At 42.8% G+C, this 57,671-nt stretch carries 59 protein-coding genes and 1 pseudogene (2 of these 60 cut by a window edge); 35 read left to right on the plus strand and 25 right to left on the minus strand.

The annotated features are described in order from the left end of the window. The 10 genes from hutH to H5181_RS06430 all read left to right on the plus strand — a co-directional run. Window positions 1-1,313, plus strand: partial view of a histidine ammonia-lyase gene (gene hutH / locus H5181_RS06385; RefSeq protein WP_123883578.1) — the 3' portion only. Its footprint begins 250 nt before the window's first position; only the last 1,313 of its 1,563 coding nucleotides appear in the window; its start codon lies off the left edge, out of view; the stop codon is at window positions 1,311-1,313. Then, window positions 1,314-1,745 carry a thioesterase family protein gene (locus H5181_RS06390; protein ID WP_123778410.1) on the plus strand — a complete coding sequence of 144 codons (432 nt, stop codon included), beginning with the start codon at window positions 1,314-1,316 and terminating at the stop codon, window positions 1,743-1,745. It abuts the gene before it with no gap. Beyond that, window positions 1,745-2,560, plus strand: coding sequence for an outer membrane lipoprotein carrier protein LolA (locus H5181_RS06395; protein WP_220491665.1), 816 nt, complete (start codon window positions 1,745-1,747; stop codon window positions 2,558-2,560). Before H5181_RS06390 ends, H5181_RS06395 begins: the two co-directional genes overlap by 1 nt. Next, the gene (locus H5181_RS06400; RefSeq protein WP_182750545.1) at window positions 2,560-4,968 is read left to right on the plus strand and encodes an MMPL family transporter; all 2,409 of its coding nucleotides are present in this window, start codon (window positions 2,560-2,562) and stop codon (window positions 4,966-4,968) included. Before H5181_RS06395 ends, H5181_RS06400 begins: the two co-directional genes overlap by 1 nt. Then, entirely contained in the window at window positions 4,958-6,226 is a 1,269-nt protein-coding gene (locus H5181_RS06405; RefSeq protein ID WP_182750546.1) for an NAD(P)/FAD-dependent oxidoreductase, read from the plus strand. The genes H5181_RS06400 and H5181_RS06405 overlap by 11 nt, the downstream gene beginning before the upstream one ends. After that, window positions 6,216-6,836: a DUF3261 domain-containing protein gene (locus tag H5181_RS06410; protein ID WP_182750547.1), complete on the plus strand. Its 621-nt coding sequence runs from the start codon at window positions 6,216-6,218 to the stop codon at window positions 6,834-6,836. The genes H5181_RS06405 and H5181_RS06410 overlap by 11 nt, the downstream gene beginning before the upstream one ends. 90 nt (window positions 6,837-6,926) lie before the next feature. Then, a complete protein-coding gene (locus H5181_RS06415) occupies window positions 6,927-8,129 on the plus strand; it encodes a beta-ketoacyl-[acyl-carrier-protein] synthase family protein (RefSeq protein WP_182750548.1) in 1,203 nt (400 codons plus the stop codon). Between the two features lie 4 nt (window positions 8,130-8,133). Beyond that, entirely contained in the window at window positions 8,134-8,625 is a 492-nt protein-coding gene (locus tag H5181_RS06420) for a hotdog family protein (protein WP_182750549.1), read from the plus strand. Window positions 8,626-8,688: 63 nt separating this feature from the next. Continuing rightward, entirely contained in the window at window positions 8,689-9,414 is a 726-nt protein-coding gene (locus H5181_RS06425) for a 3-ketoacyl-ACP reductase FabG2 (protein WP_182750550.1), read from the plus strand. Beyond that, on the plus strand, window positions 9,411-10,637 hold the full coding sequence (locus H5181_RS06430) for a beta-ketoacyl-ACP synthase (protein WP_011635827.1): 1,227 nt from the start codon (window positions 9,411-9,413) through the stop codon (window positions 10,635-10,637). The genes H5181_RS06425 and H5181_RS06430 overlap by 4 nt, the downstream gene beginning before the upstream one ends. Window positions 10,638-10,708: 71 nt before the next feature. Here the strand turns inward: H5181_RS06430 and H5181_RS06435 are convergent, their stop codons facing one another. From H5181_RS06435 to H5181_RS06460, 6 genes are all read right to left on the minus strand, one after another. Continuing rightward, window positions 10,709-12,211 (minus strand): methyl-accepting chemotaxis protein, encoded by a 1,503-nt coding sequence (locus tag H5181_RS06435; protein ID WP_182750551.1) that lies wholly within the window; start codon window positions 12,209-12,211, stop codon window positions 10,709-10,711. Between the two features lie 10 nt (window positions 12,212-12,221). Next, window positions 12,222-12,833: an SCO family protein gene (locus H5181_RS06440; RefSeq protein WP_182750552.1), complete on the minus strand. Its 612-nt coding sequence runs from the start codon at window positions 12,831-12,833 to the stop codon at window positions 12,222-12,224. A 255-nt stretch (window positions 12,834-13,088) separates the two neighbouring features. Beyond that, window positions 13,089-13,682 carry an FMN-dependent NADH-azoreductase gene (locus H5181_RS06445; protein WP_182750553.1) on the minus strand — a complete coding sequence of 198 codons (594 nt, stop codon included), beginning with the start codon at window positions 13,680-13,682 and terminating at the stop codon, window positions 13,089-13,091. Between the two features lie 153 nt (window positions 13,683-13,835). After that, a complete protein-coding gene (locus H5181_RS06450) occupies window positions 13,836-14,330 on the minus strand; it encodes a thioesterase domain-containing protein (protein WP_011635823.1) in 495 nt (164 codons plus the stop codon). A gap of 69 nt (window positions 14,331-14,399) precedes the next feature. Next, window positions 14,400-14,837, minus strand: coding sequence for a D-aminoacyl-tRNA deacylase (gene dtd, locus H5181_RS06455; protein ID WP_123883588.1), 438 nt, complete (start codon window positions 14,835-14,837; stop codon window positions 14,400-14,402). Window positions 14,838-14,985: 148 nt separating this feature from the next. Continuing rightward, the gene (locus H5181_RS06460) at window positions 14,986-15,948 is read right to left on the minus strand and encodes a virulence factor BrkB family protein (RefSeq protein ID WP_011635821.1); all 963 of its coding nucleotides are present in this window, start codon (window positions 15,946-15,948) and stop codon (window positions 14,986-14,988) included. A gap of 105 nt (window positions 15,949-16,053) precedes the next feature. On the opposite strand from H5181_RS06460, the gene H5181_RS06465 reads away from it, so the two are divergent. Further along, on the plus strand, window positions 16,054-16,278 hold the full coding sequence (locus H5181_RS06465) for a hypothetical protein (RefSeq protein WP_011635820.1): 225 nt from the start codon (window positions 16,054-16,056) through the stop codon (window positions 16,276-16,278). A 62-nt stretch (window positions 16,279-16,340) separates the two neighbouring features. Continuing rightward, window positions 16,341-16,988: a DUF2959 domain-containing protein gene (locus H5181_RS06470; protein ID WP_182750554.1), complete on the plus strand. Its 648-nt coding sequence runs from the start codon at window positions 16,341-16,343 to the stop codon at window positions 16,986-16,988. 120 nt (window positions 16,989-17,108) lie between these two features. Here the strand turns inward: H5181_RS06470 and H5181_RS06475 are convergent, their stop codons facing one another. The 4 genes from H5181_RS06475 to glnA all read right to left on the minus strand — a co-directional run bounded on the left by H5181_RS06475 (window position 17,109) and on the right by glnA (window position 20,216). Continuing rightward, window positions 17,109-17,579 (minus strand): Lrp/AsnC family transcriptional regulator, encoded by a 471-nt coding sequence (locus H5181_RS06475; RefSeq protein WP_182750555.1) that lies wholly within the window; start codon window positions 17,577-17,579, stop codon window positions 17,109-17,111. Window positions 17,580-17,771: 192 nt separating this feature from the next. Then, a complete protein-coding gene (locus tag H5181_RS20890; RefSeq protein ID WP_310734268.1) occupies window positions 17,772-18,311 on the minus strand; it encodes a type II secretion system protein in 540 nt (179 codons plus the stop codon). Between the two features lie 53 nt (window positions 18,312-18,364). After that, window positions 18,365-18,535, minus strand: coding sequence for a diguanylate cyclase domain-containing protein (locus H5181_RS20965; RefSeq protein ID WP_182750627.1), 171 nt, complete (start codon window positions 18,533-18,535; stop codon window positions 18,365-18,367). Window positions 18,536-18,806: 271 nt separating this feature from the next. Beyond that, entirely contained in the window at window positions 18,807-20,216 is a 1,410-nt protein-coding gene (glnA, locus tag H5181_RS06490; protein WP_011635815.1) for a glutamate--ammonia ligase, read from the minus strand. 480 nt (window positions 20,217-20,696) lie between these two features. Between glnA and typA the strand changes: the two genes are divergently transcribed. The 11 genes and pseudogenes from typA (at window position 20,697) to H5181_RS06545 (ending at window position 30,874) form a co-directional block, all read left to right on the plus strand. Beyond that, window positions 20,697-22,508 (plus strand): translational GTPase TypA, encoded by a 1,812-nt coding sequence (typA, locus tag H5181_RS06495; RefSeq protein WP_011635814.1) that lies wholly within the window; start codon window positions 20,697-20,699, stop codon window positions 22,506-22,508. 269 nt (window positions 22,509-22,777) lie between these two features. Next, window positions 22,778-23,089 (plus strand): pyrimidine/purine nucleoside phosphorylase, encoded by a 312-nt coding sequence (locus H5181_RS06500; RefSeq protein WP_011635813.1) that lies wholly within the window; start codon window positions 22,778-22,780, stop codon window positions 23,087-23,089. 131 nt (window positions 23,090-23,220) lie between these two features. Next, a complete protein-coding gene (locus H5181_RS06505) occupies window positions 23,221-23,745 on the plus strand; it encodes a DUF4124 domain-containing protein (protein ID WP_182750556.1) in 525 nt (174 codons plus the stop codon). Between the two features lie 139 nt (window positions 23,746-23,884). Continuing rightward, window positions 23,885-24,922 (plus strand): nitrogen regulation protein NR(II), encoded by a 1,038-nt coding sequence (glnL, locus tag H5181_RS06510; RefSeq protein WP_182750557.1) that lies wholly within the window; start codon window positions 23,885-23,887, stop codon window positions 24,920-24,922. A 36-nt stretch (window positions 24,923-24,958) separates the two neighbouring features. After that, window positions 24,959-26,371 (plus strand): nitrogen regulation protein NR(I), encoded by a 1,413-nt coding sequence (gene glnG, locus H5181_RS06515; RefSeq protein ID WP_182750558.1) that lies wholly within the window; start codon window positions 24,959-24,961, stop codon window positions 26,369-26,371. Between the two features lie 713 nt (window positions 26,372-27,084). Beyond that, a pseudogene (locus tag H5181_RS20970) lies at window positions 27,085-27,261 on the plus strand (hypothetical protein); the annotation flags it as partial. Window positions 27,262-27,488: 227 nt separating this feature from the next. Beyond that, window positions 27,489-28,463, plus strand: a complete 975-nt coding sequence (locus H5181_RS06525) for a thiamine pyrophosphate-dependent dehydrogenase E1 component subunit alpha (RefSeq protein ID WP_182750560.1) — start codon at window positions 27,489-27,491, stop codon at window positions 28,461-28,463. A 13-nt stretch (window positions 28,464-28,476) separates the two neighbouring features. Next, window positions 28,477-29,487: an alpha-ketoacid dehydrogenase subunit beta gene (locus H5181_RS06530; protein ID WP_011635808.1), complete on the plus strand. Its 1,011-nt coding sequence runs from the start codon at window positions 28,477-28,479 to the stop codon at window positions 29,485-29,487. Then, window positions 29,487-29,786: a biotin/lipoyl-containing protein gene (locus H5181_RS06535; RefSeq protein ID WP_011635807.1), complete on the plus strand. Its 300-nt coding sequence runs from the start codon at window positions 29,487-29,489 to the stop codon at window positions 29,784-29,786. The genes H5181_RS06530 and H5181_RS06535 overlap by 1 nt, the downstream gene beginning before the upstream one ends. Window positions 29,787-29,798: 12 nt before the next feature. After that, window positions 29,799-30,101 (plus strand): DUF6506 family protein, encoded by a 303-nt coding sequence (locus H5181_RS06540; RefSeq protein WP_011635806.1) that lies wholly within the window; start codon window positions 29,799-29,801, stop codon window positions 30,099-30,101. 14 nt (window positions 30,102-30,115) lie between these two features. Next, a complete protein-coding gene (locus H5181_RS06545) occupies window positions 30,116-30,874 on the plus strand; it encodes a 2-oxo acid dehydrogenase subunit E2 (protein ID WP_182750561.1) in 759 nt (252 codons plus the stop codon). A 111-nt stretch (window positions 30,875-30,985) separates the two neighbouring features. On the opposite strand, the gene H5181_RS06550 is transcribed toward H5181_RS06545, so the two are convergent. Both H5181_RS06550 and H5181_RS06555 read right to left on the minus strand, forming a co-directional pair. Beyond that, the gene (locus H5181_RS06550; RefSeq protein ID WP_011635804.1) at window positions 30,986-31,855 is read right to left on the minus strand and encodes a cation diffusion facilitator family transporter; all 870 of its coding nucleotides are present in this window, start codon (window positions 31,853-31,855) and stop codon (window positions 30,986-30,988) included. Between the two features lie 200 nt (window positions 31,856-32,055). Continuing rightward, entirely contained in the window at window positions 32,056-32,547 is a 492-nt protein-coding gene (locus H5181_RS06555; protein WP_123778434.1) for a Spy/CpxP family protein refolding chaperone, read from the minus strand. 275 nt (window positions 32,548-32,822) lie between these two features. Between H5181_RS06555 and H5181_RS06560 the strand changes: the two genes are divergently transcribed. The 3 genes from H5181_RS06560 (at window position 32,823) to H5181_RS06570 (ending at window position 36,453) form a co-directional block, all read left to right on the plus strand. Continuing rightward, complete coding sequence (locus H5181_RS06560) at window positions 32,823-34,250, plus strand: thioredoxin family protein (protein ID WP_165872450.1); 1,428 nt, start codon at window positions 32,823-32,825, stop codon at window positions 34,248-34,250. 116 nt (window positions 34,251-34,366) lie between these two features. Continuing rightward, window positions 34,367-35,053: a response regulator gene (locus tag H5181_RS06565; protein WP_059745835.1), complete on the plus strand. Its 687-nt coding sequence runs from the start codon at window positions 34,367-34,369 to the stop codon at window positions 35,051-35,053. Further along, complete coding sequence (locus H5181_RS06570) at window positions 35,053-36,453, plus strand: ATP-binding protein (RefSeq protein ID WP_182750562.1); 1,401 nt, start codon at window positions 35,053-35,055, stop codon at window positions 36,451-36,453. Before H5181_RS06565 ends, H5181_RS06570 begins: the two co-directional genes overlap by 1 nt. Window positions 36,454-36,714: 261 nt before the next feature. On the opposite strand, the gene H5181_RS06575 is transcribed toward H5181_RS06570, so the two are convergent. Next, window positions 36,715-36,873 carry a YqaE/Pmp3 family membrane protein gene (locus tag H5181_RS06575; protein ID WP_011635799.1) on the minus strand — a complete coding sequence of 53 codons (159 nt, stop codon included), beginning with the start codon at window positions 36,871-36,873 and terminating at the stop codon, window positions 36,715-36,717. A gap of 317 nt (window positions 36,874-37,190) precedes the next feature. Here H5181_RS06575 and H5181_RS06580 point away from each other — a divergent pair, with 317 nt between their 5' ends. From H5181_RS06580 to H5181_RS06590, 3 genes are all read left to right on the plus strand, one after another. Continuing rightward, window positions 37,191-38,570 (plus strand): mechanosensitive ion channel family protein, encoded by a 1,380-nt coding sequence (locus H5181_RS06580; protein WP_182750563.1) that lies wholly within the window; start codon window positions 37,191-37,193, stop codon window positions 38,568-38,570. Window positions 38,571-38,820: 250 nt separating this feature from the next. Then, window positions 38,821-39,285, plus strand: coding sequence for a tRNA (uridine(34)/cytosine(34)/5-carboxymethylaminomethyluridine(34)-2'-O)-methyltransferase TrmL (trmL, locus tag H5181_RS06585; protein ID WP_059745837.1), 465 nt, complete (start codon window positions 38,821-38,823; stop codon window positions 39,283-39,285). Further along, window positions 39,285-39,623 carry a DUF2956 family protein gene (locus H5181_RS06590; protein WP_059745838.1) on the plus strand — a complete coding sequence of 113 codons (339 nt, stop codon included), beginning with the start codon at window positions 39,285-39,287 and terminating at the stop codon, window positions 39,621-39,623. Before trmL ends, H5181_RS06590 begins: the two co-directional genes overlap by 1 nt. 33 nt (window positions 39,624-39,656) lie before the next feature. Here the strand turns inward: H5181_RS06590 and H5181_RS06595 are convergent, their stop codons facing one another. From H5181_RS06595 to H5181_RS06625, 7 genes are all read right to left on the minus strand, one after another. Continuing rightward, on the minus strand, window positions 39,657-40,220 hold the full coding sequence (locus H5181_RS06595; RefSeq protein WP_182750564.1) for a hypothetical protein: 564 nt from the start codon (window positions 40,218-40,220) through the stop codon (window positions 39,657-39,659). 240 nt (window positions 40,221-40,460) lie between these two features. After that, complete coding sequence (locus H5181_RS06600; protein ID WP_182750565.1) at window positions 40,461-41,912, minus strand: pitrilysin family protein; 1,452 nt, start codon at window positions 41,910-41,912, stop codon at window positions 40,461-40,463. Next, window positions 41,909-43,222: a M16 family metallopeptidase gene (locus tag H5181_RS06605; protein WP_404948496.1), complete on the minus strand. Its 1,314-nt coding sequence runs from the start codon at window positions 43,220-43,222 to the stop codon at window positions 41,909-41,911. The genes H5181_RS06600 and H5181_RS06605 overlap by 4 nt, the downstream gene beginning before the upstream one ends. A 73-nt stretch (window positions 43,223-43,295) precedes the next feature. Beyond that, window positions 43,296-44,609, minus strand: coding sequence for an amidohydrolase (locus H5181_RS06610; RefSeq protein ID WP_404948495.1), 1,314 nt, complete (start codon window positions 44,607-44,609; stop codon window positions 43,296-43,298). 118 nt (window positions 44,610-44,727) lie between these two features. Further along, a complete protein-coding gene (locus tag H5181_RS06615; RefSeq protein WP_059745843.1) occupies window positions 44,728-45,372 on the minus strand; it encodes a class I SAM-dependent methyltransferase in 645 nt (214 codons plus the stop codon). A 43-nt stretch (window positions 45,373-45,415) separates the two neighbouring features. Further along, a complete protein-coding gene (locus tag H5181_RS06620) occupies window positions 45,416-45,799 on the minus strand; it encodes a hypothetical protein (protein WP_182750568.1) in 384 nt (127 codons plus the stop codon). Between the two features lie 5 nt (window positions 45,800-45,804). Continuing rightward, window positions 45,805-46,416 carry a tRNA-uridine aminocarboxypropyltransferase gene (locus H5181_RS06625; RefSeq protein WP_102035994.1) on the minus strand — a complete coding sequence of 204 codons (612 nt, stop codon included), beginning with the start codon at window positions 46,414-46,416 and terminating at the stop codon, window positions 45,805-45,807. Between the two features lie 87 nt (window positions 46,417-46,503). Between H5181_RS06625 and H5181_RS06630 the strand changes: the two genes are divergently transcribed. Continuing rightward, window positions 46,504-47,469 (plus strand): hypothetical protein, encoded by a 966-nt coding sequence (locus H5181_RS06630; RefSeq protein ID WP_182750569.1) that lies wholly within the window; start codon window positions 46,504-46,506, stop codon window positions 47,467-47,469. A gap of 81 nt (window positions 47,470-47,550) precedes the next feature. Here the strand turns inward: H5181_RS06630 and H5181_RS06635 are convergent, their stop codons facing one another. Next, a complete protein-coding gene (locus tag H5181_RS06635) occupies window positions 47,551-48,756 on the minus strand; it encodes a multidrug effflux MFS transporter (RefSeq protein ID WP_102035996.1) in 1,206 nt (401 codons plus the stop codon). Between the two features lie 126 nt (window positions 48,757-48,882). Here H5181_RS06635 and H5181_RS06640 point away from each other — a divergent pair, with 126 nt between their 5' ends. The 3 genes from H5181_RS06640 to H5181_RS06650 all read left to right on the plus strand — a co-directional run bounded on the left by H5181_RS06640 (window position 48,883) and on the right by H5181_RS06650 (window position 51,034). After that, window positions 48,883-49,866: a LysR family transcriptional regulator gene (locus tag H5181_RS06640; RefSeq protein WP_182750570.1), complete on the plus strand. Its 984-nt coding sequence runs from the start codon at window positions 48,883-48,885 to the stop codon at window positions 49,864-49,866. Window positions 49,867-49,976: 110 nt separating this feature from the next. Next, complete coding sequence (locus tag H5181_RS06645) at window positions 49,977-50,294, plus strand: hypothetical protein (protein ID WP_182750571.1); 318 nt, start codon at window positions 49,977-49,979, stop codon at window positions 50,292-50,294. 401 nt (window positions 50,295-50,695) lie between these two features. Further along, window positions 50,696-51,034: a hypothetical protein gene (locus H5181_RS06650; RefSeq protein WP_123778445.1), complete on the plus strand. Its 339-nt coding sequence runs from the start codon at window positions 50,696-50,698 to the stop codon at window positions 51,032-51,034. 238 nt (window positions 51,035-51,272) lie between these two features. Here the strand turns inward: H5181_RS06650 and lspA are convergent, their stop codons facing one another. The 4 genes from lspA to H5181_RS06670 form a co-directional block, all read right to left on the minus strand. Further along, window positions 51,273-51,764, minus strand: a complete 492-nt coding sequence (gene lspA / locus H5181_RS06655) for a signal peptidase II (RefSeq protein WP_182750572.1) — start codon at window positions 51,762-51,764, stop codon at window positions 51,273-51,275. Window positions 51,765-52,227: 463 nt separating this feature from the next. Next, window positions 52,228-54,084, minus strand: a complete 1,857-nt coding sequence (locus tag H5181_RS06660; RefSeq protein WP_182750573.1) for an SLC13 family permease — start codon at window positions 54,082-54,084, stop codon at window positions 52,228-52,230. Between the two features lie 232 nt (window positions 54,085-54,316). Then, window positions 54,317-55,825: a DUF4145 domain-containing protein gene (locus H5181_RS06665; RefSeq protein WP_182750574.1), complete on the minus strand. Its 1,509-nt coding sequence runs from the start codon at window positions 55,823-55,825 to the stop codon at window positions 54,317-54,319. Between the two features lie 32 nt (window positions 55,826-55,857). Next, on the minus strand, window positions 55,858-56,580 hold the full coding sequence (locus H5181_RS06670; protein ID WP_011635778.1) for a hypothetical protein: 723 nt from the start codon (window positions 56,578-56,580) through the stop codon (window positions 55,858-55,860). 170 nt (window positions 56,581-56,750) lie between these two features. Between H5181_RS06670 and H5181_RS06675 the strand changes: the two genes are divergently transcribed. Continuing rightward, window positions 56,751-57,314 (plus strand): DUF2780 domain-containing protein, encoded by a 564-nt coding sequence (locus tag H5181_RS06675; RefSeq protein WP_011635777.1) that lies wholly within the window; start codon window positions 56,751-56,753, stop codon window positions 57,312-57,314. Window positions 57,315-57,439: 125 nt separating this feature from the next. Beyond that, window positions 57,440-57,671, plus strand: partial view of a TerB family tellurite resistance protein gene (locus H5181_RS06680; protein ID WP_102036001.1) — the 5' portion only. It continues 218 nt past the right edge of the window; the window shows 232 of its 450 coding nt (coding positions 1-232); it begins with the start codon at window positions 57,440-57,442; the stop codon falls past the right edge of the window.

Genomic DNA, 57,671 nt, shown 5'->3' on the forward strand with positions numbered 1-57,671 from the left:
TAGTCCATGAATTGCCACTACATTTAACCCGTTTTCATGGTTGTGGTTTAGGTGATGTATTTAGCCCAATGCAAGCCCGCGCGATTATGGCTTGCCGCTTAAACTCATTGGCTGTGGGTAAGTCAGGGGTCAGCTATCTGCTGCTACAGCGCATCGAATGGCTATTAAATAACGATATCACCCCGGTTATTCCTCAAGAAGGTTCGGTTGGCGCCAGCGGCGATTTAACCCCACTATCTTATCTTGCCGCTGTATTAGTTGGCGAACGTGAGGTGATATACCAGGGTAAACGCCAAGCGACCAAAGATGTTTATCTGAAATTCGGCATGATGCCATTAACTCTGCGCCCTAAAGAAGGCCTCGCGTTAATGAATGGCACAGCAGTGATGACCGCACTGGCCTGTTTAGCCTATGACCGATCGCAGTACTTAACTCGCTTATCAAGCCGTATTACTGCCATGGCATCGTTAACGCTTAAAGGCAACGCAAATCATTTTGATGAAATTTTGTTTGCCGCCAAACCCCATCCAGGACAAAACCAAATTGCCAGTTGGATCCGCGAAGACTTAAATCATCATGCGCATCCACGTAATTCAGACCGCTTACAAGACCGCTATTCCATTCGCTGTGCACCGCACATCATTGGCGTACTGCAAGATGCTTTACCTTTTATGCGTCAGTTTATTGAAACCGAACTCAATAGCGCTAACGACAACCCGATTGTCGATGCCGAGGGCGAACATATCCTCCATGGCGGTCACTTTTATGGCGGCCACATTGCCTTTGCCATGGATGCGATGAAAAATGCGGTGGCCAATATCGCCGACTTAATTGATCGTCAAATGGCCTTAGTCATGGACCCTAAATTCAACAATGGTTTACCGGCTAATTTATCTGCCGCAGAAGGCGAACGTCGTGCCATTAACCATGGTTTTAAAGCGGTACAAATCGGTGTTTCGGCTTGGACTGCAGAAGCATTAAAAAACACCATGCCTGCCAGTGTGTTTTCTCGCTCAACGGAATGCCACAATCAAGACAAAGTGAGCATGGGCACCATTGCCGCCCGCGATTGCATGCGGATATTGCAACTGACAGAGCAAGTGGCTGCCGCCGCATTATTGGCCATGAGCCAAGGCATTCAGCTGCGGGTGATACAGAAAGAGTTGGACCCAAATTCGCTAACGCCATCACTTGCCACCACATTGGCTCAAGTCAGTGAAGATTTTGAACTGCTTACCGAAGACCGTCCATTAGAAGCAGTGCTGCGCCAAACCGTAGAAAAAATTCAACTAGGCCTGTGGGAGGTGTGTTAAATGAAAGGTTTATTACTCACAGAAATGGAAATGGTGATCCCGTTTCACGATGTCGACTCGATGGGCATTACTTGGCACGGTAATTACTTGCGCTACTTTGAGGTTGTGCGGTGCCAATTACTGGATAAGCTCGGTTACAACTATCGCACTATGCTTGAATCTGGCTACGCTTGGCCGATTGTTGATGTGCAAATTAAGTACGTTAAAAGCAGCACCTTTGACCAAAAAATCAAGGTTATCGCCGCCATTGTTGAATGGGAAAACCGCTTACGCATTAACTATCAAATTGTTGATGCCGACACCAACGCACGCATTACTAAGGGCTATACCATACAAGCTGCAGTTGAGATTGCTACCCAAGAATTATGCTTTGTTACCCCTGAGATATTTCAACAAAAAATTCGCCCATTACTCGATGCGAGCCAAGTGTAATGAGTGCCCGCAGCAGAGTATTTTTGAGCTTATTTACTAGCATATTGGCGCGAGTAAGCAGCATCATTATGTTATGTTGCCTGTATATTGCAGTCACCTCGGCTAGCGAACATCCACCAGCAAGCAATAATGAACCCCTTACTCAAGCGCAACTGGCTGACATTCAGGCGTTGTATACTCAACCAGCCAGCACTGAAGCCCTCAGTGCGCTAGCGCAGCAGCTGAATCTACAACTAGATACTCGTGGGCTGTTTGTTCAACTACGCCATTTACAGGTGCTTAAAAAGCCCTTACTCAGCCAAGGACAGTTTATATTTAGTCCAACGCAAGGATTGGTATGGCAGCAGCAACGTCCTTTCAAAACCTTGATGGTGCTTAAAGATCAGCAGTTGATCCAACAAAACAGCCAAGGCAAAATTCAACACTTTAGCGCAGGGGCTAATGGCAATCCGATTGCACAGCAATTACCGCGTTTATTACAAGCCATTATGGCGGGCGATATTGATGCCTTAAGTGCCGATTTCAACTTATTTATGCCTACTGCTCAATCCGCAACTCAGTCCATAAATAAGCCCGAAACTCAGCCCGCAGATAAGTCATGGCAACTGGGCTTACAAGCTAAAGACCCACAAGTGCAATCGTCTATGGGTAACATAACCCTCAGCGGCGATACCCTTATACGTTCATTAATCATGACCAGTAACCAAGCGAATGTTCGCGACTATACCCAAATTCAATTTACCCAGACCCAACAAGGGCCACTAAGTGAAGCAGAGCTGGCACTTTTTAGTCTTGGCAATGAGTCAGCTAAATAATGCAGCCAATATCGCTAACCGCGTTGTTATCTCCCATTGGGCGTTTTGTCTTATGGGTATTATTGCTGCTGACAATGTTAGCCACTGGCTTAATACAATGGCAACAGGGCGCGCATATTCAAACTGATATTTTGGCGATGTTGCCACATTTACAGCAAGACAAACTCACTGAAACAGCATTAAACAGAGTTGAACAGCAACTCGCAAACCAAGTGTATATTGCAGTAAAAGCCGATAATGACAACCAAGCTATCAGTGCCGCACAGCAACTGATGGATGCGCTAGATAAACAGCCTCAACCGCCCTTTATTCACATTCGTAGCGGCGCGGATGATCATCTGCAAGACTTGGCTAAAGTGTATTTCGAACATCGCTTTACCCTACTCACCGCCGAGCAAGCTAAAGCGATTGAAACAGATAATTGGCGCCAACTGCTTAACGCGGCCCAAAATCAACTTTATAGCGCATTTGGTTTTGCCAACAGCCAACTGCTCAGCAATGACCCGTTACTGATGTTTCCAGCCAACTTACTGGCGTTATCACCTAATAGTGCGCTGCGAAGCCAACAAGGCATTTTACTCACCGATACTACCGAGGGTGTGGCTGCAATTGTCATGGCCAAAGGCCGCGACAGTGCGTTTAGCCCGACCGCTCAGCAACAGCAAATACAAGCATTAAAGTCTGCGTTTAGCCAAGTGACACAGCACTACCCAGATGTCAGTTTTCTTAAGGCTGGTGCGCTTTTTCATGCGATAGCCGCCACAGAGTCGGCTAAACAAGAAATCAGCCGAATTGGATTAATTTCCATGTTGGGGATCATCTTATTAGTCTGGTTGGCCTTTCGGTCGATTATGCCGTTATTTGCCGCACTACTGACGTTAACGACTGGTGTGGTATTTGCGTTTGTCGCCACCTTAAGTATTTTTGGTGAGTTGCACTTACTGACACTAGTGTTTGGCACTAGTTTAATTGGTGTCGCCATTGATTACAGCTTTCACTTTTATTGCGAAAAACAAGCTCATCCCAATAACAACGCAACAGACACCTTAAAGCAGATTTTTCCGGCGCTCACTCTCGCCCTTGCAACCAGTGCCAGTGCCTTTATCGCCATTGGCTTTACGCCATTTCCGGGAATGCAACAAGTGGCCGTCTTTTGTGCTGCTGGGTTAATTGGTGCCTACCTAACGTTGTTATTGGTGTTTCCATTACTGGGTAACCATGCGCTTAAACCGACGCCTGGATTAACCCTTGCCCAAGGTTATTTGGCGCTATTACAACGTATTTTCACCCCAAATCAATTGTGGCAAAAAATAGCTATAGCCGCTTTGCTCATTGGTTTGGCAACAATATTGTTTTTCGGTTTGTCACAAACGGATTCTAACGATGATATACGTCAGCTACAGCAAAGCCCTGAAGCCATCACCACCGAAGAGAATCAGCTACGGCAACTGCTCAGCGGCGGCACCGATAACCAATTTATTGTAGTCAGTGGTCCCAGTGAACAATCTTTATTACAAACGTTAGAGCAACTGGCACCAGTACTGGATAAAGCCATAACTGATGCTGAGTTAGACCAAGCAATCAGCCTCAGCCGCTTTATGCCCAGCATTGCCAAACAACAACAACACTATCAGTTACAGCAACAGCTTTATGGGCAACATTTAGACGAGATCATCAACGAAATGGGCCTTGATGACAGCATAAGCACCAGTATGATTGCACAACTTAATCACGCCGAATCACAATGGTTAACCCCAACCATGGTGCTAGCCAAAGCTAATGATGATTTACAGACATTATGGCTTGGTGCGATTCCAACAACAGACAAACCCCAGCAATTTGGCGCCATAGTGTTACTCGGTGGCATACATTCGTTAGCCTCTCTTGAGCAACGGCTGACTGAACATAAATGGCCTTCAGGGCAAGTGCGGTTAATCGATAAGGTCGGTGATATATCCCATTTAATGGGCAAGTATCGCCAACTAACATTACAGCTACTAATGTGGGTATTTGCCTTAGCCAGCCTACTGTTTAGCATTAAATACGGTATTAAGTTGGCATTCGCTATCGTCGCAGTCCCTACTTTATCAGTACTGCTCACGTTAGCCTGTTTAGGCCTTGTCGGTTCGAGCATTAGCTTGTTTCACGCCTTAGCGCTTATTTTAGTATTAGGCATTGGTATCGATTACAGCCTATTTTTTGCCGAGGCCAAGCACACTAGTCGCGGAGTGATGATGGCAATCTTTATGTCAGCCTGCTCAACGTTATTGGCTTTTGGGTTGCTGGCGCTGAGTCAAACCCATGCCATTCACTTTTTTGGTTTAACGCTTCTTTTTGGGATCAGTTTTTCATTTTTACTGGCACCGTTTATTTCATTTATTACTAGGAAAACTGTAAATGCCATTTAGTCATTCACATACAGTCAGCAACATGGATGTTGACGTTGCCATCATTGGTGCAGGCCCTTCTGGTGCCATTGCCGCAAGTCTTTTACGCCAACAAGGTCATCAGGTTGTTGTTATTGAAAAACAGCATTTTCCACGTTTTTCCATTGGCGAAAGCCTACTGCCTTGTTGTATGCAGTTTCTCGAACAAGCAGGCATGCTGGACGCCGTTAATCAGGCTGGATTTCAATTTAAAAATGGCGCAGCATTTCAACACCAAGGGCGCTACACCACCTTTGACTTTACCGATAAATTTACCCCAGGCCCTGGGACTACGTTTCAAGTTCAACGGGCGGATTTTGATAAACTCCTAGCCGACACAGCTATCAGTCAAGGGGTTGAAATCCGTTTTGGTCATCAAGTTAATGCGATTGATTTGACTCATAACCCTCGTTTAACGGTAACGAATGACCGAGGTGCACAATATCAAGTGAATGCTAAATTTGTGCTTGATGCTAGTGGTTTTGGCCGAGTATTACCGCGATTACTGAACTTAGAGCAACCATCAAATTTACCGCCACGCAGCGCCATTTTCACCCATATTGAAGACAACATTAGCGATCCACATTTTGATCGGAATAAAATCTTAATCAGTGTTCATCCTCAACATAAGGATATCTGGTACTGGTTAATCCCTTTTAGCAATAACCGTTGCTCAATTGGCGTGGTGGCTGAGCCGCATTTACTCGAGCATTTATCCGGTAGCCTTGAACAACAATTGTTAGCAGTAATTAATGAAGAGCCAGAGCTACAGCAGTTACTGAGTAATGCCAATATTGTTCAGCCTTGTGCCACTCTCAAAGGTTATTCGGCTAACGTCACCACTTTAGCAACCAATAAGTTTGCTTTATTGGGTAATGCTGGCGAGTTCCTTGACCCTGTATTTTCATCAGGGGTGACCATTGCCATGCAGTCAGCATCAATGGCTGTCGCCAGTTTGAATAAGCAACTTAATGGCCAAACGGTTGATTGGGATAGCGAATACTCTGCACCATTAATGCAAGGGGTTAACACCTTTAGAACCTATGTACAAGCTTGGTATGACGGACGCTTTCAAGATGTCATTTTCTATCAACAAGCTGACAACAAGATTAAACAAATGATTTGCTCAATTTTAGCGGGCTACGCTTGGGACATGAGTAACCCGTTTGTAAAAGAGTCCGAACGACGCCTCAATACCATTGTTGAATTATGTCAGGAGCCACAAAACGATGTTGCTTAATCGGCTGTGGCATTCTGCAGAGATAATGTTGCCTCGCCTTGTTGCGCTATTACTGCTAAGCCTATTAAGTGCTTGTAGCCAACAAATCGAGCGGCAAACTTGTGTCCCACTCGCCAGTGAAGCACAATATTGCCTAAGCTCAGCCTCTGCGGTGTTAACAATGTCATCGCAGCAAGACATCAGCTTAAGCCAAATGGTCAGCTTTACCCATGGGCAAGAAAATCATGAGTTATTAACCCAGCTGGAGCTTAATTCACAACAGATGACGTTAGTGGGATTAGCGCCACTTGGGCAAGCATTATTCACGTTAGTGTACGATGGCCAAACCCTGCAAAGTCAGCAAAGTATGTTATTAGGTGAGCAATTTAAAGCAGAGTATTTAATGGCAATAATGCAGTTGATTTACTGGCCAACGGAGCAAGTTAATCAACATTTAACCGGCGGTGAATTAGTCACTATGGCATGTGATATGCCGTTATGTAAGCAACTAATCGATGCCAGTGGTACGTTAATAACGATAACGTATAGCGATATCGACCCGTGGTTAGCGCAAGTGAATGTCGACATCGATGCCGCCGATATTCACATGAAAATAAACCCAATTGACTAACTAATTAACTAACTGATTGAATAACAGATTGATAAACAAGTGCTCCAGCATAACCCAATAAACCGAGATAAATAGGCCACCAAACTAAACATGAACAGTCGCATAGCAATAACTCACATCGGATTGTGTACACCTCTGGGCAACTCGCCAGAAGAGGTGCTGCCGCGCCTCATTCGCGGTGATATCAGTGCTATGCAATGGCGCGATAATTTACTGTTCGATGCGCCTACATTAGTCGGTTGCGTCGATGACAAACGGTTAATAGAAATTGCCGATCGTCTCAGTTTATTTGCTTGCCGTAATAATCGTTTATTAAACACTGCCGCCCAGCAACTTGTGCCCGCAATAGAACAAGCTAAACAGCGTTTAGGAGCGGATCGTATCGGGGTGATATTAGGCACCAGCACCTCTGGCATTTCCAAAGGTGAAGCGGCATTAAAGTATCAGCTTGAACATGGCCATTTCCCCCCGAGTTACCATTATTCGCAGCAGGAACTGGGTAGCCCCAGTGATTATTTAAAACAATTATTTGAACTATCAGGTCCTTGTTATACCGTATCTACAGCGTGCTCATCGAGTGCAAAAGTGTTTGCCAGTGCTCAGCGATTACTCAATGCGAATATGTGCGATATGGTGATTGTTGGTGGTGTAGACAGTTTGTGTCAGTTAACCGTTAATGGCTTTGCCGCATTAGAATCAGTATCCAAAGGCCATTGCAATCCGTTTAGTCGCCATCGTGATGGGATTAATATTGGTGAAGGGGCAGCCTTATTTACCTTAGAACGTGGCCAAAGTGACGTCATGTTGGCTGGGATCGGCGAGTCTGCCGATGCACACCATATTTCAGCACCACACCCGCAAGGATTAGGCGCTATTGCCGCCATGCAACAAGCCCTAACAGAAGCCAACATTACTGCCAAACAAATCGATTATCTCAACCTCCACGGCACAGCCACACCCAAAAATGATGCTATGGAATCACGTGCGGTCACTGCAGTGTTTGGCCATTCACTACCAGCCTGCAGCTCAACCAAACCGCTCACAGGCCATACTTTAGGTGCTGCAGGGGCGATTGAAGCTGCCTTTTGCTATTTATTATTAAGCCCACTTAACCATGATAAGCGTTTGCCACCGCATATCTGGGATGGGCAGCAAGATGCTAATGACCCTAATATCGCTCTCGTTAGCGCCAACAATAATTCTGGCCTTAATCAGCTCAACTTTATTATGAGTAATTCATTTGCCTTTGGCGGCAGTAATGCCAGCCTGATTTTTTGTCGAAAGGATGCCTAGTTTCATGTCAATAGCCACTGCAACGCCGGCGATGTTAGCGCAAGATATAAGTACTTTTATTCCGCACCGTGCCCCAATGATCTTAATTGATAATGTCTTAGCACATCGCCCAGACTGCTTAATCACCGCAACCCATATTAGCCCTAATAGTGCCTATTTCGACGCCCAACTCAATGGCGTGCCTAATTACGTTGGCATCGAGTATATGGCCCAAAGTATTGCAGCGTTAGCGGGTGTTGAAGCCTTACTGCGCGACGATGATATCCGAGTCGGTTTTTTACTCGGCACCCGCAAACTGCAAATGCATATCGACACATTTACTTTAGGTGAGTCTTATCGCACTCAGGTCACTCGGCTGTACCAGGAAGAGTCTGGATTAGCGGTATTTGATTGCCAAATTTATCATCACGAAATATTAGTGGCGGCAGCCAATGTCAATGTATTCCAACCACAAGACATCCAAGCCTATATCAATGAAAGCCAAGCCGACGGCTAAGCATGCTCAACAAACCTTTTGACACCCCATTGGAGTTCCTCGAATCAATCACGGAGAGACATTTTGAATAATAGAGTATTAGTTACCGGTTCCAGCCGAGGAATAGGCAAAGCCATCGCGATTAAATTAGCCGAGAATGGTTTTGATATTGCACTGCATTTTCACAGCAATCATGCTGCCGCAGCACAAGTACAAAAAACCTTATTGGATCTTGGTGTGCAGGTTAGTTTACTGCAATTTGATATTGCCGATCGCCAAGCGGTTAAGCTCGCTATCGAAACTGACATTGCCGAAAATGGTGCCTATTATGGCGTGATTCTTAATGCGGGTATTAATCGCGACACCGCCTTCCCTGCGATGACCGAAGATGAATGGGACAGTGTGATCCACACTAACCTTGATGGTTTTTATAATGTTATTCACCCTACAGTTATGCCAATGGTACAAGCACGTAAAGGTGGACGTATTATCACCCTAGCCTCGGTGTCAGGCATTGCAGGTAATCGTGGCCAGGTGAACTATAGCGCATCAAAAGCGGGAGTTATCGGCGCTACTAAAGCCTTGTCACTTGAGTTAGCTAAGCGAAAAATCACCGTCAATTGTATCGCACCAGGGTTAATTGAAACCGACATGGTCACCGATATTTCAACCGATATTGTCAATCAAATAGTACCGATGAAACGCATGGGCAAACCCAGTGAAATTGCAGGTCTTGCTAATTTCTTATTATCAGACGATGCCGCCTACATAACTCGTCAAGTGATCTCCGTTAACGGAGGCATGATATGAAGCGTGTAGTCGTTACCGGCATGGGCGGAATTTCCGCATTAGGTCAAGACTGGCAACAAATTAAAGCCAGCCTACTAGCGAAACATAACTGCGTTATTCGCATGGATGAATGGGATCGCTACCCAGGTCTAAATACACGACTGGCAGCTCCAGTGACTGATTTTACTCTCCCTGCGCATTATTCACGTAAAAAGATCCGCTCTATGGGGCGAGTATCCATGATGGCAACACGTGCCAGTGAATTAGCGCTTGAAGACGCAGGTTTGTTGAACGATCCCATCCTGAACTCCGGTCAAGCTGGCGTGGCCTACGGCTCATCTACAGGCAGTACAGATCCGATTATGGGCTTTGGCGACATGTTAAAAACAGGCGAAATGTCGGGGTTAACCGCCACCAGTTATATCCGCATGATGGCCCACACTACCGCAGTTAATATTGGGGTGTTCTTTGGCCTACAAGGCCGTATTCACACCACAAGCAGTGCGTGCACTTCTGCTAGTCAAGGCATTGGCTATGCTTATGAAGCGATTAAATATGGCATGCAAACCATTATGCTCGCGGGCGGCGGTGAAGAGCTTTGCCCTACCGAGGCGGTTGTGTTTGATACTTTGTATGCCACCAGCACCAAAAATGATACTCCAGAGCTAACGCCGCGCCCATTTGACAAGAACCGCGATGGTTTGGTTATCGGTGAAGGTGCTTGTACTTTGATATTAGAAGAGCTTGAACATGCTCAAGCCCGTGGTGCTAATATTTATGCTGAGTTGGTTGGTTTTGGCACCAATTCAGATGGCCAACACGTCACTCAACCCAATGCTAACACCATGGAAGTGGCGATTCGTTTAGCCTTAAAAGATGCCCAATTATCGGCACAAGACATCGGTTATATCAGTGCTCATGGCACCGCAACCGATCGCGGTGATATAGCAGAAACTGCCGCGACTCACGCAGTATTTGGTGCAGAAACGCCCATCTCTTCATTAAAGAGTTATACCGGTCATACCCTAGGCGCTTGTGGTTCATTGGAAGCATGGAGCAGTATTAACATGATGAATGAAGGCTGGTTTGCACCGACACTCAATCTTAATGATGTCGACCCTGAATGCGCCCCGCTAGATTATATTAAAGACGATATTCGTCATATCGACACCGACTACATTATGAGTAACAACTTTGCCTTTGGTGGCATTAATACTTCATTAATTTTTAAACGTTGGCGTTAATTGCATAAGAGCATCGTCCCAACTTAGCAGCCAAATAATACAGGCGAAAGCGATGCTTTCGCCTGTATTATTTACACCTTGTAAGCCGCAGCTTTGCTTTGATAGTCTTGAGTAATCTGTTTCATTTCTACCGCGCCACCAGCCAGCTTTTGAACTTGTGCCGATAACAGTACAACTGCTTGGGCGTTGTCCAAAATCTCCGATCCTATTTGAGTCAATCTATCTGCTTGTTGTTGTGTACCATTTGCCACGTTGTGGCTCAAGGTCGCCACTTGACCAATTTGGGCTGAACGCTGCTCAAGCCCTTGGGCTATGCCACTGGTATGAAATACATTTTGCGTCGTACGCTGTTTGCCTTGATCCATCGACTCAACGGTTTTTAGCATGCTGATATTCAAACGACTCAATACTTTTTCAATGCCATCGGTCGATTGACTGGTACGCTTTGCTAAAGTGCGAACTTCATCTGCCACCACCGCAAAACCTCGACCACTCTCACCCGCTCTAGCCGCTTCAATCGCCGCATTTAACGCCAGTAAGTTAGTTTGATCTGAAATGCTACGAATAGCCTGTAGCAATGTGGTGATAGCACTAATATCAGTGGTTAAATCGGTCATTGATTCTGCCACTTCTATCATATTAGTTTCTAGCGCCTGCATGTCTTTCATAATGCTTAATGCGCTTTGGCTATCACCAAGACTTGAGGCTGCCCCTTCTTTTGCCTGATCCGCTGATATTTGAGTGTCATGGGCCATTTGTTGAAAATTGTCGATCACATCTTGAGTCGACTCGGCAATCATTCTAGCTTGATCATTTTGCTGTTGTACTGCTTGCTGGGTTTGATCGCTCAGGCTCATTAAGTTGTCGGAAGTACTCGCCATTTTCACAGCAATATCGCGATAGTCGTTAAACAATTGCGATAACTCTTCCAGCATCAAATTAAAGGACATTTCGGCCTGAGTATCAGCTGAAGGTAACCGAACCGATAAATCTTTATGCTGTGAAATATGTTGAATTGCGCCAGCAATACGTTGATTAGCCAGTGAATCAGTACGCATAAACAAGGCAATACGAATAAGAATAAAGGTTTCAGTCGCAGCAAACAAAGCATGAACTAACATTATGGTCCAGTTACAATTACCGGCAAAAATCATTAACTGTGTACCTAAAACTTCAATATCTTGCAATTGAATATAGGTCATAAGAATATGGTGTATTGCCACCGTCAACAAAGCTGCCAATAACGGCTGCCAGCGTAAATAAATAAGAAATACGCCCATGGTGGCAAAGATATGAAAGTGCATTTCAATCATACCCATTTGGCTTTGGATCAGTAATCCTGACACCGTCATCATAATTACTGCACCAACTATCGCAAATAACTCAGTCCCTTTCAGCAAGCTGTAACTCAACTGTACTATGACTAAAATAGCTATCGCTGCAGTAATACTAAAGGTCAGCATTTGGGCACCAAAAAATCCACTGATGACTAATAATGGGGCCTGCAACATCAACAACCGATAGATATATAAATCATGTTTCTTCAGTAATATTACAGTTTGAGCATCATTCATATATATAAACCTAAAGTTGAGATGAAATAATATGGTTAAGGTCAATCAACATCTTGGATATTGAAAGTTGTTTAGCCGTATAAATACGTGCGATTTTTCCGTTTGGGTTCAACAAAAATAGATTGCCAACATGATTGATGGTGGCGAGTTGCCGATTGATATTGTCCGATAAGCGCAATTCAAGTTGATGTAAATCTGACTCGGACAATGACGCACTGACAAAACGCGTAGAGCGCGCATCGATCACCGCTTGGCGCAAGGCTAATGTGTCGTTATCAGGGTCAATAGTCACAAATAGAAATTGAACCTCAACTTTATTAAACGAAGCATCCTGCTCTATGCGTTGCTCAAGTTGATTTAATTGCTCAATACGTATTGGACAAATTTCTGAGCACGACAAAAATCCCAAAAATAAATAGGTATACCTTCCCGCAGACGCAGGGTACTGGTGAACTTGTTGATTAATGTCTTGCCACCGAAAATGAATCTGTTGGCTATCACTGGTGGTAATTCCATAGCTCTGCGAACCTGAATCCCATTGATTAATCAACATCAATATAGGAACAAGACTCACAGCGAGCAGAATTAAAGCTGACGCGATGACAATTTTGTTTATTTTCATAAAATAGAAACAACAATATGACGGCTTTTCAACGATAAGCTTGAGGGCTTTTGGTAATGAATCTACATTTTGAAAAGTAAAGTTGGCATCAAACTAGATACTGATAATAAGGTCTATACGTGGCAAATTATGTTGTTGATCAACCAAATGACAAAAAATCACAAAATAAAAAACGCTTAATGCTCCTTTAAATGTCAAAGGTGCATTAAACGTTTAGTTTTCAAACCAGCGACTTAACTTAAGCCGCTGTATTTATTAAAGTGTTATTGCATCGATAGCAAGCTTAGCTTGGCTAATACCTGCTTCTGCTGCATCAGGCCCCATATTTAATGCTTCTGCATAAATGGTTTCAACGTCGTTAATCCCAATAAAGCCCAACACAGTTGTTAAGTAAGGTACCACATGGTCTGTAGGGCCGCCTTTATGCGCTCCACCACGAGTAGTCACAATAATGGCACGCTTACCTTCGATTAAACCAACAGCTCCGGTATCGGTGTAAGTAAACGTCACACCGGCACGGGCGATCAAATCGATCCAATTTTTTAACGTTGTCGGTATACCAAAATTGTACATCGGCGCAGCGATAATAATGGTGTCATGAGCTTTAATTTCAGCGACTAATTCATCCGATAGCGCGAGTGCAGATAATTGACGTTCAGAAAGATTATCACCGCCGCGTAAACCTGAAGCTAGCTCACCATCTAACATTGGTAACGTATTTTCACCTAAATCACGCACTGTAATTTGCGCACCTTTACTGCTCCATTGTTGATGTAAATAATCAACTAATGCTGAAGACTGTGAATAACTGCCTAGAATGCTTGATTTTAAAATTAGTACTTTTGCCATTGTTAAGTCTCACCCATATGTTTGTTGGGTCATATGCTATGTGCCTGACCAATGCAGTTAGTATATTTGCCTATAAAAAAGAATAATAGCGTAATAATTTTGCAATTATATTCGATAAAATCGAAATGTATTTACATGTTCAACGCGCATATTTTAATCAATGCTAATATTTTTTGGCGGTAAAGACACAAATTGCCCGGTAAACGTAGCACACATAATGTCATCACAATATAACGCCACTTCTAAAGTGATTTTTACTCGTCGGCCTCGGTTTAATGGATTCAAATCAGTATAGGGCCAAATAACTTTGGCATAAGGCTGTTTAGTCACCGGTTTTAAATATCTGACTTTTGCATCAGCTAACACGATATCACCGTGAGCCTGTGATAATTGCTGCTGTAACCACACCATTCCCCAGCCGGTTAACGTCATTAAAGTATAAATGCTGCCAGCAAACATGGTGTGATGTAAATTAACGTTGGGCTCTAAAGGTGCTGTGACTTGTAGGCTATCGCCATTAAACAACACTGGTTTAATGTTCATAAATTGACTAACAGGAATCGTACTGTGCCAAGTTTCACACAAGGTCTGAAGTAAAGCTGTTACCTTGGCATCTGATTGCGCTTCTGTGAATGAAATATCAAGCATAACGGCATCCCTCCGATGATGACTGGTTAACCTCAGCTGCCAATAATTGAATGGTAATAAATTATGGCCTTATACCTGCAAATTAAAGGTCACAGGGCCATCATTAACCAACTCAACCTGCATATCTGCACCAAATTGCCCCGTCTGTGTCATAACCCCTTGTTGGCGACAATACTCGACAAAGGCTAGATAAAGGCGATCGGCTTGTTCTGGGGTTGCTGCGCACGAAAAACTGGGTCTTAAACCTTTGCCTGTATCTGCAGCTAAGGTAAATTGTGACACCACCAATAATTGCCCACCGACTTGAGTCAGATTAAGATTCATTTTGCCATCTTCATCACTAAACACCCGATAATTAATGACTTTTGTAGCTAACTTAACCATTTTCTCAATATTATCTTCGCGCTCTATGCCTAGTAATACTAACAAGCCTTGGTCAATTTTGCCGACTATTGTATTGTCTACCGACACTGATGCACGTTTAACTCGTTGAATTAATGCAATCATAACTGCCTTAAAATATGTTTTTGAGTAGTCGTTATTCGAACCACAATATTGTCGCCAATACATGGCGACCTTGTTTAGCTAAGGTTATTGGCGCGCACTTTCCTGTGTAACAGGCAGTAACGGAATCAATTAAATACATTCGTAATAGTTATGATTTATCAGACGGAACCGATTTATCAACCACGATAGGATCATGCACATTGTTGACATGCTCGTCTTCCGTTTCAGCAAATATTTCCGCTTTTAGATCTTCCGCTATAACAGCCAAACTCTCCAGATACTCTGGTAAAGCGGCAGTAATTTCTGCCCCTAACAACACAATCATCCACGATAAATATACCCATACAAACAAAATGGGCACCACTGCCAGAGCGCCATAAATGGCTTCATAACTCGGAAACTGAGTGACATAAAACGCAAAACCTTTTTTACCTGCTTCAAATAATACCGCTGCAACAATTGCGCCTAATAAAGCATGCAAGAAATGCACTTTCTTATTTGGTACAACCATATACAACAGTAAGATCGATGCTGCAGAAAATATCAACGGCAAACGTTCAACAATCCACGGCACTAATCCAGATAATTCAGTACCTGCCACAACCTCTAATGACACAACATAGGACGTTGCTACTAAGCTTGCACCTATGAGAACAGGTCCCAGAGTCAACACCATCCAGTACATCGAAAATGACACCACGTATGAGCGTTTTTCGGTAATCCGCCAAATGTTATTCAATGCTTTGTCGATAGCTGAAATCAGCATAATGGCAACAAACACTAAGGCGATAATACCGACAAAAGTGCCTTTAGATGCATTAGCGACAAATTCGTTAATATGCACTTGCACCGTATCACCCGCCGCAGGTATAAAATTATTATAAATAAAGCCTTCGATATTGCCGCGAATACCTTTAAACACCGGAAAGGCCGATAACATCGACATGGTGACAGCCAACATAGGCACCAGTGACAACAAGGTCACATAGGCCAAATGACCTGCTCGTATATTGATTTGGTCTTCAGCAAGCCGCTGTTTGAGATGGAGTAGAAACTGCCAAATCCCACTAAAAAAAGCCGCAATAGGGCTGTAATCAAACTTTTTGGGCATAATAATCCTTATTTCATACCACGTTAGTGGAGATAACATTTGTATTCAGTCACTAACTTCGTACAATGTTATAACATAATAGTCATCGAATAATGGAGCAAATTGATGTCACAACAAGGTTCGGCGGGTAATGTACTCGCAGCTGTCGCGAGCTTATTTTTCCCAGGCCTAGGCCAGCTTTTGCAAGGGCGTATATTAGCGGCTTTGTTATTCTTCTGCATTACTGCCGTTTGTTATTTCTTTTTTGTGTTGGTCATCCCAGCCATTATCGGTGGTTTATTCCATTTATGGAGCATCATCGATGCAGCAAAATTTAAATCAGGCAGTTAACTCACAATGTAGTTAACTTCAACGAGGTACCTTTCGCCTCACACAATAAAAGAGACACATTGATGAAAAAATGGATATCACTGGCACTATTAAGTAGCAGTTTACTGTTGAGCGGTTGTCAAAGCGCCTATTACGGTGCAATGGAAAAAGTCGGCTATCACAAACGCGACATTATGGTCGATAGAGTGCAAGAAGCAAAAGAGTCGCAAGAAGAAGCTCAAGAGCAATTTAGCTCTGCATTGGAAGAAATGCAGGCGCTTTTGGCATTTGATGGTGGCGATTTAGAAGATGCTTATAACAAAGCTAAAGATGAATATGAGTCTGCTCAAACTGCTGCTGATGAAGTTAGTCATCGCATCGAAAAAGTCGAAGATGTCGCGGATGCTTTATTTGATGAATGGCAAACTGAAATCGAAGAAATCAGCAAAGCCAGTTTACGCCGTAACAGCACCAGCAAGCTCAATGAAACCAAACGTTCATATAAAACGCTAGTCAGAAGTATGCGCCGTGCAGAAGCTAAAATGCCACCCATTTTAACCGCAATGAAAGATAATATGCTGTATTTAAAACATAACCTAAATGCGCAGGCTATTGGTGCCATTAAAGGTGAGTTTGCCAATTTACAGACAGATATCTCTAGCTTGATTAAAGAAATGAACAAATCGATTGCCGAATCGAACAAGTTTATAGCCTCAATGGAACAAGGTTAAACCTTACCTCCCCATGTCAACTAACGCCCTTAGCGGTAACCTATGCTGTCATAGTCTATGACGGCCTAGGTGCTGCTTTTGGGTATTTATATGTGCCTATCCTATTCTGTGTATTTATGCTTAGTCGATCGGCGACTGGTCCACAGGTAAAGCCGTACGGCTAAAGATTGGCTTCAAGACCACAGTGGTTTCAATGCTGGCGACAAACTTAAGGTTGCCAAGCGATTTCTTGATAAATTGTTCATAAGAAACCAAGTCTTTGGCGACAATTTTGAGCATGTAGTCATAAGCACCGGTTACCACAGCGCATTCCATCACTTGAGGTAATTGTGCCATAGTTGATTCAAATAACGCGGTCGATTGATCAGTATGTTCCGTTAAACGTATCGATGTATAAACCACAATATTTAAGCCCACTTTAAAGGGATCAACTTGTGCACCATAGCCTAAAATCACTTTGTCTTGTTCAAGCTTTTTGACTCGTCGTAAACAAGGAGTATCCGACATATTAACCTTATCGGCTAATTCAGAAACAGCCATCCGGCCCTGACGTTGTAAAATTTCTAATAGCTTGAGGTCTTTTTTATCCATTAAACAAATCGCTTTTTAGTGAGTGATTAACGGTATAAATATCATATTCCTGAGTGAATTCCTCTACAAATTTACGTTAATCACAAATATTTCAAGCAAATGGGCGTCGCAAAACAATAAATACCATAAAGTTAACATGGCATTTATCTAAAGAGGGTAACTTGAGGTGATGCTAGCGAAGAATAACAATACTTAACACTCGTCAATATCGACAACAACTAACGGTGACTCTCCTGCTGCTTGTGGTTGCGAATATCTAATTTCGCATTTATTGGCAGCATAATCTGCATTGGGACGAATACGTAATCCTCTTCGATTATTAACATCATAGGTTGTGATGTTAAATTCACCACCGCCACTGTTGTCGGTAATATTAATCATTCTAACGATACCGGCTGAAGTATGACGCGGATATCCGTAAGCTAACGTTACTGATTGGCCTTGTACCATAATACTATTGCCCAAACCATTACTGGTCCCTGGGGCTGTTTCATCGCAACCTGCACTTATCACGCAAGCAGAATAAACCAAGGTTTTACCGCTATTAATTGCTGCTGCAACGCCCTGCATACTACTCGCATAAGCATTACTTTTTAAATCGATAAATTTTGGAGCAACCACAACAGCAAGGATGCCTAAAATAATAATCACTACTACAAGTTCTATTAAGCTAAAACCTTGCTGCTTACGCCACGACAAACGATCATGATTAAATGAGCTTATATGTATCAATTTAGATATCCTGCAGCCAAATAGAAAATAACATTACTCTCTATTTTAAAATATTAATCAGCCAGTATCACCTGAGATTTTCCGGCATGTTTAACCTGATACATCGCAACATCTGCACGATGGATTAAGCTATCTGTATCGCTATCAACACCTTTATAAATGGCTGCACCAATACATGCACTAATGCTCAGTAAGTATAAATTTATTTGAAAAAGTTGCTTGATGAGTTAAAGGATACTGCTTGCGGTAGCCATTACAGTACTACTATCTATATGATCATGTAAAAGGATTGTGATTACGAATAAGTTCCAATCATTTCTTGAGCCTAAACTAAACAGATAATATTTTAGCCTTCTAAATGATACCTATTTTTCTATCAACTACAGCTTAGACAAATTTATATATCTTTGTGTTCATTAATCCACAAAAAAAACCCGATAATCACTTATCGGGTTTTTTTATTGGTTTGCTTGTTTAAGCAATTGCGCTCAAGAATTACAAGCTGTAATACATTTCAAACTCAAGTGGGTGAGTAGTACGTGCAACACGTTCTGCTTCTGCCGTTTTAAGTTGGATATAAGACTGAATAAAGTCTTCGCTGAATACGCCGCCTTTAGTTAAGAACTCATGGTCAGCCTGTAAATTTTCAAGTGCGTTTTCTAATGACGTCGCAACCTGTGGAATTTCAGCAGCCTCTTCAGCTGGTAAGTCATATAGATCTTTATCCATTGCTTCACCTGGGTGGATCTTGTTTTGAATACCATCAAGACCAGCCATTAGTAATGCAGCAAAACCTAAATATGGATTTGCATGTGGATCAGGGAAACGCGCTTCGATACGACGGCCTTTAGGGCTTGGTACCACTGGAATACGAATTGAAGCACTGCGGTTACGTGCAGAATATGCAAGCATTACTGGCGCTTCAAAATGTGGCACTAAACGCTTGTAAGAGTTTGTGCTTGGGTTAGTGAACGCATTCAATGCACGGGCATGCTTAATAATGCCGCCAATGTAGTAAAGCGCTAGGTCACTTAGGCCAGCATATTTATCACCAGCAAATAAGTTAACACCATCTTTAGCTAAAGACTGATGCACGTGCATGCCGCTACCGTTGTCACCAACGATTGGTTTTGGCATAAATGTCGCTGTTTTACCATAAGCATGTGCCATGTTATGAACAACGTATTTTAGAATTTGAATTTCATCAGCTTTCTTAGTCAACGTATTGAAACGTGTTGCGATTTCGTTTTGACCCGCTGTTGCTACTTCGTGGTGATGCGCTTCAACTACTTGACCCATTTCTTCAAGTACTAAACACATTGCCGAACGTAAATCTTGTGAAGAATCAACTGGTGCAACTGGGAAATAACCACCTTTCACCATTGGACGGTGACCAGTGTTACCTTCTTCATAGCTCTTAGCTGAGTTCCATGATGCTTCTTTTGCGTCAATCTTCACGAAACAACCTGACATGTCAGTACCAAAACGGACATCGTCAAATAAGAAGAACTCTGGCTCTGGACCAATCAATACTGTGTCAGCAATACCAGTAGAAATTAGGTAAGCTTCAGCTTTCTTAGCAATAGAACGTGGGTCACGGTCATAACCTGTCATAGTACCAGGCTCTAAAATGTCACAACGAATAAGTGCTGTTGTTTCTTCAGTGAAAGGGTCTAACACGAAAGTGGTTGGATCTGGCATTAGCACCATGTCAGATTCATTAATGCCTTTCCAACCCACAATTGAAGAACCGTCAAACATTTTGCCGTCTTCAAAGAAATCTTCATCTACTTGATGAGAAGGAATAGAAACATGCTGCTCTTTACCTTTAGTGTCGGTAAAGCGTAAGTCTACAAACTTAACTTCTAACTCTACAAGTTGTTTTAAAACTGATTCAACTGACATTCTCAAGCCTCCGGTAGGGTAAAGGGTTGTCCCTTAAATAATCTTGCCATTCGCCAGATGATGCACCTGGAAAACGAATCTTTACATAATTATCAGCAGTAAAGCGATATTCATGCCAGATCGCTAACTAATTGATTTTATGAAGATGAGAAAGTTTCCAAATCTTCTAAATCATAACCTTGCACCAACCTCGTGCATCACTATGTTTCATCATGGTGCAAAAGTCCATAATGGTGCGCCATGTTAATGTTACTGTTTTAGCCAATGTCACATTTTTGTCTTACATCATGGTTATGCTTAATATATATACGTTTTATGCTGTTTTTTAACGCATAGCAAGTAATAGATTTACAAGTGTTCAAAAATAATCCTATCTACAAAAGCTGCTGTGAAGTAGAATGGCACGCTTTTTTACAGTGGCTATAATCTATAACTACTGTTAGATCCTTTTTTTTTATTTGCTGGTTTAGAGGTTTATCCGTGCTAGAGAATTTACGTAACATCGCCATTATTGCCCACGTTGACCATGGCAAAACAACCCTGGTTGACAAAATGTTGGCGCAGTCAGGAACCCTTGCATCTCGTGGAGAAGCTACTGAGCGGGTTATGGATTCTAACGATCTTGAAAAAGAACGTGGGATCACCATTCTGGCAAAGAACACTGCCATCCAGTGGAACGACTACCGTATTAATATCGTAGATACTCCTGGCCACGCCGATTTCGGTGGTGAAGTTGAACGCGTTCTATCTATGGTTGACTCAGTATTACTATTGGTTGATGCAGTTGATGGCCCAATGCCACAAACTCGCTTTGTAACCAAGAAAGCATTCGCTCAAGGCCTTAAGCCAATTGTTGTTATCAACAAAATTGACCGTCCAAGTGCTCGTCCAGATTGGGTTATTGACCAAGTATTCGATTTATTCGTTAACTTAGGTGCCACTGACGAACAACTAGATTTCCCAATCGTTTACGCTTCGGCATTAAATGGTTTTGCAACGTTAGATCCAGATGTAGCGAGCGATGATATGACGCCGCTATTCCAAACTATCGTTGAGAAAGTTGCTTTCCCAGACGCTGATGCTGAAGCGCCATTCCAAATGCAAATCTCTCAAATCGATTATAACTCATACGTGGGTGTTATCGGTATTGGCCGTATTACCCGTGGTAGCGTTAAGACTAACCAACAAGTGACTATTATTGGCGCTGACGGTAAGACTCGTAACGGAAAAATGGGCCAAGTATTAGGTTACATGGGTCTTGACCGTACAGAAGTGCCAATTGCAAATGCTGGTGATATCGTTGCTATTACAGGTTTAGGCGAGCTTAAAATCTCTGACACTATCTGTGCAGTGAATGCAGTAGAAGCTATGCCACCGTTAACTGTTGATGAACCAACGCTAACGATGACATTCCAAGTAAACACTTCTCCGTTCGCGGGTAAAGAAGGTAAGTACGTTACTTCACGTAACATTCTTGAACGTTTACAGACTGAATTAGTTCACAACGTAGCACTTCGCGTTGAAGAAACAGAAAGTCCAGACCGTTTCCGCGTATCAGGTCGTGGTGAATTACACTTATCGATTTTAATTGAAAACATGCGTCGTGAAGGTTATGAATTAGCCGTATCTCGTCCAGAAGTTATTCTAAAAACAATCGATGGTGAGCTACATGAACCATACGAAACTGTAACAGTTGACGTTGAAGAAGAACATCAAGGTACCGTAATTGAAAAATTAGGTGTTCGTAAAGGCGAAATGAAAGACATGCAGCTTGATGGTAAAGGTCGTGTACGTATCGACTTTGTTATCCCAAGCCGTGGCTTAATTGGTTTCCAAACCGAATTCTTAACTGCTACATCTGGTACTGGTCTAATTTATCATTCATTTGATCACTACGGTCCACACAAAGGTGGCGATATTGGTCAACGCGCTAACGGCGTATTGATTTCAAACGCAACAGGTAAAGCACTAACATTCGCTCTATTTGCTTTGCAAGACCGTGGTCGTATGTTTATTGGTCACGCAGCTGAAGTGTATGAAGGTCAAGTAGTGGGTATTCATGCTCGCTCTAACGATTTGACAGTAAACTGTTTGAAAGGTAAACAGCTAACTAACATGCGCGCATCTGGTACTGATGAAGCACAAGTATTGACTACACCAATTAACTTAACGCTTGAGCAAGCTCTTGAATTCATCGATGATGATGAATTAGTTGAAGTAACTCCTAAGAACATCCGTGTTCGTAAGAGATTCTTAACTGAAAACGAACGTAAGCGTAATAACCGCGGTTAATTACCATCAATGAGTGGCAGATTACATTTGCCACTCATTGAGACCTAAAAAGCCCAGATGCATGCATCTGGGCTTTTTGTTGCCTCGTCTATCAGGCTATAAGCGAAAGGCCTAGGACGCTGCGCAGCTAGTACGCTCCGCGGCTAGAGGCTATAAAGTCAACAGCTTAGCAGCGAAGCGACTCTAATGATACAACATGAAAACATTTAACTAGATATTTTACGTAAACGCAGATAGATTCATGCCAAGATCATTTTTAGGGAGAATATATGAGTATGTTACAACAGGTAAGCGTCGCTAAAAAAGCCAATGTGTATTTTAACGGTAAAGTGATAAGCAGAAGCGTAGTATTAGCTGATGGTAGTAAACAAACTTTTGGCGTTGTATTGCCTGGTGAATATGAGTTCTCAACGGCTCAAGGTGAAATAATGCAGGTTATTTCCGGCAAGTTTGACGTGTTATTACCGGGTAAAACAGAGTGGGTTGCATATGCTGAAGCAAGCCAGTTTGAACTTGCACCAAATGTGAGCTTTAGTATTCGAACAGATCAAATTTCAGAATACTGCTGCCAATACATATAGTTTTCTTGCACCTTAATAAACAATAGCGACTTAACAGTGCCGCTTCAATTCAGCTTAACTAAATCAGTTTAAGCTGATTTTTTTTATAAAAACGTCTACTCTATTAAAACTGTCGTTTTATGGAGTGCATCATGCGCCTTATCATACTTATTAGTTTGCTATTATTGAGCGCCCAAAGTGTTGCTGCCGTATACCGTTGGGTAGATGAAAATGGCAAAGTTCATTACTCGGATGAACAAAAAAATAATGCCGAAGCTGTTGAATTAAATGAAAACACCCAAAATAACATGACGATTAACACCCCAACAAAAATCAATGTTACTCCAACAACAGAAGCATCAATTAATTACACGATTTCGATAACCTCTCCACAAGAAGAAGCTACTGTGCGTGACAATAACGGCGCATTTACCGTGTCAGTGAGCGTCAGCCCTCAACTACCTCGTGGCGTGCTAATGACATTATTAGTCGATGGAGTTATCACAGCCCCTGCTCAAGTATCGAATATATTCCAATTAACAGGCATTAATAGAGGTGAACACTCACTGGTTGTTAACGCTGTAACACAAAGCGGCAAAGTCCTTGCATCAAGCTCTCCTAGAAAGATATTCCTTCACCAAGCATCTGTATTTGGACCAGCAAAAAAGTCTAAATAATTAAGATAAAAACTATTTTATTCATTCACTTATAAATTTGTAGGTGATCTTTTATCTTATAAAGAGCTTGTGTGTTCCGGGTTGTGATATGCACCAAATTGGTGCATTATAATGGTGCAACCCAATACTAGGACGGCTAATGGACACAAATAACCTTCTCAATCACTTAGTCACCGCAGTGCTCGTTATTAATAACGAGCTCAAGCTGAGCTATGCTAATGCCGCGGCCGCACAATTATTGGGAGTAGGTAACTATAAGCTGCTTGAACAAACGCTTCCCGAGCTCTATCAACTGATGGGAGTTGAGCCACAATTACTCCGCGATGCGATTAATGCTGGCCAAGGACTTACAGTGAATACCGCAGCATTAATTACCCTAGACGGCCAACATCACACCATTGATATTACCTTGGTGCCTATTGAAAATGACAATAACCTCAGCATCTTAGAATTACGCCAAGTAGACCAACAACGCCGTATTCATCAGCAGCTTAATATGGACGCCCAACAGCAAGCAGCACAGTTTTTGGTGCGTAACTTAGCTCATGAAATTAAAAACCCACTGGGCGGGCTTCGAGGCGCTGCGCAATTGTTATCTCGAGAACTCGACTCACCTGAGTTAAAAGAATTTACCAGCCTGATTATCGAACAGGCTGATAGATTACGAAATTTAGTCGACCGCTTGCTTGGCCCACAACGACCAACGCAACATACTGAACACAATATTCATCAAGTGATTCAAAAAGTGCTTAAGCTCGTTGAAATGGCACTGCCAGAAAATATCAGCTTAAAACGAGATTACGATCCATCGATTCCTGATATTCAGATGGATCCAGATCAAATGCAGCAGGCCGTATTGAATATTGTACAAAATGCGATACAAGCTTTAGAACATTGTGGTGGCGATATTGTCATTCGCACTCGCACTCAACATCAAGTCACCATTGGAACACAGCGCTATAAAGTGGTACTCGCCTTATCCATTATTGATAACGGCCCCGGTATTCCTGCTGAGTTAATGGATACCCTTTTCTACCCTATGGTCACCGGTCGTGACGAAGGCTCAGGGTTAGGATTATCCATTGCACATAACATTGCCCGATTACACGGCGGTCGCATTGATTGTGTTTCGGCACCAGGGCATACCGAATTTATTATTAACCTGCCATTACAATAACTAGCATGCCCTTTGTAGGCAGAATGAGGTAGTAACATGAACATTAGTGAACAAGTTTGGATCCTCGATGATGATAGTTCAATCCGTTGGGTACTCGAAAAAGCCCTTAAAGGCGCATCACTGTCAACGGCTAGTTTTGCTGCTGCAGAATCCTTGTGGCAAGCTTTAGAAGCATCACAACCTCAAGTCATCGTGTCAGACATCCGCATGCCAGGTACTGACGGCTTAACCTTACTAGATCGCTTACAACTGCATTATCCGCATATTCCAGTGATCATCATGACCGCCCACTCAGACTTAGACAGTGCGGTGAGCGCATATCAAGCAGGTGCATTTGAATACCTACCAAAACCATTTGATATTGATGAAGCGATTAATTTAGTTGAACGCGCACTCACACATGCAACAGAGCAAGCACCACAACCTGTGATTGATACCACCATAAAAACCCCTGAAATTATTGGTGAAGCCCCGGCAATGCAAGAAGTGTTTCGTGCCATTGGTCGATTATCTCGCTCATCAATTAGTGTGCTTATCAATGGTCAATCTGGTACCGGTAAAGAATTAGTCGCTGGCGCATTGCACAAACACAGCCCTCGTAAGGACAAGCCCTTTATTGCATTAAATATGGCTGCTATTCCCAAAGATTTGATTGAATCTGAACTCTTTGGCCATGAAAAAGGCGCTTTTACTGGTGCAGCCAACGTACGCCAAGGCCGTTTTGAACAAGCCAATGGTGGCACGCTATTTTTAGATGAAATTGGTGATATGCCAATCGATGTGCAAACGCGATTATTACGAGTACTTGCCGACGGTCAGTTCTATCGTGTCGGCGGTCATCAAGCTGTGCAAGTTGATGTGCGAATTATTGCTGCGACGCATCAAAATCTTGAGGTACAGGTGCAAAAAGGCACCTTCCGCGAAGATTTATTTCATCGCCTCAATGTGATCAGAGTGCACTTACCGCCGTTATCGCAACGCCGAGAAGATATTGCCCAACTCGCCAACCACTTTTTAAACACGGCTGCGAAAGAGATTGGCGTTGAACCCAAAATACTCACCAAAGAAACAGCCGTAAAGTTGGCTAATTTACCTTGGCCGGGCAATGTTCGCCAACTTGAGAATACTTGTCGTTGGTTAACAGTGATGGCGTCCGGACAAGAAATTTTACCGCAAGATTTACCACCAGAATTGCTTAAAGACCCGATTGCAACCCAGCAGAAACAGGCTGGTTCAAGTGACTGGCAAACCGCACTCACTGATTGGATTGATGAAAAGCTGGCTGCAGGTGAAAGTGATTTGCTCACTGAAGTGCAACCTGAATTTGAACGTATTTTACTTGAAACAGCACTAAGACATACTCAAGGCCATAAACAAGAAGCCGCTAAACGCCTAGGTTGGGGCCGCAACACCCTAACGCGTAAATTGAAAGAACTGTCGATGGATTAACCATTAACATTAACCATCAACTTTAGTCATCATATTGGCAGTAATGCTTGTGTTGGATTAAGGTTTGTTATGTTTTACTCACTTAACAAAATCTTAATCCAACACAGAATAAACCTTGAATCTCAAACAGCCATTTTTCATCAGACTATACTGAATTATCAACTAATAAATTAAGTGTCATCACACAAATCCATATCCGACATCCACTCAATAATCATCATAATTCTCGTAATCATGCCCATTAACTTCGCCACTCAATTACTATGAACAAAGCCAAACACACGACTCAAACAATACCCTCAAACAGTATTTTCTCTACACATTACCTTCCAATAGTGAGTGGTGTTAATATCCCAGCCATATTCTGTCCCCAGTTATGTTCTTAATTATGTTCAGAGCTATTTCAGAGTGATGCTCAACGTAATCCCCAAAATGATGCCAATAACATACCTGTTCAAATATTAACCAAAGTTGATGCGGATCAAATTTTATTCGCAGTACTGGAATATACTGATACTTGTGTGCTGAGACTCTCCTTTAATTAGGAAGGAAGAAATCATGGACTTGCCGCGAATAGTTAATCCCCCCAACCCCCTCGGGGATAAGCTCTATTACGAAGCTATCGTCTTCGGCCGCTTTACGCGTCAACGTTACGCTTTAGATGACAGAAAAAAATACGTGTCTTTTATGCCACCTAGCAACATGACCCACACCATTTCAGCATCAACATTGAGTCACCCAGCATGGGAAAAGATGACATTAACGTCAACTTGGAAAAAAGCATGCTACGCGTTGAGGCTACAACGTCATCACAGGCAAAGAAAGCAACATGGTGTATGCCATATTATTCACTTTATTATGGCAAACATACTCGCCCTTGCATCCTTTGAAAAAATGTCATCCCTTACGGACTTAATACGGCATTTAAAGACGACGTTCTTCCTCTCAACATTCCGAACCAGAAAGCTGCTAAAGAAATGACCAGTATTGCGATTAAGTAAGGCTTCAGGTAGAAATGCTGCACTTTGACTGACTACCAAAATGATTGTTTTACTTTTTAAACTGCACTAAATGGACTTCTTAGCCTTCTGTGTTTTTTATATTGGAGGTAAGACAAATGCATATTGATCGCGAACAATTACTGGAAGCGTACCGACAAATGCGCACCATACGAGAATTTGAAGAACGTCTGCACAGAGAGTTCACCACCGGACAAATACCTGGATTTGTTCACTTATATGCAGGTGAAGAAACATCTGCAGTAGCCGTGTGTCAGCAATTAAATAATGAAGACCATATTGCCAGTACCCACCGCGGCCATGGCCATTGCATTGCAAAAGGTTGTGATGTAATGGGGATGATGAAAGAAATCTACGGCCGCGCAGAGGGGTTATGCGCAGGCAAAGGCGGCTCCATGCACATTGCTGATTTAGACAAAGGCATGCTTGGTGCTAATGGGATTGTCGGTGGTGGTGGCCCATTAGCCTGTGGCGCTGCCTTGTCTTCTAAGGTACGTGGCACTGATGGGGTTGCAGTAGCCTTTTTTGGCGACGGCGCGTTTAATCAAGGCACCATACTTGAATCGATGAACTTTGCTTCGGTTAATCAATTACCAGTACTATTTGTATTGGAAGATAACGGTTATGCCGAATCCACCGCCAGTGCTTGGTCCATGGGAGGCCATGATCCTGTTGCTAGAGCCGCGGGATTTGGGATAAAAGGAAAAAAGGTCGACGGACATGATTACTTTGCCGTTTACCGCGCAGCCAAAGAAGCCGTTGATGCGATGCGAGCAGGCCTTGGTCCACGCTTTATTGCCATTGAATTTACTCGTTATTACGGACACTTTGAAGGTGACGCCACCACCTATCGCCCTCCAGGTGAAGTCCGCGACGAACGTACTTACCTCGATGCGTTAAAATTTTTCCGCGCTAGGGTCACGGGTGGTGAAATGCTAACCGTAGTTGAGCTAGATGCCATCGATGATGAAGTCAAAACACTCATTGATGCTGCCGTCGATGAAGCTAAAGCCGCTGAAATACCTAATATCGACCAACTCACCACTGACGTTTACGCCAATTACTCATTATGATTTGGGGGAAGTTATGTCTATAAAATCTTTTAGAGAAGCACTCAACGAAGGCATGCGTGACGCCATGCTAGAAGATCCGTCAGTCATACTATTAGGCGAAGATATTGCCGGTGGCTTAGGTGCCGCTGGACAACAAGATGCTTGGGGCGGTGTACTAGGCGCAACTCATGGCTTAATGACGGAGTTTGGTCGTGACCGTGTATTTGATACTCCCATCAGCGAAAGCGCATTTATTGGTGCCGCTGCTGGTGCTGCTGCAACGGGATTAAGGCCTGTTGCTCAGCTTATGTTTGTTGATTTTTTTGGCGTTTGTGGAGATCAAATCATCAACCAAATGGCTAAATTTCGCTATATGTTCGGCGGAAAAGCCACAACGCCAGTGGTTGTAAGAACCTTATATGGGGCGGGCACAGGAGCCGCGAGCCAACATAGTCAATGTCTGTATCCTATTTTTACCCATATTCCCGGCTTAAAAGTGGTTATTCCATCTTCACCCTATGAAGCCAAAGGTCTGATGTTACAAGCCATTCGTGATGATGACCCAGTGATATTTTTTGAACATAAAGCCATGTTCAACGATAAGGGCGAAGTGCCAGATGAACCCTACGTCATTCCATTTGGTCAAGCCCGTACTGTGCGTGAAGGTCGTGATGTCACTATCGTAGCCATTGGTCGTATGGTTGGTTTTGCTAGCAAAGCGGCTGATGCATTAGCCCAAGCTGGTATCGAATGTACCATTATCGATCCTCGCACCACGTCACCGCTTGATGAGAAGGCAATATTAGCGTCGGTTGAGCAGACTGGCCGGCTAGTAGTAGTTGATGAAGCCAGCCCTCGTTGTGGGATGGCAGCAGATATCAGTTCAATCGTGGCTGAATATGCATTCTCCGCGCTAAAAGCCCCGATTAAACGTGTTATGCCACCACACTCTCCGGTGCCGTTTGCACCGAATCTTGAACAAGCTTACATCCCTAGCGTTGCAGATATTGAAATTGCAGTGCAAGCAGTAATGAGGAAACACTAATGGCAAACAATATTAATGCCATCACAATGCCAAAATTTGGTCTCACGATGGAAAAAGGCAGCGTCTCAGCTTGGCATGTTGAGGTTGGCAAAACGGTCGCAGTGGGTGATGAGATTGCCGATATTGAAACCGAAAAGGTCACCTCAGCATACGAATCACCGATAGCCGGAACATGGCGGCGTAGTGTTGCCTCTGTCGGTGATGAGCTTCCAATTGGCTCACTTATTGGTGTGATGGCATCTCCCGAGATTGATGATGCACAAATAGACAGTTTCATTGCCAAATTCACACCAACTTAATAGGACAACACCATGAAATTAAAAGCAGCTTTTATGTTTTTATCACCCGATGCTAGCCATGAAAAAAGTGTTGTCTCGACCCCGAGTGTCGAACTCACAGTGATCGCAACACGCAATTACGACGATGCAGTATCGGTTGCCACTGAGCTGGCTGATTTAGGCATTAAATCTATCGAACTCTGTGGTGGCTTTGGCCACATTGGTACGGCTCGTATTGCCAACGCTGTCGAGGGTAAAGCCACTGTAGGTGTTGTAAGGTTTGATATTCATCCAGGGTTGGATGGCGCGAGTGGTGATAGCATTTTCACCAAATAATAGGATTATTTATCATGGAAACTCTACAAGATAAAGGTGCTAAGTACCATTTGTTTGGCGATGTCACCACTGAACCATTAACTAAGATAAGGCGAATAATCGCTAATAATGTGCTTGAGAGCTGGACGCATATACCCCACGTGACCCATCATGATGAGGTAGATATCGGTGCCATCGAAGCATTACGCCATAAGCTTAATATCGAACATTCGGCTGACGTTTTGGGTGTGACTGAAGAGGCACAGATACATTTCACATTATTGCCGTTCATTTTAAAAGCCACGATTGAAGCATTGAAGCTTTTCCCTGCATTTAATGCTTCGCTCAGTGACGACGGCGAAACACTGATGCTTAAGCACTATTACAACCTTGGAATTGCGGTAGACACCTCAAATGGTCTTCTCGTTCCGGTAATTAAAAACGTAGACGCACTCACACTAGAGGAGCTAGCCATAGCATCACAACAATTAGCTGAGCGAACTCGCGCAGGTAAACTGACCTTTGCCGACACTGAAGGAGGCTCATTCACGGTAACCAGTTTAGGCCCAATGGGAGGAACGAGTTTTACGCCCATTATTAACATGCCCGAGGTTGCCATTTTAGGAGTATCAAGAGAAATAACCAAGGTTGTGGCGCAAAATGGCCAAATTGTTATTCGCCCTATGTTGCCATTATCGCTGTCCTATGATCATCGTGTTATCGATGGCGCTATGGCAACACGCTTCATGGCACAGCTAAAGCAAAATCTGTCACAAGCGGAGACGTTCTGCTAATGGCATATGACATTAGTGTTAGATCAATAATGGCAGTGCATTAACCTAATGATAAGGGGTTAATGAGCTGCCATTATTCAATTAAAAGTCTTAGTTTCTACACATCATTAATTAAACCGGATCTTGGTGAATTATCACTTCTGCATCATCAAACGCCGCTTTAATCGTCATACCCGCTTTATCTGCTATTGCATGAGCTTCAAGCAGAGATAAGTCACCAGCCAATTCCATGTGCAATTGAATGAACGTGGTTTTGCCCGCTTGACGAGTGCGTAAATCATGAATCCCCTTAACGCGAGGGTCTTGCTTGGCTAACGCTTTAATTTTGTCGCGAGTCTCATTGTCTAACTCGCGGTCAAGTAAACTCTGAATTGAACGATAACCTAAACCGAGCGCTTGATTACCAATAAACAATGCAATAAACACCGCAAACAGACCATCGGCCCACCACCAGCCATATTGTGCCAATATTAGCGCAAACAACACCGCAGCATTCAATAACAAGTCAGACTTATAATGTAGTGAATCGGCTTCAACCAAAGAGCTATTGGTTTTTTTCAACGCATGTCGTTGCAGCAAAACGAGTGCAAATGTCAGTACTATCGCAATAATAGACACCACGATGCCACTCATCGCATTGGTGACTGCCACTGGATGAATTAACTTTTCGCCGCCATACAATAATAACAACGACGCCGAACCTAAAATAAAGGCCGCTTGAGCTAACGTTGCTAACGGCTCAGCTTTACCATGGCCATAACGATGATCTTTATCAGCGGGAACGATGGCATACCGAATAGCAATAAAGTTAACAATCGAAGCAAGTGCATCTGCAAATGAATCCGTTAATGAGCCCAACATACTGGCCGAGCCCGAATACATCCAAGCGATCAACTTAATCACAATAAGGCACAGCGCTGTGGCCACTGACGCGCGGCTAGCTAATTTGACCCAAAAGTCATATTCAGAAGAGGTACTCATATAAGAATTGTCGGCTCATTTAACTGATGATTTATCTGCTATTACTATAGCAAGTTCATTGCTCGATTAGGATAAAGTTTACTAAAGTAACCACTCGCCTTAAGCAAAGTGTGACCATTAGCAAACTTGCATAAATAAAAAAGCCACTACCCAAAGGTAACGGCTTTTATCGATTTAATTCGACGATGTGTCAGTAATCATTAACGGCGCGGTTTGTGGCCTTTGCCTAACTTAAATTTATCTTGAAACGTTTGTTGCTGTTCAGGCGTTAATAATTGATAAATCTCGTTTTGCATTTTCAAATGCGTCAGCATCTTTTGTAAATGCTTTTGTTGCTGTGCTTCAGCCATTTCAGTTGCTTTTGCTTCATCAAAACCAGCGGTAGTGATTAACGCTAACATTTCTGTACGGTGCTCAGCGCGCTGCTCTTTAGTTGGACGCTCAGGGCGGTTAGCTTGATACTTATCAAAGATGGCTTTTACTTGAACTTTTTGGGCATCAGTTAAATCCAGCTTACGAAGCATTTTATGCATGCCACCTTTGTGACCATGATGTCGGTCACCTTTAGCGGTAACATTTTCAGTTTTTACAGTATTATCAGCTGCATCAACTGCATATAACTGGCCAGCTAATAAAGCCGAACTTGCCACTAAGGCAACTAAACTCGTTTTGATGATTGATGATGTTTTCATTGTTAAGTACCTCGGTATGAATGGGATTTATTTTCTGCCTTTGCAGATTTGATACTCAGTTTACCGAATGCAATGTCAATGAGGGTTAAGACTGAGTAAACCTATGTAAAGAACGTTTTCATAGCACTTTAGTGCCAGTAATTCATGATCAAGTTGGCATATTGAATGATAAATATCGCAGTAATGCGAGCCAGTTAACGTAATTCAGTCTTGATCCTTACAGTAATCATATTAGGGCATAAAATCTAACTATTAGCGCTTTAATGGAATACATTATGAACCGATTGATTGGCCAATTACTGTTACTTCTTTGTGTACTGATATTGGCACCCAGCTCAATAGCCAGTACCGCAGCCTCAACTGACAACTCACTTTGGTATACTCAGCAAAACCAGCAGCCAGTAGTTAAACTGCATTTCTTTTGGTCTAAAACCTGCCCTCATTGTCGTGAAGCCCATCCTTTTATTGATGCTCTAGGCGAACGTTTTGACTGGATAGAACTACACGACTACGCCATTAGCGAACCCGGTAATGTCGATAAACTGATGGAAATGGGCCAACACACTGGTGTTGAGCCTAAATCAGTACCCTACTTTGCCATTTGTGGTGAGGCCGTTGTTGGCTATAACAGCCATGATGTCACAGGCCGTTTTATCCTAGAACGCTTAGTTAACTGTTACCAACGCCAAGGTGGTAAAGCAGATATTGGTAATAAGCTCGATGATTACTTAGGCGCATCGCCAGTAGTAAGCGCACCATTATTTGAAACCTGTGGTGACACTAGTGACGACCCACAAGCCGAAAGTTCGTGTGGTATGTCGTTTGACCAAGCCAGTGACATTACTCCTATACCGACTGTTCAACCTGTCGACATTCCACTCATTGGTGCTGTGCACCCTGAAGAAATGTCATTACCAGTGCTCACCTTAGTACTCGCTGGTGTCGATGCCTTTAATCCCTGCGCATTTTTCGTGTTGCTGTTTTTACTGAGCATTATGGTTAATGCAGGCAGCCGCAAACGTATGTTATTGGTAGGCGGTATTTTTGTATTCTTCTCAGGCTTTATCTACTTTATATTTATGAGCGCCTGGCTTAACTTATTCCAACTACTTGGTGGCGGTGATGGCGGTATCATTATCACTTGTGCGGGGGTATTGGCATTGATTGCGGCCATAGTGAATATAAAAGATTACTTTTACGGCCGTGGCGATGTCAGTCTATCAATGTCAGTTGAAAATCGTGGCTCGCTTATTAAACGTATGGGCAAATTATCTAAAGCCAGCTCGTTACCAACAATGATTTTAGGCTCAACGATTCTGGCTATTTTAGCAAATACCTATGAACTGCTTTGCACCGCAGGTTTCCCAATGATTTACACCTCTGTGTTGTCATTATCAGATCTCGATACCATGCAGCGTTACTTATACCTCATCGCTTATAATGTGGTTTACGTTATTCCACTTGCCGCTATTGTGATTGTATTCTCAATGACTTTAGGTAAACGCAAGCTCACCGAAAAAGAAGGTGAAGTGCTTAAACTGATGTCAGGTATTATGATGTTAGGGTTAGGCAGCATGTTAGTGTTTAACCCTAACTCACTGCAAAATGCAGTCTTTTCAGTAGGCCTGATATTTGGGTCTATTGTACTGACCTTTATTATTGCCAGAATTAAACGCTACATAGTGCAAAATAAAGCAGGGTAAATGTAAAACTGTGCAATGTTGATATGATTTAATCTTGGCATAAGATAAGCTTAATTGATCGAAAAATCTGTATGTTAGCTTCAACATACAGATTTTCTTTGTGCCAGAGGAAAGTTATGAATCGCATTTTACTGATCGACGATGATATTGGTTTATCCGATCTACTCAGCCAATTACTTGAGTTGGAAGGCTTCGTATTAACCCAAGCTTATGATGGTGAGCAAGGGCTGATGATGGCGCAACAGCAAGACTTCGATTTAATCCTTCTTGACGTGATGCTGCCTAAACTCAATGGTTTTGAAGTCTTGCGTGCTTTACGCCAACGTAAGCAAACACCGGTATTAATGCTAACCGCTCGCGGTGATGAAATTGATCGGGTTGTCGGCCTTGAAATAGGTGCCGATGACTATTTGCCAAAACCCTTTAATGACCGTGAGTTAGTGGCACGAATTAGGGCCATATTACGTCGAGCACAAACGACTCAGCAAGATAGCCAAGCCAATGAAATGATGCAGTTTGGTGATTTACGTCTCGACCCTACCCGCCAAGAAACCTATTGCAATGAGCAACTAATCATTCTCACTGGCACCGAGTTTTCACTGCTATTTCATTTGATCGAAAAATCAGGCGAGCTGGTTACCAAAGAATCATTAAGCGAAAACGTATTAGGCAAAAAATTAATGCCATTTGATCGTAGCTTAGATATGCATTTGTCTAACTTACGCAAAAAATTACCAGAGCGCCAAGATGGCCGTCCACGCGTCAAAACCCTGCGCGGTAAAGGTTATATTTGGATACCGTAATGCTAAAAAACAATCCATTTAACGGGCTATTTTTTAAATTATTGTTAGGCTTTTGGCTATGCAGTTCATTGATTATTGCACTGGTGTCTTTATTGCCATTACTGCAACAAAACCATGATCGTTCACCATTACCTCCCAGTCTTGAGCGAGTACTTAAAAGCGTTGCAAAACGAATACAAGAGCAACCTCAATTACTCGAAGGTAAAAATCTTCAACGTCTGCACCGTAGCCGCAATAAACAAGGCGATAGAAACCATAATGCTGGTCCATTGCGCTTATATTTAACCGATGGCGAAGGCCAAGTATTAAATACCAAACGAGTATCGCGAGGATTTAGACGCTTTCAACTCATGGCAGAAGAAGCAGACCATCCGATCAGCCATCAATTTAGAGATGAACTTATTTTCGGCCCCTATTCTTTTGTGGTCAATGGCAAGCCGTATCAATTATTTGGCCGCTTCCCCGATAATCATCCACGGCCGTGGTTCTTTTTCTTTGCCGACAATAAATTACTTACTGCAGGCTTAGCCATTTTACTGTCTGGCTTATTATGCGGTTTGCTCGCATGGTATTTGGGTAAACCATTACGTTCGCTAAAGCACAGTGCCAATGCCCTCGCTAGAGGTGATTTATCTAGCAGAGTCGATGCCGCTACCGCAAATCGTCGTGATGAAATGGGCCAATTGGCACAGGCTTTTAATGGAATGGCCGATGCAGTGCAAGCCATGATTAACAACCAGCAACGATTAATGGGCGATATTTCTCATGAACTGCGCACACCACTCACTAGGCTGCAATTAGCCTTAGCTTTAGGCCGTAAAAAAGGGCAGCAAAGTGAAGAGCTAGAACGTATCGGCTATGAAGCCTTACAACTTGAAGCGCTAATAAGCGAGTTACTCACTCTATCTCGGGTAAGCTTAGCCAGCCATGAAAATAAAGTCGTACTCGAATTAGCAGAATCTTTAAGCCAAGTGTTAGATGACGCCGAATTTGAAGCCGAGCAGCAAGGCAAACTATTACAAATTGATATACCAGAGGCACTGCAATTGCCTCTTCACCCAAAGACACTCTCGCGCGCCATAGAAAATCTGCTGCGTAATGCAATTTGCTATGCCAATAGCCAGATAACCATTAGTGCAGCCCAAGTTGGCAAACACATATTAATTACAGTGGAAGACGACGGTCCAGGTATAGATCCACAAGAGCTCGAAGCTATTTTTAAGCCTTTCTATCGCCCCGATACAGCCAGAGACAGGCAAAGTGGTGGGTGGGGTTTAGGGTTGGCTATAACTCAAGCTGCTATTACGTTACATCAAGGCAGTATTGTGGCAGAAAACCTTATCGGCCCAACAGGAAAGCGCGAAGGCCTTAAGCTCAGTATCAGTTTACCGGTTAGCTAGTCGATATAAAAAAATAAACTTCAACCACTTATATTCTAATCGGCCTTAATAATGGCATTAACTAATATTCCCTGCACACGCAGGGAATAAGCACGTATCAATAATAGCTAGCTCGCCTTCATAGACGACACAGCTGAATTAACCCTGTAATCAATAGCATGTCATTGCTAGGTAAAAATTACCCCTAACTTGGCAACATTTTCCGATTGATGCAAGCGGCCTGAGCCGCTTCACCATTAGGCATAATCATCTTTGCAGATACTAGCGCTTAGCAATCACCCATACCGCGTGCACTATCCCTGGAATGTAGCCTAGCAAGGTTAAAATTATATTTAATAATAAGGTCTTACTTAGGCCTACTTGTAGAAAAACCCCAAGTGGTGGCAGTAAGATTGCGATTAAAATACGTAATAAATCCATGATATTCTCCATTTTGAATGTGCTGAGGTTAACAGTTGCCTCAACGTATATTAGCTGACTTGCATTTATTGTCATAAAGAACAAAGCAATTATCTGACCACTATTTCAAGTGTTGCTATTATTCCCCTCAATGAACATCGTTTTTAAGCAACTACATAACCTCATATACTGACTTATAAATATGTATTTAGAAGTGAAAAAAAGCCCTTTTTGCATACTCTAAAAACATTAGCGGATAACGCTCACAACCTTTGGTGCCTGTGAAGATTGTTTGCTAATATTGAGTAATGACAGGCTAGTACCTTGCGGATAATCTTATGATTTGTCGATTTTTGTTAAACAACTTTCCTCGCAGCAACCAGCGATCATCCTCAAGGTTAAATCGATGGATTCTACTCTGGAGTTTAGTTATTGCTGTTGTTTGCCTTACCAGCTTTGTGCCTACTGATGCCCAGGCTGCGCCCTCGCCTGATACTGTGAAACAACTCATACAGATTAACGACCCAAGCAGCGTCATAGACATTGAAATACAAGGCTCTGTCGTCCACCTAAACGGCTCCGTCACTGAGCAAGCGAGTAAAGAGCGCATACTGCAAACCATAGCCGCTTTACCTGATGTGACTCAGGTTGTGGATAATATTCACTTGCAACCTATTGAGCCCTTATCTTTAGCTCCCCTGCAACAGGATGCTGAGCAATTTTGGGACAAAGCCTTACTCTATTTACCGCGCTTGGCTTTAGGGCTGTCGATATTCTTATTTCTATTCTGGCTTTCACAACCTTTAGCTCGCTTATTGATTAGTCCCTTAGCTTGGGTAACAAAAAGTGAATTGATCCGCTTAGTGATGCAGCGCAGCATCAGTGTATTGATCATCTTATTGGGACTATATATATTTTTGCGCCTCGCTGGCCTAACGCAGTTTGCAGTCGCGATTATTAGCAGCACTGGTGTCATTGGGCTGATTTTAGGTTTTGCCTTTAAAGACATCGCCGAAAACTTTATTTCCAGCTTACTACTCAGTGTGCAGCGTCCGTTCAAATTAGGGGATGTAATATCCGTTGAAGGGAATTTGGGGGTGGTAAAGCAAGTCACTGCAAGGGCTACCACGTTAGTCGACTATGACGGAAATCATATCCAAATCCCCAATGCCACTATCTATAAAAACGTGATTAAAAATCTTACCGCCAACCCGAGAATGCGTGGCCACTTTGTCATTGGCATTGGCTATGATGCAAGTATCCGTAAGGCTCAGGATATTGCTATGGAGATTATGAGCGGTCATCACGGCGTACTTGCAGATCCCGAGCCACAGGTATTAATAAAAAACCTTGGTCCATCGACGATTAATTTGCAAGTGTATTTTTGGGTCAATGCTGAAACTCACAGTGTTCCAAAAGTGGCTTCAATTTTAATGCGCTTGCTGGTGCGCGCTTATGAAGCAAATCAAATTAGCTTGCCTGACGATGCCCGCGAACGTATTTTCCCTCAAGGGATACAATTAGTCACCAATGGACATCAGCAAAGTGAAACACCTCTGAATACGATACAGAGCACTGAGCACAACAGCAAAAAAGCCCAAGAGTCATTAGAAGATACCCATAATGAGACTAGCGATGACATCAGCAGCGATACCGATGATATACGTCAGCAAGCGGCACAATCACGAGATCCTGAAAGTGGCGTCAATATTATCTAAGCTCTTATCTTGGTAGAGGAATAAGCATGGAATTTTTATTTCTCGATATGCGCACTATAGCGCGAAGGCATCAATAAAATAGCCAGTATTTTATGAGGCTGTTATTGCCTATGTGTCAGCGCCCAACCAGCAATTATCATCAGGGCTGTATCGCTCACTTTGATAACGTCAGCGTTTATAACGCCTCGCAGTCAAACCTTGCTTAGGGTATAATTTGCCACTCTTTTTATGCTTCGTACCTAAGGTTGCTATGTTTCATATTGCCCTTTATGAACCCGAAATCGCTCCAAATACCGGAAACATCATTCGTCTATGTGCCAACAATGGCTCGCAGTTACATTTGATTGAGCCGTTAGGTTTTGATCTCGAAGAAAAGAAATTACGTCGCGCGGGACTCGATTATTCGGATCTGACCAGTGTGACTCGCCATAAAAACTATGCCGCTTTTTTAGAGGCCATGGCAGGAAAGCGTATTATTGCCTGCACCACCAAAGGTAGCCGTCCTCATACCCAAATTGCTTTCCAAGAAAATGATGTATTGTTATTTGGCCCCGAAACCCGCGGATTACCAATGGATATTATTGATGCGACGCCACTGGCACAGCGCTTACGTATACCTATGACCGCCAATAGCCGTAGCTTAAACTTATCCAATTCAGTTGCCATTATTAGTTATGAAGCATGGCGTCAGCTGGGTTTTGCAGGCGCTGAGTAATGAAAAAAACGTTATCACCTGAAACCCAACAAGATGCTTTAGCCATTGCCAAAGCAACCCAAAAACCTGGGCAAATTAAAGAACAAACCAAGCTGATTGCTGCGGGCGTTGAAAAGGGGATTGCTGAATACAAAAAACGTGAGAAGGCTAAGGCTCGAGAACGAGATAAAGCCCGTAAACAACAGCAAAAAGCTAAAAGCTCGACAAGTTCAAATGATGACGATTCCGATGCGTCTTACATTGAAACAGAGAGTCAGTTTAACTCTTTAACATGGTCGTTACTGGGGTTACTACTATTGAGTTGGGCATTGTTTGCCGCTTATTTGTTTTATCGATAAGCCCTGTGAGTGTTGAGTTGAGATACACTCACGTTATTCTGTCGGCAGAGTATTATTTGCCGATGGTTTAAGCAGACTAATGGCTCTAATGACTTGATACTGCTCACTGTCGTCATCCAAATAGTGCGCGCTTTGCTGCCATTGCCATCCTGCTGTTGACGGTTTGGTATCACTCATCATGGGATCGAACTGCAATTGTACTAAGGCCGGACGTTGATTAATTTCCCCTTTGCCTAAAAATGAGTAACTGCCCGCTTGCTCATAAAGCGTTAACTGTTGCGATATGTCATCGGTAATGCCATTGGCATACACCAGTAAAATATGATCTTGTTGTTGCCTAAACCACCAAGTTTCACTGTTCGTAAAGCGACTACCACGGCTAACACTAATGTATAAATTACGTTTATCTGCCGAGCACATCACCGAAGTGCTTACCTGCTTCGGCGCAACATTCGGATTGGCGGCACTGCCCTGCCACTCACCCGCTAGTTGACCACAAAATGAATCCAAGGTTACTTTCGCAGCGTAAGATGACGGTGAATGTGTCAGTAACAACATCGCCGTTAGCAGTAATATAAATCGGCATGTATGTATCATTAACCATCCTCTTATCAAAATAGCGTTTAACACTTAACAGATCACAAGCTCAACATAGCCAATGTTGCCTGCACCATCTTGCCCTAGAAACCGAATAGAATCACTCAGTGACACCATGATATCTAGCCATAAAAAATGGCCCACTTATGTGAGCCATCATACGATACTACAGTGCAATTAACAGACTAAGTCATTAACTGACTAAATCATTAACTGAATAAATCATTAACCCACTAATAACTACTGCCCAAAACCCGTCGCAGTGATATCAACTTTAGTCACTTCACCGTATTGCGCCGCAATATCAGCAATTTTTTCAGCGTTACCAATCAACACAAACTGTAAGTTTTGTTGTGGGAAATATTGCTTAATCAAACGCTGAGTTTCTGCGAGGGTAAGTCCATCCACTTTTGCCTGAAATTGATTAATAAAATCATCATTAAAGCCATACAGATACATGTCAGACAATAAACCAGCTAATTGCCCACTAGTTTCATACTTAGGTGGGAACTGGCCTTTAACATAAGCTTTGGCAGAATCTAAAGTGGTTTGATCAATGCCCTTTTCCCATAAACGAGCATAGGTTTTTAAGGCTAAATCAATGGCTTCTTTAGTTGTCGATGACTTAGTAAAAGTACTGATTTGGAATACCCCAGATTGAGAATAAGGGCTAAAACCAGAACGGGCACCGTAAGTTAATCCGGCATTGACGCGTAATTCATCATTTAACCATGAAGTAAAACGACCACCTAGAATGGTGTTCACTACGGTTAACCCAACATAGTCTGGATTGTCATAACGGATCCCCACGCCACCAATTAAAAAGGTGGTTTCAATTGCGTCAGGCTTGTCGACCAACAGTACATGAGGTTGGGTTAATGTTGGTAAATGTTGGCTTAAATCTGACTGAACCACGGTTTCAGTGGTCTGCCAATCGCCAAAGGCTTTATTCAGTTTAGCGGTCATGTCGGCAACATCAAAATCGCCCACCACGTTAATGGTCATGTTGCTTGGTTGATAGTAGCCTTTATGAAAAGCGCGTAACTCCTCAACAGAAAGTTTAGCTATGGTGTCACTATTGCCTGATACCGGATTGGCATAAGGATGATCACCAAAGACTAACTTATTGAAGTAGCGACCAATCACTGCACGAGGACTTTCTTTTTGCTGTGATAAACCAACAATTTCGCGCTGTTTTAGTTTATCAAATTCAGCGCTATCAAAGTCTGGCTGACGCAATACGTGGCTAAAAATATCGAGTACGGTATCAACATCTTTGCTCATCATATTGGCACGAATATAACTGCCTTCTAAATCAGCGTTGGTGTCTATGCTGGCGCCGATAAAATCTAACTGCTGCTCGATGTCGGCCTTTGATTGACCCGCGGCACCCAACAGTAAACTTTGTGAGGTGATGTAAGCCATACCAGAGGTAATATCATTGACTGCTCCCGCTCTCACTACGGCATCAATGGTCACTAATGGCACTTCTTTTTGCACCATCAGCTTAACCTTTAAGCCATTGTCTAAGGTAACAAATTGGTAGCGTGGCATAACAAAACTAGCGGTGACAGAGTCGGCTGTATCGGCGGTAGTTTTTTGAGTGGTCGCACAACCACTTATTCCAATGCTACACGCTAATGCAATTGCTGATAACGATATCTTAATACGTGTGTGAGTTACGGTTTTCATTTGTCTGACTCCTCAGTAGCAGCGAGCACACCGACAGTTCGATTCGCTTTGATTAAATAGGTTTGCGCCACACGTTGAATATCAGCAGGAGTGACCTTGTTATAGGCTTCTGGGGCGTTAAACAGTTTTGCATAGTCGCCAAAATACAGCTCGTATGTACCTAAAGTATTGGCTTTACCATTAATGGTTTCCATGGTGCGGTAAAAGTCCATTAACTTGATATTTTTAACTTTTTCAAGTTCTTGCTGAGTCACGCCTTTGTTGGCAATAAGATCAATCTGCTCAATAAGGGCTTTTTCTAAAGTCTCGGCGCTGACTCCCGCATTCGCTACACCCAAGATATAAAACAAGTTAGGGTCGAACGACATCGGCATATACGTGTCTGCAGCCACGGCCAATTGCTTATCAACTAAGGCCTGATAAAAGCGTGAGCTATTGCCTTCACTTAACATCGACGTTAATAAATCCAATGCATAGTAATCGGCATGACTAGTTGCAGGTACATGATAAGCCAACATAATGTTTGGCGTGCTTACCGATTCTTTTTTAACAAATACCCGACGTTCACCTTTTTGTTGCGGTTCAACTGTACGTACGGCTTTCGGTGGAGCTTGAGCTGGAATTGGTGCAAAATACTGATTAGCTAGGGCTTTAACTTCGGCTAGCTTCACATCACCGGTAATCACCACTAGCGCATTGTTAGGGGCGTAGTAGGTTTTATGGTATTGCTGTAAGTCTGCTAATGTCCAAGCGGCAATGTCCGACTCATAACCAATCACCGACCAGCTATATGGATGCGCCGCAAAGGCGACACTTTTAAGCGCTTCTTGAATAGTACGCCAGTTGGAGTTTTCAAGCCCTGTAGTGCGCTCTGATTGCACCACGCCGCGCTCACTTTCAACCATTTCAGGGTTGATGTCTAAATTGGCGATGCGGTCTGCTTCTAAATCAAAAATAGTTTCTAGACCATTTGCTGGAAACCAGTCGGTATATACCGTTAAATCTTCACTGGTATAAGCGTTGTTGGCACCACCAGCAGCTTCCATCGTGCGGTCAAACATTTTAGGGCCAAACTTTTTAGAACCATTAAACATCATGTGTTCAAAAAAGTGCGAAATACCGGTAATACCAGGTACTTCATTGCGCGAACCCACTTTCCAAAAAATGTACATATTGGCATTAGGGATAGAACTATCCTCCAACACCATAATCTTCATGCCATTATCTAAGGTAAAACTATTAATATCTTCAGCTTGTGTCGCTGACACGTTAGGTGCACTCAGTACACCTAACGTCATCAACAACGCCATTATCTTGCGGGTCATATCTCGCTCCTTTTGAGCTATCGTCCAATGGTTTATTAAAATTGGTTTTTAAATAGGGCTATTGTGCCGCGCTTAATGCTGTTAAGGCAATTTGGGTCATGGTTTGCACGCCAACCTTAAGGGCACTTTCATCAACATAAAATGCCGGAGAGTGATTGCTGGCGACATTATTGATATCTTGGTCAGCAGGTGTCACGCCCAAGAAAAAGAACATCCCTGGTGTTTCTAATGCGTAATAAGAAAAGTCTTCCGCACCGGTAATCAGTCCTGGCTCAATCAACATATTGTCACCCACTACTGAGGCGATAACCGGGCGCATTTTGCTGACTAATTCTGGGTTGTTAACCGTAACCGGATAACCAGGTTGGATCACGGTTACTGCAGTGGCGCCAACTGTTTTAGCGGCATTAGCTGCCACTTGGGCCAATTTAACTTTAATGTCGGCGCGCATATCTTGATCGAAAGTTCGAATAGTACCGATAAGCTCTACTTCGTCAGGAATAATATTCGATCGAATACCACCATTAATGGCCCCAAAACTCACTACGGCGGGTGCTTTGGTAATATCCACCTGACGACTAATAATGGTTTGTACACTATTAATAATTTGTGCCGAGGCCACGATAGGATCAACACCACTCCAAGGACGTGAGCCATGGGTTTGCTTACCTGTGACCTTAATCGTAAATGAGTCTTCACTCGCCATTGCAGGGCCGGAACGTAGACCAATCATACCTGTAGGCATGCTTGATGTGACATGCATACCAAACACTTGCTCAGGCTTGCGCTTAGCAAATAAGCCTTGTTTGAGCATTAACTCCGCACCGCCTTGCTCACCTTCTGGCGCGCCTTCTTCGGCTGGCTGAAAGATAAACATTACGTCACCAGCTAGGCTGTCTTTTACTTTTACGAGGTTTTCAGCCACGCCCATCAGCATAGCCACATGGGTATCATGACCGCAGGCGTGCATCACACCCACGGTTTGATTTCGATAAGTGTCCGTCGCTTTAGAGGCAAAAGGTAAATCAACCACTTCGGTAACGGGCAGCGCATCCATATCAGCGCGTAAACCAATTAACGGCCCAGGCTTACCACCTGTTAATATCGCCACCACACCCGTGTGGGCGATACCCGTTTGTACTTCAAGCCCTAAGGATTTAAGGTGTTTTTCAATCACTTTACTGGTGCGAAATTCGCGATTAGATAATTCAGGGTGTTGATGTAAATCGCGGCGCCATGCAATGACTTTGCTTTCAACTTGAGCGGTTAGTTCTGCAGCATTGGGCACGCTAGCCACGGTAGTCGTGCTGTAAACACTGGCGGCAAAGATACTTGAAAGCAGTAAAGCAACAGACGTCAGGCGCATGTTCATTCCATTTATTATAATAATTAGTGCAACAAAACTACCTTGAAATGGCGCTTTTGTTAAATCTTTTACCGATTTGCTAACAAGTCAATTGTATCTATTTATTAACACCCAACACTCACGACTAAGCTGGCGACGTTGGAATGTGAAAAAACACCACGTCACTGTCGATAATTTCAAGCTGCCAACCTTGTTGTAATGCTAGCCACTGAAAGGTTTCTATCGAGTAGAAATTGATATGAGTCGGGTCGATTTTATAGTACCAATTGTTAAACTTATCTAAACTGGGTATGTGTTTGGTCATTACCGCTAATATGCCGCCAGGCAACAATAATGTGCTTAATTGCGCCATCAACGCCTGCGCATTGGCAATGTGCTCTATCACTTCAGTTAAGCAGACAAAATCATATTTTTGAGAGAGAGCTAGAGTATCTGGGTGATAAAATAAATCATAATTAACCACCTTAATGCCTTGCGCTACAGCCATTTGGCTTAATACAGCACCTTCTCCGCAGCCAAAATCTAACCCTATTGCATCGGGTTTAATACGCGCGATTAATGGCGTTAAAGTACGGGATAAAAATTGTTGGTAACCTAGATCGGCAACGTCATTATTGTGACAATCATAATGGGCTTTTTCTGCTATTTCATCTAAATAAAATGCTGCAGGAACCGATACCAAAAAACATTGCGGACAACGGACATAGGAACGACTTTTATCTTGAGAAAAAGCAGCTGTTTCATGGTGACACAAAGGACAAGACGACAAAGCGAACTCCAAAATAAACCGAGGGGATCAATCAACAGCATGACTAGTCAGATTGAACTGGCTCTATACTGGTGTCTTTAGGAATTTTACGGGTTCGAGTGGCGGCTTCTTGCGCCTGTTGTAAATACTTTTGTTGACGGGTTAAACGTTCATCTGATTGAGCACGGGCTTTTTCGAGCTGCTGTGCTTCCCAATCGTTTGACTGTGATTTAGCTAATATTTCTTGCTCACGATCCGAGGTCGTCTTGGCTGCCTCACGCGCTTTTTGCAATTGCGTTTGCTCAAATTCGGCCGACTCTTGACGCGCTTGTTCACCTTTTTCAGCTAAGGTCATTTTTTTATGTGGCTTATCAGTAGCTACTGTAAAAAATGCCAATGTACTCGCCGTAACGAGCAAAATAACTGAGCTTATCAGCCGATGTTTCATGTTGCCTATCCTTTGATTTTATCACCATTATAACGCTCACGAACCAGAGCAGGCATAGCCGTTAACTTATGTTGCACCATTGCGTTAAACACTGCAAATATTGGCGCGATATCAGCCGCTGGATTTAAAGCAATCAACGTGTGGGCAACCGCTTCCAGAGTCGACAAGCTGTCGCTACGTTTCGCTTTACGAATGATATATTGCGACTCATCTTCACATTCTAGATGCAGTGACGGGTAATTAAGTAACCACGGATTGAGCTGCAACATTCGGTATGCTTTACGCCAAGTACCGTCGACTAAAATAATTATCGCAGCCTCACTCGCTCCAGCCTCGGCTACAGTTTGACTGTGCTCATTTGGATAAACCACATAAATCGGCTTCGTTTGCGCAGCTAAATAATGTTGCAGCTCAATAAAGTCCGCGGCAGATTCACCCACGTAAATTTTCATCTGCGGCATCACAAGTTTCAATAACCTCACGGTGTTCTTAGCATGATCCACTTCAGATGGATGCTGCATCACCACCACCTCGGTATTTGACGTCACCGGGTTGAGCGCATGACACACGCAAGCCGACTGTGGGTATTGGCAATGGATACAATAACTTCTGCTCATTTTTTGTCTTATCTTGTTGCAAATATGTAAAGTTGAGTTCAATATGCTTCGCTCTACACCATAATACCTCAAGGAAGAACCATTACTATGACTAGAACAAAGATGTCTGTGGTATTAATGCTCGCATTGGCCACAATCCCTGCATATGCAGCCCAAGATAATACCTATCACCACGAAGCAGAACTAAGCTTTCTAGATTCTGACGATGGCGGTGATGGCCTATTTAATGCTAACTATCGTTATTACTTTAAAGCGGTTGAACAGGCAGATAAGCCATATGTGCTAGCCGATTTTTTTCACCAAGGTTCAACTGTTGCAGCTCGTTACTCTACTTCTAGTTTCGATGATATATATGAACTGTCAGGCCAGTATGTTTTCGACTCTAACTGGTTCGTCGGTGCAAAAGTAAGCCGAGTCAATTTTGATACTGGTTCAGATAGCTCTACCATTTATTCAGCAAACTTAGGTTATTTTTTCACGGACCATTCGGCATTAACCCTGAATTACAGCAGAATTTCTGAGTCTGAATCAAACACCTTTACATCAAAAAACTATAATTCTGAGCGTTATGATAGTAATGACGTTGATGTTTTCGGCCTAACATATGAACACTTTGTTCCATTGCAATCAACTGCAGGAGTTATGCTCACAGGTGCATTGACCTATAGTGATCAGCAGAATACGAGTAATGCTTCCAGCACCTCGGTCGATGATTTAGGTCAAGTAACAAACACAGATTCTCAAATGTACTTTGGGAACAATAACTATAACGTTGCAATCAAAGCCGATTGGTTTATCAATAATGCATGGTCTATAGGGGCTGCTGCTGAACAGCGTTATACCGAAACTGATTATGACATCAGCGGTACTAATTATGACAACAAGAGTAATAATGACCGAACAGATACTTTGACAGGCATAAACACACGCTATGTCTGGCGTTTTGCCGATGTGTTTTCGGCTAAGTTTTCACTTGACCACTCATATTACAATGGCGAATATAATAACGACTCACAAACCAGTTTTAGTGTAGGTATCAACGCCCGCTTTTAAGTCTCACCATATTGAGGCAAAAAAAGACCCGCGGAATGTGGTTAGCATTCTGCGGGTTAAAGGTGATATTACTAAAGCTAATTAGTCATGTTGTAACTGTTCTTGATGCAGATGGCTTAAACGGTTCATTGCCATAATGATCAGCAATACTGCACTAAAGCCCCCCATAACAACCGCTATCGCATAGGGTGCTGGTATATCTGTTAGCTGGATCAACGCTGTCAGTATTGATGCCCCACTCATTTGAATGCAACCTAACATCGCCGTCGCGGTACCTGCGCGCTCACCGAAAGCCGACAACGCCATACTGGTTGCAGGGCCAAGTAAAACAGCAAAGCCAACACACAAAATCATCATCGGAGCCATAAACGCTATTGCGGCTGCTAATCCTTCTTGGGGGCCAGCAAAGTACATCGCGGCTTCGATAACAGCAGCAAGCAACATCAACGATAATGCCACGACCACTCCCGGACGGTTACCAATACGCTTAACCAACACTGGAGCAGCAAAACACGCTGCAATATTTACCGCAGCATTAAGGCCAAATAAACCGCTAAAAGTTAATTCTGAAATGCCTAAATGACCAATTAACCATACTGGCGAATAAGACACATAACATAAAATTGATGCCATCGCGATCATGCAACAACTGGCATAAAACATAAAATGAGGGTCGCCAATAACCGGCTTATAGCGGCTCCAACGGTATAAAGGCCCTGTACTGTCGGTATTTAATGGACGCGTTTCCGGAAAACGGAACCCTACCAAAAACAATACAAAAATGGCATACAAAGCCATAAAAATGAAGGTAGAACGCCAACCAAACTGTAATGCTAATAAGCCACCAAATGTTGGAGCCAGTGCCGGGACCACACAAATTGCACCATTTAGATAACTGTACATCGACACACTTTCTTTGCGCGAATAGCAGTCACGTACCGCACTAAATACCACAATAGAGGTGGAACAAGCCGCTAAGCCTTGAAAAACGCGAGCAATCTGCAACCATTCAAACTCAACCGCGTAAGCACCTAATAAACTGCTAATGCCATAAAGTACAATTCCGAATAACGCGACAGGTTTACGGCCAAAACGGTCAGCTAACGGGCCAATTAGAATTTGTCCTACGCCCATTGCAAATAAAAATAACACTAAGGTGGACTGTACTTCACTGTTAGATACACCGTACTCCAACGCCATTGCAGGCATAGACGGCAGATAAATATCAATAGCTAATGGGCTCAAAAGCACCATAAACATTAACAATGGCAATAAGTTACGACGCATAAACTTCTTTCTCTCAAATTTTTAATACACAAAGGTCACCCTTAATAGGGCGCTATAATAAGTCAAATGGAGGTATGAATGAAAATGATATAAAATCCGAAGTGAATTTCCATTTGAGAATATCACATGAATTTAGACAACCTTGCTCGAATCGATCTTAATCTATTAGTCATTCTACAGGTATTACTTGAGGAGCAAAGCGTCACTCGGGCTGCCCATCGCTTGCATGTGAGTCAATCTGCTGTCAGTAAAAGCTTAAATCGATTGCGAGAAACACTAGACGATCCACTGTTTCAACGCACAGCACACGGCTTAAAACCAACCGCACATGCTGATGCATTAAGACAACAACTGCCGTTAGTATTACAAAACTTGTATAAGCTCACGCAACCGCCAAATTTTCATCCGGCGACGAGTAACCGCCAATTTTCATTCTCGATGGTCGAAAGTGCTTATGAAACCTTAATACCCTATTTTATCGGACCATTATTACAACAGGCACCGTTAATAAAATTAGATTCCTATGTTTGGACCGAAAAATCCATGCAAGACCTACAGCAGGGACAAATAGATTTTGGCATTGCAGGTCGAGATATTCTGCCTCAAACCGATGTCAATATTGACAAAGTACCTGAAGGTATCGAATCGCAAATATTATTTAACGACCATCAAGTTTGCTTAGTGCGTAAAAATCATCCTATTTTACAGGCTGTAAAAGATGGTCGCTGGGATCAAGCTCACTACCTTAACATGTCTCATGTACAGGTAAGATGTGAAGGTAACGATTGGTGGGCACTAGATTACCACTTAGCCAACTTGGGCTTACATCGTAACCTATCGACAACTGTGCCAGATTTTTATGGTGCTGCCAGCGTTTGTGCCAATACCGATTTAATTTTTACCTTGCCCTCTAGCTTTGCTAACCATGCACAAAAATTATATTCGCTGGTGTCCATTCCCTTACCTTTTGAATTTATGCCGATGGCGTATGTTTTCTTATGGCATGAACGAAATAATCAAGAACCTGGGCATCAATGGTTTCGCAATATTATTTTCAGCAGCGTCGATAAAGCCATAGCGAACCAACATATTAGTAAACCCAATAACTGACATTGAACTTTTAGCTTACTCAACACTCAAATAAAACGACTAGATAATAGATAGTCCATCAAGCCAACCTGATGGACTATCTCATAGAGTAAAACCTCGGAGATCAGAGGATGTTCAGATCAATTTACACTCACAAAATAATGCAACGCCTGCAAAAAATGCGACCATTGGCCGCATTAACAACGGTTGCCACCGTCTTGATCGGCGGCTTGCTATTGTTACCGTTAATATTACTGTTTGTGTTTGTAGGTTTCATCGGTATGACACTGTTAAGACGCCAATACATGCAACATCATCGCGCTGCATCATCACCTCTTTCAACAGCTAATCCTAAGGATAATATTTATCATCAACATCCAAATATTGAACGAGAAAACTCGAATCAGCAATCTTGTTTAAGTCATGCCAAATCTGCAGAACTATCATAGCTAAAGCAGGGCTACCATAACTAAAGTTGAAAAATAACAGGTTAGTATTGACTCACCTATTGGCCATCATAACAGCCGTTAAAACATGACCGCGAAAGTAACTAATCACTAAAAGTATTTTATAAACAGTATTCCTACACCTAGTGTCGATTTACTCTTTTGTATTATCCGTGTGATGAATAAACTTCATTCGGGCTCACAAATGCAATGTATTACATACAACTCAAATCCAAACTGATTTAACTCAATAGACTTTCGCTCTCAAACTTAAAACATTAACTAGGTTTAACGTGACATATTATGTCCAAACGTTGCAAGCTGTACATTAAGTCATCGTTACTGATTTATAGATAACGTTTTTTAGACACCTATTTTCAGACTAAGCGCATTCAGGAGCCATCATGAAATTTAATCAATCATTCCACACTGCCAATTTGAAAAGTCGATTCTCGGCTATGAATCCAATTTTGGCATTACTGATGTTTTTTAGCATCGCATTCACCACGATTGTGCTATTGCCCTTTATATTGTTATTGGGCTTTTTAAGCTTTATTACTTTGCAGCTATTAGGTAAAAAAATATTGCAGAGAAACCAGTCGCAAGCTCAACAAGGTGATATCTACCAAGACAGCGCTGATGTTCAGCGCGAACAAGCAGCGCCTTACGCAGATATGTTTAGCCGACCTAAATCGAATCAAACTGAACACACAGGTCGCACATTCGAGCATCAAGCAGATTAATGAATAAAGGGAAGGAAGTTAAGCACCTAATGCCTTAGGGAAAATGAATTAACAGACTGACTTGAGGATTGATATTTTTATTGATAATAAACGGCGAGAAATTTCCATCATCTCAGCCGTTTGGTACATGCTAGGCCACATGATGATTCATTGCCTGCGGCAATTGATTGAATGAGGTACTGCAAGCACATCCATGTGGAGTTAGCCAAAACCAAATGAATGACCGGTTAGTCGACTTTTACACCGTAGGTTTATGCTTACTTTGAGCAAATATAAGCAGAAAGACACCAAACATTATTGCTATGTCTGCGACATTAAAAATGCCTGTTCGAATCGAGCCTATACCGATATTTAGAAAATCGATAACGGCCCCATTATTAACGACACGGTCGTAGAAATTACTCATACCACCTGAAAACACTAAAGATAATGCAATTAAAGGGACAAGGTGCTGTTTGGCATTAGAAATTAAATAAACCAGTAAAGCCAATAAAAATGTACCGACCAAAACAACAAAAAACCAAAACAGAGCTTGTTCAGATAGATTATTACCTAAGCCTAGAAATGCACCAATATTTTCTGTGTAACCCACTCTAAGATAGTCATTAAGGTAGCTCGTCATTTGAAATTTTGGAAGATGCTCTGCCGCTAATAACTTCGTACCTTGATCACAACCTACGCATGACAGCGTCACTAAAAAAATAACCAATAATCTTTTCCAAACGTCCATATTTACTTTACACCTTTTCTGGCTACTTACGTTTTAGTATTTGTGCATTGAATTGTTTATAAAGCACAAATCTCTTGTTAGATCTAAACGATTGCTAGCTTAGGTTAATTAGTTTGATTTGCTAATAGGAATATAATTGTTGATGTGGACTCTGGGTTACCGAGTAAATTTGCAGTAACTGATACTGAGTTGTCAGTAAGTTTCTTATTAAAATCCATTGTTATTATTGTGCTCCATCACATCGGTCTAACACTAGCGAATACAATGAGCATAATACATTCAACTACATTCTCATATTGCTCTGCGTTGCTACTTAATTCAACAACTAATTGAACGGTTCACTCAATAAAGTCGACCATTTAAGTTATTGGTCAATATGCATCATCGCCTGATATCTTATTGATATAAAATTATTTATGTACAATGAATCATAGATTGATAAATAATTACGCCACTTCAAAGATTACCAGCTAAGCGAATACATGACTGGCAGTAATAGCGATAAACTCAGCCAAACGATAATCGTTAGTGGAACGCCCACTCGGACAAAATCGGTAAATTTATAGCCGCCCGCATGCATTACCAGCAGGTTAGTCTTATAAGCCATAGGGGTGGCATAACTCATATTTGCACCAAATAGCACCGCAATAACAAAAGGTTCAGGGTTAACCTGCAGTTGCTGCGCAATGCTGATAGCAATAGGTGTGCCTATGACTGCCGCAGCATTATTGGACACAATATTGGTCATAATGGCCATTAGCAACATCAGTCCAGATACAATAACCGCCGGAGAAGCCCCTGCGGTTAACGCGACAAAGACTTGTGCTAAATACTCTGCACCACCGGTTTTTAATAATGCCGATCCCATAGCCAAACTCGCCGCCACAATCAAAATGACCTGAGTACTTAGCGCCATAGAAGCATGACGCCAGGTTAGGCAGCGTGTGACCAGCATAAGCAGCACACCACCTACGGCGCTTATCGCAATGGGAACATCCCCAAATGCAGACACAAGAATAATTGCCGCCATAATCAGTAAAGCCGTTACCGCTTTATCCGTGTACGGAAGATCTGCGGTGGCATCGAGCACTAATAGCTCACCAGCACGTTTGATTTCGCCAATGGTATCTTGATCTCCCTGCACTAAAAGAACATCACCAATGCGCAAACGGGCCTGTGCTATTTTTTCACGCAGCGTCTCTACTGAGTTTCCCTCTCGATGTATTGCCAGCACCATTAATTGATAACGATCATAAAAGTTAAGTTGCCTCAAGGTCATACCAAGCAAAGGTGAACCTTGCATGACGACTATTTCGGCAATCTGCTGTCCCTCACCGGATAATGGATGCTCTTCATCAACAGGCGTATCTCCGACATAGAGCATGGCATCCAGAGCACTTTCAAGTTCCTTCAAATTTTCCGGAGTGTCATTCACCATTAACCGATCCCCAGCCTGAATTTGCGCATCGGGCAACGGTACAACATAGGTTCCAGTGCCCCGCATAATGCGTGATACTTCCAGCAAACCTGAGCTCTTTTCAATCAGTTCGGTTAATGTCTTACCGACTGCAAAACCGTCTTCCAATATAACCAGTTGGGCAGTAAATATTCTTGGGGAGGTATCGCTGAGTATGGTCTTACGAGCAGGCAGTAAGCGTGGCGCAATCAACCATAAATAAACAATAGCAATAGCGGCAACGATTGCTGCCGGTACAAAAAAATCAAACATCTGCAGTCTTCTTAAGCCCATATCTGCAGCAACTGAAACAACTAACAAATTAGTCGAGGTGCCAATACTGGTACTCATTCCTCCAACCAGAGTGGCAAATCCCATTGGCATTAACATCCCCGAAGCTGGCTCTCCGGTTCGCAGCGATACACTGATTAGAATAGGAAGCAGCAGTACGACTATCGGTACATTATTAACAAATGCACTCAGAAAAGCGCCAACCAGCAAGGTCAGCAACATACTCAATGCTGGGCTAACAAGCCATAAGCGCGCCAGAATTCGCCCAAGAGGTACTAGCGCTCCGGTGCGCACTAAACCATTTCCGGCAATCATTAAGGCACACACAGCCACCAGCGCTTCATGGCCAAAACCACTGAAAAACTGCAACGCCTCAAGATGTTGCCCCTGCGAATTGACGTAAGGAAAAACTGTAAAACCGATGCTCAACATTGCCAGAATAAACAGACTCGAGGTCTCAATGGCAATAGATTCTCTGGTAAATAGAAACAGGGCAAGCAACACAAGCAATAACACAGCCAGTGCATGCGCATCAGGAAGCGGTGGCAAAGTCGTTATATTAATTGCTGTCACCTGTCGTTAACCTTTTCTATTGGTATGAGCATGGTAAGGCTAGGCTTGCTGTGAAGTTTTTCCACAAAGCGCTTCAAAGCAGGTTGAGATATGTTGAATATATATCAGTTAAATATTAGGCATTGTTTCTAACTAAAGCGAATTGAAGAGACGCGCTACACACTTATCTAGCGTGAGTCATCACTGCGTAACAACCCCAGCTTAAACACAACCATAACAAAGCAAATGTCATTTACGCGAGTAAGCACTTTGCCTGTTGCAAGGTAGCTAACTCATCTTCCGTTGGATTAAGCGCAATCACACTGTCAATTTGCATCTGTAACGACTGCCAAAGCGGCTCGATGACCTGGCGCTGAATCTCGTTGGCGTGCAAATTAGCTTGTTGTAGTAAATATGCTGCTTGTACCACATCGATACGGCCTAAAATCCCGTCGGCTAAGGCGACACTCAGTTCAATCATCGCGGTGACATTACGGCCGTATTTAATCACTTCATGCAAATAGTGTTCAGCAATATTAAGTTGCTCTTGGCTAGCGTCATCATCGTGCAAGATATCACTGCTGCAACGTAACATCGCATCCAACTGACCTTGTTCGGCGGCTTCTTGCATCCATTGTTGGCTCGTAGCGAGATCAATTTGGCATCCTTCACCTTGTTCAAGCATCAGTGCCAAATGATATTGTGCATGCGGGTAACCGGTTTGCGCTGCTTTATTTACCCATAAGTAAGCTTGTTCAAATTGTTGGTTTTGATAAAACAGCACCCCAAGGTTTGACATTGCTTCAGCATCTTCTGCATTAGCGGCTAATGTCAGCAATGTTTCGGCTTGATTAATATCCACTTCAAATTGATCACTGCCCACCAGATAAAAGAAACCTAACAAGGCCTGCGCATTAACAATACCTTGTGCTGCAGCTTGCGCAATAAACGCCTCGCCCGTCGCAGGATTTTCCGCACCACTATAGCCGTGCAATAAGCTCACACCATGCTCAAACAATGCCGCTTGATGATGAGCTGATGCAATATGAAACCAATGTGCTGCTTGGGCAAATACATCCGCTGACGTTTGTTCAACCGTGGTTGATATTAGGCTTGGAGTGTTTGATTCAGCTGAATTTGAACTTGAGGATGTTGAGCTTGATGATGCTGAACTTGAATTTGAACTTGCTAAGAGTGAATCGTCAGTGGTTTGTGCCAACGCGCGCTCTTGCTCTTGTAGCATTAATCCTTTGGCTTTAAGAGACATCCCCACTAAATACTGTGCTTCAGGATCATTTTTCATCACTGCGCGATAACATAAATCGCGGCCAGCAAATGAATCAAATGCTTCAAATTGATAATGCGGAGCAACACCTGGATGCAGAGAGGGATATAGTTTTTCAATTACCTGCAGAATTTGATGGATCGACTTTTCCGCGATGTTAACAAGCTGAGTTTGAGTTAAATGATATTTTTCAGGATGTGCGCCGCGATTACCATCACTGCGTAATCGGTGTAACGCCCGCACTGCGGCAACATCAATAACACGTCGCTGATTCAGCTGCTCAATACGATCATATAAGTTTGCTGAGGTAAACGTTACTCCATGCTGAACCGCTAATTGAGCGGCGAGTTTATGGGTAAAGCTTCGAATGTAGACTAACGCTTGGGTAGGAATATCGCGTACATAACTTTTAGCTAAACGATAATCGTCGCTTAACTCAGTAGAGAAACCATTAATAAACTCAATATCATTTAACAATGGTTTCTCCTTTTAGCGAGTTGATTGAATATTTATCCCTCTGCTTTATCAGCATCCGGTGTTTTACGATTAACCATGTACAATCTAAATAACGCAATATTAACAAACAAACCTAAGAACGAAAATGTAGCTTCTACTACCAGTTGTAGTGGAAAACCAACTTGCATCGCGACTTGTGAAAACATGCCAGCTAATAGAGACAATGGCACGTACAGCAATAATACCGCAATGGTTTTAATTGTTATTGGGCCACTGAATTTAAAGCTACTCTTAATCGCTTCTAAAGGTGTTAAACGTTCAACCACCACCATAAAGTTCACATAGGCTAGGCGAGAAAACAAGTACAAGCTCACGATTAAGCCTATCAACCATAGTGGGCCAAACGCAGCAAAGATCATCACTGGCGCTAAAATAGCTAAACCAGAAAATACTCCAGCCAGTAATAATGGCGGTACAAATGGTAAACTAGCCTTTAATATTTGTGCCGGCGCAAGATCGTGACCTTGGGAGCGCAGCTCTAAATATAAGGTTAATGCGGCAATTAAAAATGAAAAAACCAACAATAGCACCATCATTGCTGCAGCATGAACAGCACCGAATTGAGGGTTTTCAGCATCAGCCTGCAACATTTCATTACCTAGCCAAAGTTGAATAGCGACTTGGATTAACAGTAATGGCAGAGTCAGTACGGCAAGCTGACGGATGTGGTTTCGAAAAAAGTTAAATGCTTCAGTCAAAATTGCAAACAATGACATGTGGGTTCCAGTAATCTATTAACAACAAATATTGCGCTTAGGATACCCAAAAAAAATGCATTTTGCACAAGTCTAATGAGCAAAAATCGCGATCATCTGTCGCATTTATGTAAATCAGGGTAAAATGATGCCTAAGTTTAGACATTGAGCCACATTAAAGGACACTCATTATGAAATTAGCATCCGCATTACCGGTACTGTTTACCGTCTTCGCATTCTCAGCACCAGCATCTGCGGGCTGGTTAGACAACGTGGCTGAAATAACTAAAAAACCAGTAACAGAACAAGCTAAAACCATTGCACTGTCTGAAACAATAGAACAATCTGAAACAACAGAGCAATCAAGTGCTTTAGTGGGTGACGTTATGTCTCAACTTGGCTTATCTCAAACCCAAGCTGAAGGCGGGTTAGGCTCACTACTTAGCTTGGCTCAAACAAATTTAGGTGAAAATGATTTCAGTCAATTAAGCGACAGCATCCCTAATGCAGACGGTCTACTGGCTGCAGTTCCGGCATTATCATCAGACAGTGGTATGTCAGGATTATTATCACAAGCAGGTAATTTAGGTTCTGCGTTACAAGGTAGCGCAATGGTATATGATGCTTTTGAAAAGCTTGGTATCTCAAAAGAATATATTACTCCGATGGTTGATATCGCTAAAAACTATCTCCAACAGAGTGGTGGTGACGGTACAGTTGATTTATTAATGAAAGGCTTAGGTTCAGTCTTATAATCATTATTAAGACGGCTTAAAGCTACCCTAACACCCGCGTTAACATTATTTAATCCCAAGCCATTCGCTTGGGATTAGCATTTTTGCTAGCATAAAAATGAATAGTAACATTGGACAGAATAATTATGATCGCCAAACTAAAGCAATTTCTCCAATCGCATACTCAAGAAAGTAGCCCAGAAGAGAAACAGAAAAACCTCAACCTGGCCGCGGCAACCCTATTGCAAGAGGTTGTGTACGCCGACGAAAATTTGGCTGCTGCTGAAGCTGCTTTACTGCCTGAAATGCTCATAAACACGTTAGGCATTAACTCAGAAGAAGCGATAACCCTTATAGAAGAGGCAAAACAAAGCCGTA

This window comes from Shewanella sp. SG44-2 (assembly GCF_014164215.1).
Lineage (GTDB): Bacteria > Pseudomonadota > Gammaproteobacteria > Enterobacterales > Shewanellaceae > Shewanella > Shewanella frigidimarina.

Excerpts from the sequence above, each read along its gene's own strand:
- H5181_RS06390 (WP_123778410.1), top strand. The coding sequence starts at position 1,314 with ATGAAAGGTTTATTACTCACAGAAATGGAAATGGTGATCCCGTTTCAC.
- H5181_RS06395 (WP_220491665.1), top strand. The coding sequence starts at position 1,745 with ATGAGTGCCCGCAGCAGAGTATTTTTGAGCTTATTTACTAGCATATTG.
- H5181_RS06400 (WP_182750545.1), top strand. The coding sequence starts at position 2,560 with ATGCAGCCAATATCGCTAACCGCGTTGTTATCTCCCATTGGGCGTTTT.
- H5181_RS06405 (WP_182750546.1), top strand. The coding sequence starts at position 4,958 with ATGCCATTTAGTCATTCACATACAGTCAGCAACATGGATGTTGACGTT.
- H5181_RS06410 (WP_182750547.1), top strand. The coding sequence starts at position 6,216 with ATGTTGCTTAATCGGCTGTGGCATTCTGCAGAGATAATGTTGCCTCGC.
- H5181_RS06415 (WP_182750548.1), top strand. The coding sequence starts at position 6,927 with ATGAACAGTCGCATAGCAATAACTCACATCGGATTGTGTACACCTCTG.
- H5181_RS06420 (WP_182750549.1), top strand. The coding sequence starts at position 8,134 with ATGTCAATAGCCACTGCAACGCCGGCGATGTTAGCGCAAGATATAAGT.
- H5181_RS06430 (WP_011635827.1), top strand. The coding sequence starts at position 9,411 with ATGAAGCGTGTAGTCGTTACCGGCATGGGCGGAATTTCCGCATTAGGT.
- H5181_RS06435 (WP_182750551.1), bottom strand. The coding sequence starts at position 12,211 with ATGAATGATGCTCAAACTGTAATATTACTGAAGAAACATGATTTATAT.
- H5181_RS06440 (WP_182750552.1), bottom strand. The coding sequence starts at position 12,833 with ATGAAAATAAACAAAATTGTCATCGCGTCAGCTTTAATTCTGCTCGCT.
- H5181_RS06445 (WP_182750553.1), bottom strand. The coding sequence starts at position 13,682 with ATGGCAAAAGTACTAATTTTAAAATCAAGCATTCTAGGCAGTTATTCA.
- H5181_RS06450 (WP_011635823.1), bottom strand. The coding sequence starts at position 14,330 with ATGCTTGATATTTCATTCACAGAAGCGCAATCAGATGCCAAGGTAACA.
- dtd (WP_123883588.1), bottom strand. The coding sequence starts at position 14,837 with ATGATTGCATTAATTCAACGAGTTAAACGTGCATCAGTGTCGGTAGAC.
- H5181_RS06460 (WP_011635821.1), bottom strand. The coding sequence starts at position 15,948 with ATGCCCAAAAAGTTTGATTACAGCCCTATTGCGGCTTTTTTTAGTGGG.
- H5181_RS06465 (WP_011635820.1), top strand. The coding sequence starts at position 16,054 with ATGTCACAACAAGGTTCGGCGGGTAATGTACTCGCAGCTGTCGCGAGC.
- H5181_RS06470 (WP_182750554.1), top strand. The coding sequence starts at position 16,341 with ATGAAAAAATGGATATCACTGGCACTATTAAGTAGCAGTTTACTGTTG.
- H5181_RS06475 (WP_182750555.1), bottom strand. The coding sequence starts at position 17,579 with ATGGATAAAAAAGACCTCAAGCTATTAGAAATTTTACAACGTCAGGGC.
- glnA (WP_011635815.1), bottom strand. The coding sequence starts at position 20,216 with ATGTCAGTTGAATCAGTTTTAAAACAACTTGTAGAGTTAGAAGTTAAG.
- H5181_RS06500 (WP_011635813.1), top strand. The coding sequence starts at position 22,778 with ATGAGTATGTTACAACAGGTAAGCGTCGCTAAAAAAGCCAATGTGTAT.
- H5181_RS06505 (WP_182750556.1), top strand. The coding sequence starts at position 23,221 with ATGCGCCTTATCATACTTATTAGTTTGCTATTATTGAGCGCCCAAAGT.
- glnL (WP_182750557.1), top strand. The coding sequence starts at position 23,885 with ATGGACACAAATAACCTTCTCAATCACTTAGTCACCGCAGTGCTCGTT.
- glnG (WP_182750558.1), top strand. The coding sequence starts at position 24,959 with ATGAACATTAGTGAACAAGTTTGGATCCTCGATGATGATAGTTCAATC.
- H5181_RS06525 (WP_182750560.1), top strand. The coding sequence starts at position 27,489 with ATGCATATTGATCGCGAACAATTACTGGAAGCGTACCGACAAATGCGC.
- H5181_RS06530 (WP_011635808.1), top strand. The coding sequence starts at position 28,477 with ATGTCTATAAAATCTTTTAGAGAAGCACTCAACGAAGGCATGCGTGAC.
- H5181_RS06535 (WP_011635807.1), top strand. The coding sequence starts at position 29,487 with ATGGCAAACAATATTAATGCCATCACAATGCCAAAATTTGGTCTCACG.
- H5181_RS06540 (WP_011635806.1), top strand. The coding sequence starts at position 29,799 with ATGAAATTAAAAGCAGCTTTTATGTTTTTATCACCCGATGCTAGCCAT.
- H5181_RS06545 (WP_182750561.1), top strand. The coding sequence starts at position 30,116 with ATGGAAACTCTACAAGATAAAGGTGCTAAGTACCATTTGTTTGGCGAT.
- H5181_RS06550 (WP_011635804.1), bottom strand. The coding sequence starts at position 31,855 with ATGAGTACCTCTTCTGAATATGACTTTTGGGTCAAATTAGCTAGCCGC.
- H5181_RS06555 (WP_123778434.1), bottom strand. The coding sequence starts at position 32,547 with ATGAAAACATCATCAATCATCAAAACGAGTTTAGTTGCCTTAGTGGCA.
- H5181_RS06560 (WP_165872450.1), top strand. The coding sequence starts at position 32,823 with ATGAACCGATTGATTGGCCAATTACTGTTACTTCTTTGTGTACTGATA.
- H5181_RS06565 (WP_059745835.1), top strand. The coding sequence starts at position 34,367 with ATGAATCGCATTTTACTGATCGACGATGATATTGGTTTATCCGATCTA.
- H5181_RS06570 (WP_182750562.1), top strand. The coding sequence starts at position 35,053 with ATGCTAAAAAACAATCCATTTAACGGGCTATTTTTTAAATTATTGTTA.
- H5181_RS06575 (WP_011635799.1), bottom strand. The coding sequence starts at position 36,873 with ATGGATTTATTACGTATTTTAATCGCAATCTTACTGCCACCACTTGGG.
- H5181_RS06580 (WP_182750563.1), top strand. The coding sequence starts at position 37,191 with ATGATTTGTCGATTTTTGTTAAACAACTTTCCTCGCAGCAACCAGCGA.
- trmL (WP_059745837.1), top strand. The coding sequence starts at position 38,821 with ATGTTTCATATTGCCCTTTATGAACCCGAAATCGCTCCAAATACCGGA.
- H5181_RS06590 (WP_059745838.1), top strand. The coding sequence starts at position 39,285 with ATGAAAAAAACGTTATCACCTGAAACCCAACAAGATGCTTTAGCCATT.
- H5181_RS06595 (WP_182750564.1), bottom strand. The coding sequence starts at position 40,220 with ATGATACATACATGCCGATTTATATTACTGCTAACGGCGATGTTGTTA.
- H5181_RS06600 (WP_182750565.1), bottom strand. The coding sequence starts at position 41,912 with ATGAAAACCGTAACTCACACACGTATTAAGATATCGTTATCAGCAATT.
- H5181_RS06605 (WP_404948496.1), bottom strand. The coding sequence starts at position 43,222 with ATGGCGTTGTTGATGACGTTAGGTGTACTGAGTGCACCTAACGTGTCA.
- H5181_RS06610 (WP_404948495.1), bottom strand. The coding sequence starts at position 44,609 with ATGAACATGCGCCTGACGTCTGTTGCTTTACTGCTTTCAAGTATCTTT.
- H5181_RS06620 (WP_182750568.1), bottom strand. The coding sequence starts at position 45,799 with ATGAAACATCGGCTGATAAGCTCAGTTATTTTGCTCGTTACGGCGAGT.
- H5181_RS06625 (WP_102035994.1), bottom strand. The coding sequence starts at position 46,416 with ATGAGCAGAAGTTATTGTATCCATTGCCAATACCCACAGTCGGCTTGC.
- H5181_RS06630 (WP_182750569.1), top strand. The coding sequence starts at position 46,504 with ATGACTAGAACAAAGATGTCTGTGGTATTAATGCTCGCATTGGCCACA.
- H5181_RS06635 (WP_102035996.1), bottom strand. The coding sequence starts at position 48,756 with ATGCGTCGTAACTTATTGCCATTGTTAATGTTTATGGTGCTTTTGAGC.
- H5181_RS06640 (WP_182750570.1), top strand. The coding sequence starts at position 48,883 with ATGAATTTAGACAACCTTGCTCGAATCGATCTTAATCTATTAGTCATT.
- H5181_RS06645 (WP_182750571.1), top strand. The coding sequence starts at position 49,977 with ATGTTCAGATCAATTTACACTCACAAAATAATGCAACGCCTGCAAAAA.
- H5181_RS06650 (WP_123778445.1), top strand. The coding sequence starts at position 50,696 with ATGAAATTTAATCAATCATTCCACACTGCCAATTTGAAAAGTCGATTC.
- lspA (WP_182750572.1), bottom strand. The coding sequence starts at position 51,764 with ATGGACGTTTGGAAAAGATTATTGGTTATTTTTTTAGTGACGCTGTCA.
- H5181_RS06670 (WP_011635778.1), bottom strand. The coding sequence starts at position 56,580 with ATGTCATTGTTTGCAATTTTGACTGAAGCATTTAACTTTTTTCGAAAC.
- H5181_RS06675 (WP_011635777.1), top strand. The coding sequence starts at position 56,751 with ATGAAATTAGCATCCGCATTACCGGTACTGTTTACCGTCTTCGCATTC.